Origin of the sequence: Mycobacterium sp. IS-2888, from assembly GCF_001954215.1 — a bacterium.
GTDB lineage: Bacteria > Actinomycetota > Actinomycetes > Mycobacteriales > Mycobacteriaceae > Mycobacterium.
In genome coordinates this window covers 1-57,671 of sequence record NZ_MBET01000054.1, presented here as the reverse complement: position 1 = coordinate 57,671, position 57,671 = coordinate 1, and the positions used below count along the sequence as shown (strand labels likewise).

Sequence of the window (57,671 nt, the reverse complement as noted above, 5' to 3'; positions counted from 1 at the left end):
TCACTACGGTCCGGCGTTCACCGGTCTGGGGGCCGTGCACATCGACGAGACTGCGTCCGGCACCGTGCTGGCCGAGATCGCGCTGCCCCGCGAAATCCGTTCGCAACAAGACGCTTACGGCATGCACCCGGCCCTGCTGGACGCGTGTTTCCAGTCCGTCGCGGCGCATCCCGGCGTCGAGGCCATGGGCGGGCAGGTGCTTGCCTTGCCGCTGGGCGTTCGGCGGCTACGCGCATACGCTGCCGCTCGCAATGCCCGCTACTGCTACACCCGGGTGAACAAAGCCGACGCCACCGGGATCGAGGCCGACATCGACGTCCTCGACGAGCACGGGGCAATCCTCCTGGCCGTGCGGGGCCTGCGCCTGGGCTCCGGAATCTCGGAGCGCGCACACCACCAGCGGGTGCTGGACGAGCGACTGCTCACCGTCGAGTGGCAGCAGCGGGAATTGCCCGAAGTGGAATACGCCGATCCCGGCGCGTGGCTGTTGATCAGCACCACTACCACCGCGGATGTGGTGGCCACCAACTTGACCGATGCGCTGAAACAGCATGGCGCGCAATGCACCACGATGTGCTGGCCACAACGCGCCGACCACGCCGCGAACGCTGCGCAGCTCGAAAATCATTTGCGCGCCGCGGGATTCACCGGTGTGGTGATCCTCGCCGGACCGAAAAACGGCCACTCCGACGACCACTCCCCGCTGCTTGGCCGCGAGTACGTGGAGCATGTGGTGCGTATCGTCCGCGGATTGCCGGAGATGGCCGGCCAGCCGCCGCGCCTGTGCGTCGTCACCCGCGGCGCTCAGGCGGTGCTGGCGGGCGACCGGCCCAACCTCGAGCAGGCTGGGCTGCGGGGTTTGCTGCGGGTAATCGGCGCCGAGCATCCGCACCTGCACGCCACCCAGATCGACCTGGACGCCGACACCGACAGCGAGCACCTGGCGCAGCAACTGCTCAGCGAATCCGACGAAGACGAGACCGCCTGGCGGAACGGCCAGTGGTATGCGGCGCGTTTGCGTTCGACTCCCCTGCGGCCCGAGGAACGGCACACCACCGTCGCCGACCATGAACGCGACGGAATGCGCCTGCAGATCCGTACACCGGGCGACCTGGAGTCAATGGAACTCGTTGCCTGCGACCGGATTCCGCCGGGGTCCGGACAGATCGAGGTCGCGGTCAGCGCATCCAGCATCAACTTCGCCGACGTGTTACTGGCGTTCGGACGCTACCCCGCCTTCGAGGGGCGACTCCCACAGCTCGGCACCGACTTCGCGGGTGTCATCACCGCTGTCGGCCCCGACGTAACCGACCACAAGGTGGGCGATCACGTCGCAGGCCTATGCGCCGACGGCTGTTGGAGCACGTTCATCACCTGCGACGCGCGCCTGGCCGTATCGTTGCCGGCCGGCCTTTCCGACGACCAGGCTGCCGCGGTGACAACCGCGCACGCCACCGCCTGGTACGGCCTGCACGACCTGGCCCGCATCAGCGGCAGCGACAAGGTGTTGATCCATTCCGCGACCGGCGGCGTGGGGCAGGCGGCAATTGCCATCGCCCGGGCCGCGGGTGCGGAGATCTTCGCCACCGCCGGCAGCGAGCAGCGCCGAGACCTACTGCGCGACATGGGCATCGAGCACGTTTACGACTCGCGCAGCCTGGAGTTCGCCGAGGGTATACGCCGTGACACCGCGGGATACGGCGTAGACATCGTGCTCAATTCGGTGACCGGCGGCGCCCAACGAGCCGGCCTCGAATTGCTCGCGCTCGGTGGACGATTCGTCGAAATCGGCAAACGCGACATCTACGGCGACACCCGGTTGGGGCTCTTCCCGTTTCGGCGCAACCTCGCCTTCTACGGCGTCGACCTAGGGTTACTGTCCTACAGCCATCCCGAGCGGCTGCAGGAGTTGCTGAAAACGGTGTACCGGCTCACCGCCGACGGCGTGTTGCCGATGCCACAGAGCACGCACTACCCGCTTGCCGACGCCGCTACCGCCATTCGGTTGATGAGCGGCGCCCAGCACACCGGAAAGCTCGTGCTCGACGTTCCGCACGCCGGATCCAGTCGCGTGGTGGTGCCGCCGGACCAGACTCGGGTCTTCCGCCCCGACGGCGCCTACGTCGTCACCGGTGGGCTGGGGGGCCTGGGGCTGTTCTTGGCCGAGAAGATGGCGGCGGCAGGCTGCGGGCGTCTCGTGTTGTCCTCCCGCTCGCAACCAACAGTCGATGCGTCGCAGGCCATCGAACGCATCAGCGCCACCGGCACCGACGTTGTGGTCGAGTGCGGCGATATCGCCGAGGACGGTACGGCTGAGCGGTTGGTGACCGTCGCGACCGCGACCGGCCTTCCGCTGCGCGGCGTGCTGCATGCCGCGGCGGTGATCGAGGATGCCACCCTGGCGAATATCACTGATGAGCTCATCGAGCGTGACTGGGCGCCAAAGGTTTACGGTGCGTGGAACCTGCACGCGGCCACCGCCGACCAGCCGTTGGACTGGTTCTGCTGGTTCTCCTCGGCGGCCGCGCTGGTGGGCTCGCCCGGGCAGGGCGCCTACGCGGCGGCCAACAGCTGGCTGGACGCCTTCAGCCTGTGGCGCCGGGCTCAGGGCCTGCCGGCGACCGCGATCGCCTGGGGCGCGTGGGCGCAGGTCGGGCGGGCCGCCGCGCTGGCGGAGGGCGCCGACGTCGCTATCGCTCCCGAGGAGGGCGCGTATGCGTTCGAAGCGCTGCTGCGCCACGACCGAGGCTATACCGGGTACGCACCGATCACCGGCGCACCGTGGTTGACGAGCTTCGCGCAGCGCAGCCCGTTTGCCGAAGCATTCCGCTCCAACGGACAAAACCCAAGGGGCACAAGCAAACTGCAGACCGAGCTCAGCGAGCTGCCGCTCGAGGAATGGCCAACCCGGCTGCGGCGTCTGATCTCCGATCAGGTCAGCCTGATCTTGCATCGCAGCATCGATCCGGACCGGCCACTCTCGGAGTACGGCATCGACTCGCTGGGCGCGCTTGAACTGCGTACCCGCATCGAGACGGAAACCGGAATACGGATCAATCCCACCGACTTCACCACCATTGGCACCATTCGCGGTTTGGCGGAGCTGCTCTGCGAAAGGCTGACGCCCGCCGAGGGCGTTGGCGCATGAAGCCAGAAAATGCGTTCGGAATTAGGGCGACGCGAGTGCTGATATCAATTCGCGAGCCATTCGACGCGAACGCTTATTGCACCGATGTTGAGCAATTCCGGCGCCCGGTACAAAAGTGTGCGCCCGCTGCACACAACACACCTCTGGGACGCCGAAAAATAGCCAACAGACAAAAGCCAACAAGGTAGTGTGCCGATCATGTGGAGCTCGTTACTGGGATTTGCGATTTTCGTGACGCTCCATCCGTTGCGTCTCGGCATCATCCTGCTCGTGATCTCCCGGCCGCGGCCCGTGCAAAACTTGTTCGCCTACTGGCTCGGCTGCATTGCGGTGAATGTTCCCTCCTATCTCGTCCCGCTGATCGTGCTGCACGTGACGCCGACGTTCGCTTCTTTTACTCGAGATTTGGCCAAGCCGGGCACCGGCGCGAACTCTGCCGCCCACTACATTCAAATCGGCTTGGGGGTGCTGGCGCTATCGATTGCCGCCGTGATGGCAGTGCGCTTCTCGGCGCGTCAGCGCGAGAAGGTGCCGGCAGCGGCAGGCAGCGGCTCGACGCTTGTGTTGGAGTCGAATACACCGAAATCGATCTCGCGGCTGATCGGTCAGGCGCAGGATCCGCCGACGGAGGGCGAATCCATTTTCCGGCGGCTGCTCCGCCGCGGCCACGATGTGTGGCAAAACGGATCCCTGTGGGTGGCGTTCCTGATCGGTGTCTTGATGGCGCCATCGCTCGAAGGGGTGCTGATCGTCGACGCAATCATCGTGGCGTCGGGAGCCGCGATCGGCACGCAGATCAGCGCCGCCATCGCGTTTGTCGTCGGGATGCTTGCGGTTGAGGAGATCATTCTCGTCAGCTATCTGGTGGCGCCGGCGAAAACCCAAGCGGCAGTGCGAGTGCTGCGCGACTGGGCGTGGACCCATCGTCGGAAGATCGTGCTGGTCATCATCGCCGTCGTCGGCGTCTCGCTGGTGGCGCAGGGCATGGCCGGCACCTGACCTCAGAGCGCATCGGCGTCGCTGCGTGACAGCACGACGTCGAGGCGCCGCACGCGCCGCTCCAATACGGTCAGGTCGCGGAGCCGCTGCGGCGCGCCGACGTCGTGAGGCCACAGGTAGCGCCACGGCGCGTAATCGCTGGGCAGCAGGAAGACATGGAAGCCGCGGTCCAGGAACGGTCGCAGCACATCAATCGGCCGCAGCTGCGGATCGCTCCACCATTTAGGCGACAGTTCAACCGCCAATTCGGCATCGGCGCCGAGAGCGTCGACGGACGCCACAATGCCTGCCAGCACGCGGTCCTCTGCGCCCTCCACATCGATCTTGATCAGCCGGGCGCTCGCCAGCTCCGCACGGGTGACGAGCGAACCGAGCGGCGCCGCCGGCACCCGGCCCCGTTCCCGCAGGCTGCAATGGGCGACCGTCGAGGTCATGCCCAGGTTGTAGCTTGGTCCGGCGAACAGTGTGAGTTGCCGAACGCGATCCGACACGGCGGCGGCAACCAGGCGAACGTTCGTCAGGGCGTTCCTGGTCACCGTCTCCTGTAGCGCGGAGATCGCGGTGGGGCACGGTTCGATCGCGACAACGACGCCATGCGGTCCAACCAGTCCGCTGGCCAACGCGCTTACACATCCGATGTTGGCGCCGACGTCGACGAAGGCGTCGCCCGGTCGCAGCCGGCGGCGCAGAAACGCCGCGAGATCGGGTTCCCAGGTGCCGAACAGGTAGATGTACAACGGGATGAAATCCGGGAGCCGGCAACGAAAATGGGTTCCGTCTTCGCTAACGCCCTCGACGGTCACCGGTCCCCGGAGCGCGGCGCGGAGCAACAGCGGCACAACCACGCCGTAGTACGGCACGATCAGCAAGAGCGCCCGGACCCAGCGCTCGGTGAGGCCGACGCGCTCCTTGCCGGTGCGAAGGAATCGTATGTACCAGCGCCACAGCCCTAGGATCCGAGCCCCGATCATTCCGCGGCCCTTTTGACCGGATCAGCCCTCACGCCGCGAGCGGGCGAAATCCTCGAGCAGATCAGCGGCGGCTGCAACGCTTTCGGCGGATTTGCTCATCCGAGTGGCGATCTCACGGGCGCGTCCGGCGTAGTCGGGCTCGAGGATGGTGCGCAGGTCCGCGACCAGCGATTGCTGGGTAGTGCTCGCGAATCCCCGGGCAGTGCCAACCTTCAGTCGTTTGAGCTGAGCTCCCCAATACGGCTGATCGGCCGCCGCCCAGAGGATCAAGGTGGGGACTCCGGCGCGCAGGCCGGCGGCCGTGGTGCCCGCGCCGCCATGGTGCACGACGGCGCGGCACGCGGGGAAAACGGCCGCATGGTTCACCGCCGCCACCACCTTGACGTTCGCGAATTGGGGGACGTCGCTGAAGTCGGTGCCGCCGGAGCACACCAACGCTCGCTCGCCTAGCTGCTCGCAAGCGGCGCTGATCATTTCGACTGTGCGGGCGGCAGATTCGACAGGGATGCTGCCAAACCCGAAATAGATCGGCGGTGTTCCAGCGGCAATCCACGACGCGACCTCGTCATCGGCGTCGGTCGGCAGTTCCATGGTCAGGGCGCCGACAAAGGGCCGCCGGCCGTTCCATTTCGCCCATTCGGCTGCCAGCCCGGGAAAGCAAACCTCGTCGTAGGCCTGGATTTCCAGCGACCCGCGTTCGGCGATCCGCCGCGACGAGGGGGCCGTCGACTTCGGCAGGCCCAGTTCACGCCGCTGCGTGTCCTCGACCCTTTTCGTCGTGCGCCAATACACCCACTCGTTCAAGGTCATCAAGGAGCGCCCGAACAGCGGCGGCAGGAATGGAAGGACCTGGCCGTGGGGCCGCGCCGGCGCGTAATGCAGTGTGGCCAACGGAATGTCGTGATACTCCGCGACGTTGGCCGCGGTCTCCTCCAAACTGCGGCCGGTGACGAGCAGGTCGGCCCCGCTTGCCCGCGATTTCAGCGTGGCGCTCGCCTCCCCCCAGCTCTGCATGAAGAGCCGCCAGAGTTCGCGTCCCAGCCTGATCAGCTCCGGGATCCTCCAGGGGCTGCGGGACAGACACGCCCACAGATCGCGGTGCACGTCCATCCACGTCTGCGTGTCCACCCCGTAGCCGGCCGCCGCAAGCCCGGCCGCCTCGGTGTCGCCCACCATGTCGGGCGGGACGGCCATGCGCACTTCGTGGCCCCGGCGCAGTAGCTCGCGGCCGACAGCGACGCCGGGCTCGACATCGCCGCGAGTTCCATAGCAGGCCAACACAAATATCATCGCGGTTCCTCGCCTTTCACGTGAGCCAAGTCGGGGATTTCAACCATCCAGTCGAACGGGTCCGGCCGCCGACCGTATTGAATGTCGAGGAGGTGGTCGCGCAGCGCTTGGCTCTTCGGGCCTGGCAGACCGTCGGCCACCGCGAATTCACACCGCGGGCCCTTGAATCCAACGATCGGGTTGACGACCGCCGCAGTCCCTACGGCGAAGACCTCGCGAATTTTGCCGGATATGCAGCCCTGCTTCAATTCCTCGAACGGGAATCGACGTTCGGTTGGGACCAACCCATGGGCGGTCGCCAGCGAAAGAACACTCGCCCGGGTCACCCCCTCGAGAATCGTTCCCAGGCTAGGGGTTACAAGCTCGCCTTCAGCTGTGATGGCAAATATGTTCATCGTGCCGGATTCCTGGACACAGCCATCATCGTCGAGGAACAACACGTGATCGCAGCCATACTCTTTGGCCTCGATTTCTGCCAAGAGGTTCGACGCGTAGTTACCACCGAATTTGACGCTCCCGGTGCCGCCCTCCCAGGCGCGGGGGTACTTCCCTACCCATAGCCGCATTCCGGCGGTTCCGCCCGGAAAATATGGGCCTGACGGGCTCGCGATGACGGCATAGGTCACGGACGGACTTGGCCGGACCCCGAGTCCCACTTCCGCACCGAACATGAATGGCCGGAGATACAAGCTGCATTCACGATCATTCGTGGGGACCCACGCACGGTCTACTTGTATCAGCGACATCAAGCTCGATAGGAAGAGGTCGTCGCCGAGCTGCGGAAGGGCCAATCTGGCAGCCGATTTGCGGAACCGGCGCGCATTGAGCAACGGTCTGAACAGCCAAACGCTTCCGTCTGCCCGACCGTAAGCTTTCAGGCCCTCGATCACTCCCTGGGCGTAGTGGAGCACAACGCATGCCGGATGAATGGTGAACGAGCTGAGCTGCGTTACACGCGCCCCGTGCCAACCTTTGTCCGCATCCCAGTAAATGATCGACATATGGTCAGTGAAAAAACGGCCGAACCCCGGGTCCGCTAAGATTTCGGCCCGCTCAGCGTCCGACAATCGCGATGGGGACGCGTCGAGTCGAAACCCCCCGGGCAAAAGCGCTGCTGCCTGATCCACCGACATTTTGTTCCACCTGAGATTGTTCGAAATTTAGATTAGCGGCGTATAGAAATACGTCCGCCGCTTCTTGATGAGCCCGTGTGGGCCGGGCCAGAAGAAGTCGGCAAACTCAACTTCGGCGGCGGCTCCGCCACGCACGGTGCCCTTGAAGCAGCCCTCGACCGCGACCACTCCGGAATCAGAAACGATCGACTCGATGTTGTGCATACCCGACTCGATGATGCGGTCATCCACGTAGAAGGACCTGATCGCCTCTCTTCCGCTCAGACACGCATAGCCCGGCCGTGAGTACTCGGCGTCGGCTTCGAAGAGTGCCACAAGGCCGTCGACATCCGCGTTGTCCACCGCCACGTAGTACTTCTGAACGACATCGGTAAAGACGGTGTGGTGCATCAGCGACCCCCTTCCAACGAAGATTTGATTTGCTGGCCATACCTGCGCAGCGATTCGGGAGTCAGCATGACTTCGTGTGCGCAGTCCGTCGCGTACTCGGTGACGTCGCCGGCGACATAGGGCCGCCAAGCTTCCAGCGCACACGAAGTCCTGTTGCTCTCACCTTGCGCCGCGGAAAATATGATCATGTCACCATCGAAAACACCGGGCTCGTGAGATCGCTGCAACGCCCTGTTGCCGTTGACGTTTCGCACAAGCAAATCGAGGTTTTCGACAAGCGAACCCAAAAGCTGTTCATACTGCGGAAATTCGACGGCCGCTCGTTCGCGAACCAGAGCTGCTATCTGCTCGTAGGTGAGCGTCGCATCCTGTTCCGGGACAGTAATGCCATAGAAGCGCAAGACCTCTTCCAGCATGTGCTTCTTGTCCAAGGCGTCGTTCGGCAGCGCGACGCTGTCGTCAAGATGGGGTTGAGCGTCCAGAAGGACAAGCCGTTCGACCACGCATCCGCGCCGCCGAAGCTCGATGGCAAGTTCGTGGGCGACGACCCCTCCGAAAGACCAGCCGAGAAGGTGGTAAGGCCCGGCGGGGCAAGCCCTTTGGATCCTGTCGGCGTAGTTTCTCGCCATATCCCGAATCGACCGAGGTTCGGCTTCTCCGGGCTGCAGGACCTGTTGAATGCCAATGATCGGGCAATCCACGTACTTACCGAGTGCCTGATACGCCCAACTCGCCCCGGCTCCGGGATGTATGCAGAACAGCGGAATACCAGTCCCGTCCTTGAGGACCTCAACGGGGACTACTTCCACCGCGCTGGCAGGGCTGTCCAACTGCTGGCTCAAACTTCGCACCGACGGCGCGTGGAACAGGGTGCGCACCGCGACGCGGGTGTCCAGGCGGGCGTTGATTGCCGTGATGACCCGTATCGCAGACAGCGAATCCCCGCCCAGGTCGAAGAACGAGTCGTCGACCCCGACCCGCTCGAGTCCCAGCACCTCGGCGTAGATGCCGGCCAGGACCTCCTCGGTGGGGGTGGCCGGGGCGCGGTACCGATCGGCGTCGGTGTATTCGGGTGGGGGCAGCGCTCGGGTGTCCAGTTTGCCGTTGACCGTCAGCGGCAGCGCCTCCAGCGCCACCACCGCGGCCGGCACCATGTAGGCCGGTAGGCGCTCGGCCAGCGCGGTCCGCGCCGTGCCCGGGTCGGCGGTGCCGGTGACATAGCCGACCAGGCGCTTGTCGCCGGGCCGGTCCTCACGCGCGATCACCGCCGCCTGCTCCACCCCGTCCAGTCCTGCCAGCGCCGCCTGGACCTCGCCGAGTTCGATGCGGTATCCGCGGATCTTGACCTGCTCGTCGGCACGGCCCAGATAGTGCAGCTGCCCATCGGGGCTCCACCGCACCAGATCTCCCGTGCGATACATCCGTGATCTCGGCGGCCCGTACGGACAGGCGACGAACCGCGTCCCCGTCAAACCCGACCGGCCCACATACCCGCATGCCAGTCCGGCACCGGCCACGTACAACTCCCCGACCACGCCGGCCGGCACCGGACGCAGCCACCCGTCGAGCACGAAAAAGCCAAGGTGCGCCAACGGCACCCCGATCGGGCTGGCATTGCCGGCGACATCGCGGTCGACGATCTCGCGGAACGAGGCATGCACCGTCGTCTCGGTGATGCCGTACATATTGATCAGTCGCGGCGATCCCGGATGGTTGGCCAGCCAGGCCCCAAGGCGCTGTGGTTCTAGCGCTTCACCACCGAACACCACCGTCTCGAGCTTCAGCTGCGACTCGGGCGCTAGCGCGTCGGCCGTTTGCAGGGCATAAAACGCCGACGGCGTCTGGCTCAACACGCTGACTTGTTCGGCAACCAGCAAGGCGCGCAGGTCTTCCGGTGAGCGGACCACCGCGTCGGGCACCACCACCAGTCGCCCACCGTGCAGCAGTGCACCGAAAATCTCCCACACCGAGTAGTCGAAGGCCAAGGAATGGCACTGCGTCCACACCTGTCCCGCCGACAACTCCAGCGCCGAGTCCAGTGTCGCGAGCAGCCGGGCGACGTTGCGGTGGGTGACGGCCACCCCCTTGGGGGCACCGGTAGTACCCGACGTGTAGATGAGGTAGGCGATGTCGTCGGGGGCCGGCGACGGCAGCGGTGTGCTGGGTTGGGCGTGGAGAGCGGGGTCGTCGACGTCGACGACTAGGACACCGCGTCCATCCAGCCGTTCGGCCAGCCCGGCGGTGGTGATCGCGGCGATCGGCGCAGCGTCGTCGAGCATGAACCTGATACGGGCCGCCGGCAGCCCCGGGTCGATCGGCAGGTAGGCGGCCCCGGTTTTGAGCACCGCGAAAATCGACGCGATCGCCTCGGCCGACCGCGGCAACAGCAGCCCGACGCACTGTCCCGGGCCCACACCATGACCAATCAGCCGGTGCGCCAACCGATTAGACGCCTCGTCGAGCTCGCGGTAGGTCCACGAGACCTCGCCGCATACCACCGCCACCGCCTCGGGCGCACCCGCCGCCTGCGCGGCGAACAACGCCGGGATCGATGCCGACGCGGCCGCCGGCGCCGTCAACGCCGCCCGATTACCCCAGTCCTGCAGGCGGGCATGCTCACCGGCATCGAGCAGATCCACCGACGACAGCCGCCGTGCCGGATCCGCGGTGATCGCCGCCAACACCCACTGCAGCCGCGCGATCAGTGTTTCGATGCTTTCCGCGTCGAACACGTCGGTGCGGAATTCCACCGCCCCCGAAAACCCGGCGGGCTCACCCGCCTCGTCCCAGCGTTCCGCCAGGGAAAACGTGAGGTCCATGCGCGCCGTGTGGGTGTCCGCCGACAGCGGTGCCACCTCGAGGTCACCCAAGGCGATCCCGGCGGGCTCGATGTTCTGCCCGGGAAGGTTCTGCCAGGCCAACAACACCTGGATCAGTGGGTGCTGGCTCAGGCTTCGGATGGGGTTGAGCCGCTCGACGAGCACCTCGAACGGCACATCCTGGTGCTCGTAGGCGGCCAGTCCGCGCCGACGGACCTGGGCCAGCACTTCACCGATGGTGGGATCCCCGGCCAGATCGACACGCAGCACCAACGTGTTGACGAAAACCCCGACCAGCGCATCCAGCGCCGGGTCGCCACGTCCGCCGATCGGGAACCCGACCGCCACATCGCTTGTGGCGCTGAGCTTTGCGAGCAGCACTGCCAGGGCGGCCTGGACCACCATGAAGCTGGTCGCGTTGTGCTCGGCCGCCACCCGGGCGATCCGTTGCTGCAGTGCCGCCGGCCACTCCACCGCGACGGTGGCGCCGCTGTAGTCGGCGACCGGCGGATAGGGCCGATCGGTGGGCAGCTGCAGGCGCTCGGGCATCCCGGCCAGGGCGTCCTGCCAGTAGGCCAGCTGCGCTGCGATGGGGCTCTCGGGATCGGCCAGGTCCCCCAGCTGCTCGCGCTGCCACAGCGTGTAGTCGGCGTACTGCACCGCCAACGGCGCCCACCCGGGGGCCTGTCCGGCGGACCGGCTGGCATACGCCACCCCCAGATCAGCGACCAGCGGGGCAATCGACAACCCGTCCGCGGCGATATGATGCACCACCGCAACCAGCACGTGCTCGTCGTGGCCGACGCGGAAAAGTCTTGCCCGCAAAGGGATTTCGCTCGCCAAATCAAACGAGTGACGCACCTCGGCGCCGATGGCCTCGCCCAGCCGCTCCGCCGACCAGCCGGTGGCATCGACGACGTCCCACCCGAAGTCGGCCCGCTCGGCGGGGATGATCACCTGCTGGGGTACGCCGTCGGCTAAGGCAAACAGTGTCCGCAGGCTCTCTTGGCGGGCCACCACATCGGCCAGCGCCGCGCCCAACGCCTCGACGTCCAGTGCGCCGGTGATCCGATAAGCGGTCGGCATGTTGTAGATCGGGGAGGGCCCGTGCAACTGGTCGAGGAACCACAACCGCTGCTGCGCAAACGACAACGGAAGTACTGCGGGACGCTGTTGGGCCGTCAACGCTGCCCTAGCGCTTTCCCCGCCGTGGGTCCTCATCCATTCGGCCAACCCGGCCACGGTGGGCGAATCAAACAACACCCGGATCGGGACCTCGACACGTAGCTCGGCCCGCACCCGCGCGATCAGCCGTGCCGCGGACAGTGAATGGCCACCCAAATCGAAGAACCCGTCATCGATACCAACCCGCGTCACCCCGAGAACCTCAGCGAACAACGCGACCAACACCTGTTCGCGTCGATCACGCGGCCCGCGATAGGCGGCCGCACTCACGAACTCCGGGACCGGCAATGCCCGACGATCGAGCTTGCCGTTGACCGTCAACGGCAACGACTCCACCACCATGACCGCCGCCGGCACCATGAACTCCGGTAACCGCTCGGCGACGAAACCGCGCAGCTCGGCGACGCGCTCGATCACCGCCGGGTCGTTGACGTACCCGGCCAGCGAACCCATCCCCGCGGCCGGCAGATAGAGATCCGTCAACACCGCCGGCGAGGATCCGTCGGAGGTGTTGTCGGAGGTGTTGTCGGAGCCCTCGGCGGCGCGGGTGAAGATGACATCGACCAAGCCGGTCTGCGGCGACCAGGTCACCGCGGTGGCATATCCGAGCTCCTGCCCCAACTGATAACACTGGTGCGGCACAACCGGATCCGGTGCGGACGTATCGGTACCCAACGCGCTGACAGGCACCCGATCACCGGCCGCAGCCAACGCCCGCGCCAACGCCACGTCGGGCGATATGCCGCCGTGCGGCACCCCGGTCACCCGCACCTCCGGCAACCGCTGCGCGCGCAGGTAGTCACCCAACGCGGCCAGGCTTTCGAAGCGCTGCCACGGCAGCGACGGCAGGCTCGCCACGGAGCGCACCACCACGGGCCCCTTGCGCAGCACCACCTCGTACCGGTAGCCGCTGAGCTCGTTGACCGCCCGCATCTGCTTGAGCTGCACCTGCACCGCGGCGATGTCGGCAAGGTGCTGCGGCAATGCCGCGAAAAACTCCGGCGCGAACAGCAATTCCTGCTCGGCGAGCATCTCCCGGCGCACCCGCTCGCGCATCACCGAAGCCGGATCCTCACCGGTGGTGGGGTCGGCACACAAAATCCCGGTGGTAAATGCCTGCAGCAACGACAGGTTGCGCACGTCGCCGAGGAACACCGCCCCACCCGGCGCCAGCAGCCGCATCGCCATCGCCAGCACCTCGAGCAGGTAGCCCGCGCTCGGGAAGTACTGCACCACGGAGTTCAGCACCACCACGTCGAAGTGCCCCGGCGGCAACCCGTCGGCCACATCCGCGGGCTGCACCCGCAACCGCACCCGATCAGCCCACGGCTGCGATGCCACCGCGGCCCGCAGCGTCTGAATCGTCGGCGCGGCCAAGTCCGTACCCCAATACTCGACACAATCCGGGGCCAGCCGGGAAAGCAGCAACCCCGCGCCCACCCCGATCTCGAGCACCCGGGCCGCGCCCAATCCGCGGATCCGCTCCACTGCGGCCGCGCGCCATTCCCGCATCTCCTCCAGCGGGATCGGTGCCCCGGTGTAGCTGCTGTTCCAGCCCGAGAAGTCCTCCCCCAGCACCGCGGGCGCGGCCGCCTCGGGCGTCGGCTGCGAATAGACGTCGCCCCACACTCGCTGCCACTGCTCGACCAGCCGCGCTTCCCGCTCGGGCTCTCGGACCAGCTTCATCTGCTGATCCAGCACCACATAGCCCGCCAGGAGTTTGTCGCTTGCCCCGTCGCCGGCATCCGCGGTGGGCGTGGCGGTGTGGGCGACGACCGCCGCCTGCGCCACCCGGGGATGGGCCGCCAGCACCGCCCCGACCTCACCCAACTCGATGCGATAGCCGCGGATCTTGACCTGCTCGTCGGCGCGCCCCAGGTACTGCAGTTGCCCATCGGGGCGCCAACAAACCAGGTCCCCGGTGCGATACATCCGTGTGCCCGGGGAGAAGGGGCACGCCACGAACCGCGACGCGGTCAAACCGGGCCGGCGCCAATACCCGCACCCGACCTGGGCGCCGGCCGCGTACAGCTCCCCGACCACGCCGGCGGGTACCGGACGCAGCCAGCCGTCGAGCACGAATAGCGCCGCCCTCGGCAGTGGCGAGCCGATGGGCACCACACCCGCCCCGGCCGTCAACGGGGCGCTGGTCGCCACCCACATCGTGGTCTCGGTCGGGCCGTATTCGTTGATCATCACCCGCCCGGGTGCCCAGCGGTCCACCACTTCGGCGGGGCAGGGTTCACCGCCCACCAACAAGGCCACGGAATCCAAACCGTCGGGTGAGAGCACGCCTGCGGCGGTTGGGGTTTGGCTCAACACCGTGACGTTTTCGGTGACCAGCAAGGCGTGCAGTTCTTCCGGTGAGCGGGCCGCCGACTCGGGCACCACCACCAGCCGCGCGCCGTGCAGAAGCGCACCGAAGATCTCCCAGCCCGAGATGTCGAAGCTGTAGGAGTGCCACTGCGCCCACACCTGCCCGGGGGCCGCCAGACCCGGGTCCATCGACGTCATCAGCTCGGTGACGTTGTGGTGGGTGATGGCCACGCCCTTGGGCACGCCGGTGGTGCCCGACGTGTAGATGACGTAGGCGATGTCGTCGGGGGCCGGGGCCGGCAAGCCGGTGCATGGGTAGGCGTCAACGCGCGGGTCGTCGACATCGATGACGGGCAGGTCGCACTCGTCCAGCCGGTCGGCCAACCCGGAGGTGGTGAGCAGCGCCACCGCCGCCGCATCGGCGAGCATGAACTCTATCCGGCTCGCGGGCAGCGCCGGGTCGATCGGTAGATAGGCCGCCCCGGTCTTGAGGACCGCCAAGATCGCGACGATCGCCTCGGCGGAACGCGAAAACAGCAGGGCGACAGACTGTCCCGGGCCTATCCCCTGGCCGGCCAACAGGTGCGCCAACCGGTTGGCGGCCTCATCGAGTTCCCGGTAGGTCGCGGAGCGGCCCGCAAACCTCAGCGCCACCGCGTCCGGGTCGAGCGCCACCTGCTCGGCGAACAACTCCGGAATCGACGCCGGCGTGCTCACCGGAGCGGTCAACGCGGCCCAGTTACCGATCTCGCGCAGCCGGGCCTGCTCGGGCTCGTCGAGCAGGTCCATCGACGAGAGCCGCCGCGCGGGGTCGGCGGTCATCGCCACCAACACCCGCTCTAACCGCTCGATCAGCGTTTCGATGCTCGCGGCGTCGAAAATGTCGGTGCGGAATTCCACCGCTCCGCCGATTCCGGCGAGTTCGCCGGCCTCGCTCCAGCGTTCGGCCAGGGTGAACATCAGGTCCATGCGGGCGGTGCGGGTGTCCGCCGGCAGGGGCGTGGCCTGCACGTCACCCAAGCTCAGCCCGGTGGGCTCGGTGTCCTGCCCGGCAAAGTTCTGCCACGCCAACAACACCTGGACCACGGGGTGGAAGGTCAGGCTTCGGGTGGGGTTGAGCCGCTCGACCAGCACTTCGAACGGGACGTCTTGGTGCTCGTAGGCGGCCAGGCTGCGTTGTCGCACCTGGGTCAGCAGTTCGCCGATGGTGGGATCGCCGGCCAGGTCCACCCGCAGCACCAAGGTGTTGACGAAAAATCCCACCAGCTCGTCCAGCGCGGGGTCGCGGCGCCCGGCAATTGGGAATCCCACCGCCACGTCGGGGCTGGCGCTGAGCTGAGACAACAGCACCGCCAGCGCCGCCTGCACCACCATGAAGGTGGTCGCGTTGTGTTCGCGGGCCAGATCGCGCACCCGCTGCTGCAGCTCGGCCGGCCAATCGACCGCGACACTGGCGCCGCGCTGATCGGCGAACGGCGGATAGGGCCGGTCGGTGGGCAGTTGCAGCCGCTCGGGCAGCCCGGCCAGCGCGTCTTCCCAATAAGCCAGCTGCGCGGCGATGGGGCTCTCGCGATCGTCAAGATCACCGAACTGTGCACGCTGCCACAGCGTGTAGTCGACGTACTGCACCGGCAATGGCGCCCAGTCGGGGGCTTGCCCGGCACACCGGCTGACATATGCCAGCCCCATGTCACGCACCAGGGGCCTCAGCGACAACCCGTCGGCGGCGATATGGTGTACCACGATCACCAGCGCGTACTCGTCGTCGCCGACGCGGAAAAGCCTTGCCCGCAACGGGATCTCGGTGGCCAGATCAAAACCGTGGCGTACCGCCGCGCCGATTTCGTCACCCAGCCGGTCCGCCGGCCAGTCGGTGGAATCGACCACGTGCCAACCGAATTCGGCGCGCTCGGGAGGCACCACCAGCTGCTGTGGTATGCCTTCGGGCGCTGTGAACAGGGTGCGCAGGCTTTCGTGCCGGGCCACTACATCGGCCAGCGCGGCACCCAGGGCTTCGGCATCGAGGCGACCGGTCAGCCGCAACGCCGCCGCGATGTTGTAAACCGGTGAGGGACCCTGCAATTGGTCGAGGAACCACAACCGGCTCTGCGCAAACGACAACGGGACCCGCGCGGGCCGCTCAATCGGCACCAACGGCTGAAGCCGAGCCCCCTCCTCACCGATACGCGGCGCCAGCTCCGCCACCGTCGGCGCCTCGAACACGCTGCGCACCGAAACGCCAGCACCCATTCCGGTGTTGATGGCGGCGATCACCTGCATCGCCGACAGCGAGTCCCCGCCCAAATCGAAGAACGAGTCGTCGACCCCGACTCGCTCGAGCCCGAGCACCTGGGCGTAGATGCCGGCCAGGATCTCCTCGACCGCGTTGCTCGGGGCCCGATACCCGCCGCCGAAGTATTCCGGTGCCGGCAGGGCGCGGGTGTCGAGTTTGCCGTTGGGGGTTAACGGCAACGTGTCGAGTGCCACCACCGCCGCGGGGACCATGTAGGCCGGGAGCCGGTGGGCCAGCGCGGCGCGCATCTTGGCCGGGTCCACGGTGCCGGTGACGTAGCCGACGAGGCGTTTGTCGCCGGGGCGGTCCTCGCGGGCGATCACCACCGCCTGCTCGACCCCGTCCAGTGCATTCAAGGCCGCCTGGACTTCGCCGAGTTCGATGCGATAGCCGCGGATCTTGACCTGCTCATCGGCACGCCCGAGATAGTGCAACTGCCCGTCGGCGCCCCAGCGCACCAGATCCCCGGTGCGATACATCCGTGTCCCCGCGCTGAACGGGCACGCCACAAACCGCGACCCGGTCAACCCCGACCGGCCCACATATCCATACGCCACACCGTCGCCGGCCACATACAACTCACCGACCACGCCCGCCGGAACCGGACGCAACCACCCGTCGAGCACAAACAGCGCCGCCCCGGGCACCGGCGAACCGATCGGCACCACACCCGACCCGGCCGTCAGTGGCGCGCTGATCGCCACACACATCGTCGTCTCGGTCGGGCCGTACGCGTTGACCATCACCCGCCCCGGCGCCCACCGATCCACCACCTCGGCCGGGCAAGCCTCACCGGCCATCACCAATGCCACCGACTCCAGGCCCTCGGTCGGCAACACCCCCACCGCGGAAGGGGTCTGGGTCAAGACGCTGACCCCTTCACCAATGAGCAAGGCGTGGAAGTCTTCCGGTGAGCGCACCACCTCGTCGGGCACTACCACCATCCGGCCCCCACGCAGCAGCGCGCCGAAGATCTCCCACACCGAAACGTCAAACGCCAACGAGTGACTGTGCGTCCACACCCCCGCCGCCGGCAGCCCCGCGTCCAGTGAGGCCAGCAGCTGGGTGACGTTGCGGTGGGTGACCGCGACGCCTTTGGGGACACCGGTGGTGCCCGAGGTGTAGATCAGGTAGGCGACGTCGTCGGGAGCCGGCGGGGGCGGTGCGGTGCTGGGCTGGGCGTCGATGCGGGGGTCGTTGAGATCGATGACCCCGACGTCGTGCCCGTCGAGCCGGTCGGCCAGCTCACTGGTGGTGATCGCGGCGATCGGGGCGGCATCGGCGAGGATGAAGGCGATCCGGGCCTCCGGCGTCACCGGGTCGATCGGCAGGTACGCGGCCCCGGTTTTCAGCACCGCCAAAATCGACACGATCGCCTCGGCCGACCGCGAAAACAGCAGTGCCACACGCTCACCCGGGCCCGACCCGTGGCCGGCCAACAGGTGCGCCAGCCGGTTGGCGGCCTGATCCAGCTCGCGGTAGGTCCACGAGCGTTCCCCGCACACCAGCGCCACCGCATCCGGCATCTGGGCCACCTGCTCGGCGAACAACGCCGGAATCGACACCGCGGCCGGTGCCGGCCGGGTCAACGCCGCCCGGTTACCCCACCCCTGCAGGCGGGCGCGCTCAACGTCGTCGAGCAGGTCCATCGACGAGATCCGCCGGGTGGGTTCGGCGGTGATCGTCGCCAACACCCGCTGCCAGCGTTCGATGAGCCCATGGATGCTGGACGCGTCGAACACGTCGGTGCGAAATTCCACCGTTCCGCTGATCCCGGCGGGCTCACCGGCGTCGTCCCAGCGTTCGCCGAGGGAAAGCGTCAGGTCCATGCGGGCGGTCTGGGTCTCCACGGACAGCGGGGTGACCTCCAGGTCACCCAGGGCCGGCTCGGCCGCGGATTTGTCGTCCTGACCGGGAAGGTTCTGCCAGGACAACGACACCTGGATCAGCGGGTGATGCGCGAGACTCCGGGTGGGGTTGAGCCGTTCGACCAGCACTTCAAACGGGACGTCTTGGTGCTCGTAGGCGGCCAGGCTGCGCGCCCGCACCTGGGCCAGCAGTTCGCCGACGGTGGGATCACCGGCCAGATCGACACGCAGCACCAAGGTGTTGACGAAAAATCCCACCAGCTCGTCGAGCGCCGGATCGCGGCGCCCGGCGATCGCGATACCCACCGCCACATCGCTGCTGGCGCTGAGCTGAGACAGCAGCAGCGCCAGTGCGGCCTGGATCACCATGAAGCTGGTCGCGTTGTGCTCGCGGGCCACCCGGGCGACCTGCTGCTGCAGCCCGGCGGGCCAATCGACCGCGACGCTGGCGCCTCGGTAGTCGGCGACCGGCGGGTAGGGCCGATCGGTGGGCAGCTGCAGCCGCTCGGGCAGCCCGGCCAGGGCCTGCTCCCAGTAGGCGAGCTGCGCGGCGATCGCGCTGTCGGGATCGTCGAGATCACCGAGGTGTTCGCGCTGCCACAGCGTGTAATCGATGTACTGCACCGCCAACGGCACCGTGTCGGGGGCCCGCCCGGCACACCGGCTGGCGTATGCCATACCCAGATCGGTCACCAGCGGCCGCACCGACCAGCCATCCGCGGCGATGTGGTGCACCACGACCACCAGCACGTGTTCGTTGTCGCCGACGCGGAAAAGCCTTGCCCGCAACGGGATCTCGGTGGCTAGGTCAAAGCTGTGACGCACCGCGGCATTGACGGCCTCACCCAGCCGCTCGGCCGTCCAGGCGGTGGCATCGACGACGTCCCACCCGAAGTCGGCCTGCTCGACGGGCACCACCACCTGCTCGGGTACGCCGTCGGTTGCGGCAAACAGGGTGCGCAGACTCTCGTGGCGGGCCACCACGTCGGCCAGCGCCGCACCCAACGCATCGACATCCAGCGGCCCGCTGATCCGGAACGCGGTCGCCATGTTGTAGACCGGTGACGGCCCCTGCAGCTGATCGAGGAACCACAATCGGTTTTGGGCAAAGGACAACGGCACCCGCTCCGGGCGCGCCATCACCCGCAACGGCGGACGGGCAGGTCCGCCACGATGCCGGTGCAGATACTCGGCGAGGCCGGCGACGGTCGCGGCGTCGAACAGGTACCGCACCGGCACTTCCCGGCCGAGTCCTAGTTGCAGGCGTGCGCTGACCCGGGTGGCGGTGAGCGAATCGCCACCCAGGGCGAAGAAGTCGTCGTCGAGCCCGATTCGGGCCATACCCAATACCTCGGCGAACGCCTCGGCAATGATCTTTTCGGTCTGGGTCTGCGGCGCCCGGAATACGGTGGCGGCAAAAACCGGCGCCGGCAACGCTTTACGGTCGATCTTGCCCGACGACGTCAACGGGAACTCGTCAAGTACCACGATGTGTGCGGGCACCATGTAGTCGGGCAACCACGCGCTCAACCGCTGACGGACCGCTCCGAGTTTGGTGTTGGTCTGCGGATCGTTGGCGTAGGCGACGCGGTGCTCGGGCTCGGTGGCGGGCAGATACAGATCCGTCACCGGCGCCCCGCGCTCGGGATCGGAGACCGTGGTGAGGACCGCGTCCAGGGTGCCCGGTTGGGCACCCCAGGTGACCGCGACGTGGTATCCGGCGGTTTCACCGAGGCGGTACAACTCTTCGGGGACAACGGCATCGGCGGAGGCGGCGGCTTCGGCCAGGGCTGCGTCAAGAGGTAGCCCGGCCTCCACGACACCTTCGATCTGGACGTCGCCGATCACCCCGGCGCGGGGGATGCCGGTGACACGAATAATGTTGGGGCGCTGCGATATCAACCGGTCGCGCACTCCCGCGCAGTTGGTCCACGCCCAGCGGGGGGCGTCGGCCAGCGAACGCACGGGCGCCGGGGTTTTGTGGACGACGACGTCGTAGCGATACCGGGTCAGTTCGTTGTCGGCCGTACCGCGTTTGACCTGAATGTCGACGCCGGCCACCGCCGGATGCTCGGCGGCCAAGCTGGTGAAAAACTCCGGCGCCAACAGCAATTCGGTCTCGCCGAGAATCGCGCGCTGGACTCGTTGGCGGATCTCGGCGGCATCGGCGGTATCGGTGCGCGCCAGCGCGACCCCGGTTTGAAACGCGCCCTGCAGCGCGTGGTTGCGCACATCGCCGACAAACACCGACCCGCCCGGGGCCAGCAGATCCATCGCGTTGTCGATGACCTCGTGCAGATATGTGGCGTGGGGGAAATATTGCACCACCGAGTTGAGAACGACGGTGTCGAAATAGTGCTGCGGCAGGGTTTCGGTGAGGTGCGCGGGCTGGGTCAGCAGCTCGACGCGATCGCGCCACTGCGTCCCCTGCAGCGAACGAGCCAGGCTGTCGATAACCACCGCGGAGAAATCGGTGCCGACGTAATGCTCACAGTGCGGGGCGATCTGGGACAGCAACAGCCCGGAACCAACGCCGATCTCAAGCACCCGCCGCGGCCGCAGGGCCATGATCCGATCCACGGTGGCCGCACGCCACTCCATCATCTGCTCGAGCGGAATCGGCTCCTCGGTGTAGCTGCTGTTCCAGCCGCGGAAATCCATCCCCAACTCCGGCGCCTCGCCCTCGGCGCCGTAGAGCTCGTCGTAAAGGTGTTGCCACTCTTCGACGACCTCGGCGTCGTCATCGGCGGTGGCGTTGTGCTCGAGAGTGACATAGGCAATCAGGTTGGTGCCGGCCTCGCCGTGGTGGACGGTGGCGGCGGCCTGGACGACCTGCGGGCAGGCCAGCAGGGTGTTTTCGATTTCGCCCAGCTCGATGCGCTGCCCGCGCAGTTTGACCTGGGCATCGGCGCGGCCCAGATACTGCAGTTGCCCATCGGCACGCCAGCGCACCAGATCCCCGGTGCGATACATGCGCGCGCCGGGGCCGCCAAAGGGGTTGGCCACGAACCGTTCCGCGGTCAGTCCCACCCGGCCCACATAGCCATGCGCAACCGCCGGCCCGGCCAGATACAACTCACCGACCACCCCGACCGGCACGGGGTTCAATTGTCCGTCGAGCACCAGCGCACATACCCCCGCGATCGGGGCGCCGATATTCACCGGCTGCCCCGCCGTCAGCGGCGCACAGGTAGCCCAGATGGTGGTCTCGGTGGGGCCGTAGCCATTGAACATCCGCCGGCCCGGCGCCCAGGCGGCCACCAACCCCGGCAGGCACGCCTCCCCCACGGCGATCAGCGTTGTCAGGTCGCCGAGGCGGTCCCGATCCAGCGACGACACCACCGTCGGGGTCAGCATGGCCGCGCTGACCCGCTGGCCTTGCAGCAACTCGGTCAACGCCTCCCCGCCGTACACTCCCGGCGGCGCCACCACCAACGGGGCGCCCGAACCCGCCGCCCACAACAGCTCGCCGACCGACGCGTCGAAGGTCGGCGCGGCGACCATCAATACACGCGCATCCGCGCCCAACCCGTGCGATTCGCGTTGCGCCGCAACCCAACCCAGCAGACCGGCGTGGCTGACCGCCACGCCTTTGGGCGCCCCGGTAGACCCCGACGTGAAAATCACGTACGCGCCGTTTTCGGCCCGCAGCGGCGCAACCCGATCGGCGTCGGTGACGGGATCCGCGCGGTACCCCGAGACATCCCGATCGTCGACGCGCAGCAGCGGTCGCGCCCCGGCCCCGGCCACCGGGTCGGCGCCACAGGTCAGCACGCACACCGCCCCCGCGGCATCGAGCACCGCGGCGATGCGCTCGACGGGATGGGTCCGGTCGACAGGAACATGCACCCCACCGGCCTTGACGACGGCCCACCAGGCCACCACCAACTCCGCGCTCCGATCGATTGCGACGCCCACCGCCCGTTCGGGACCGACCCCCGCCTCGATCAGCACCCGCGCCCACCGCGACGACCACTCATCGAGCTCGCGATACGACATGCTCCGGGCCCCGTCGATGACCGCTTGGGCGTCGGGGTCGGCGGCCACCGCCGCGGCCAACACCTGTGGCGCCACGCCCACCGGCGCCTGCACCTCGGCGCCAGACCACCTCTGCAGCACCAGATCACGCTCACCGCGGTCCAGCAGCGACACCTGGCCGACCAGCACCGAGGCGTCGGCGACCACCGCCTCGATCACCCGGCCAAACCAGCCGACCAACCGTTCGATGGTGGCCCGGTCGAAGAGATCCGTGGCGTAGGTCACCACTCCGGCGGCCATCGGCGCCGTCTCATCTTCGCCCGGCACCTCCCGCAGGTCGAAGTCCAGGTCGAACTTGGCGGTTTGGGTGACCATCGTCAGGGGCTCGACGGCGACCCCGTCCAGCGCCACCTCGGGTCGGACGTTGTTCTGGAAGACCATCAGCACCTGGAACAGCGGGTGGTGCGCGGTGGATCGGACCGGGTTGAGCTGTTCGACCAGGAGCTCGAACGGGACATCCTGGTTGCTGTAGGCATTGAGGGCCTTGTGTCGCACGGCCGCCAGGACGTCGGAGAAGCGCTGCGCGGCATTGACATCCACGCGTAAAACCCAGGTGTTGACGAAAAACCCGACCAGATCATCGAGTGCCTCGTCCAACCGGCCGGCGATCGGCGAGCCCATCGCGATGTCCTCACCGACACCGGCGCGGTGCAACACCACCGCCAACGCCGCCTGCAACACCATCGAGGCCGTCGCGTTGTGGGCCGCCGCGACCGCCTTGATCCCCGCCCACAGCTGCGGGTCGATGCGCAGCGGCACCTGATCACCGCGGTAGCTGGGCACCGGCGGACGCGCGTGATCCGTGGGCAGTGACACGACCTCGGGCAGCTCGGCCAGCTCCTGGCGCCAGTAGGCCAACTGCGAGGCGATCACACTGTCGGGATCGGATTCGTCGCCCAGCCAATCCTGTTGCCACAGCGTGTAATCGGCGTACTGCACCGCCAACGGTGCCCAGGGCGGGGCTTGCCCCGCGCACCGGCTGGCATACGCCACGCCCACGTCCCGGACCATCGGTGCCATCGACCAGCCGTCAAAAGCGATGTGGTGCAACACAATCCCGACCACATGCTGCTCGGGGCCCACGGCATAGATCTGTCCACGGATCGGAATCTCGCTCGACAGGTCAAACCGATACCCGGCCAGCGCCACCAACTCGCCGGCCACCTCGCGCTCGGGCAGCGACACCACCGCCGCACCGCCGCGCCGCCACATGCCCGGCTGAGCCGCCAACACCTGCTGGCACGGCACCCCGTCGACGTCGGGGAATATGGTGCGCAGCGCTTCGTGGCGGACAATCACATCGTCCAGCGCGGTATCGAGCGCCCCGGCATCCAGCGGCCCGTCGATCCGGAACGCGATCGGCATGTTGTAGGTCGCCACCCCGCCCTCGAAGCGGTCCAAGAACCACAACCGGCTCTGGGCGAACGACAACGGAATCCTCGCCGGCCGCACCCCGGCGACCAATGGCTTGCGCCGCTCGCCGTCCTGACCGATCCGCGGTGCCAATTCGGCCACCGTGGGCGCGTCGAACAAGGTGCGCACCGCAAGACCGGCATCCAAACCGGTGTTGATGGCGGCGATCACCCGCATCGCCGACAGCGAATCCCCGCCCAAATCGAAGAAGGAGTCGTCGGCCCCGACCCGCTCCAGCCCTAACACCCGCGCGTAAATACCGGCCAAGATCTCCTCGGTGGGACCCGACGGCGCGCGATAACGGTCGACGTCGGTGTATTCCGGTGCCGGCAAGGCGCGCTTGTCGAGTTTGCCGTTGACCGTCAACGGCAAGGTGTCCAGCGCCACCACCGCCGCGGGGATCATGTAAGCCGGGAGCCGCTCGGCCATTTGCGCACGTATGCCGGTGACATCGACGGTCCCGGTCACATAACCGACCAGACGCTTGTCGCCGGGGCGGTCCTCGCGGGCGATCACCACCGCCTGCTCCACCCCAGCCAAACCGCTTAGTACCGCCTGGATTTCACCGAGTTCGATGCGGTAGCCGCGGATCTTCACCTGCTCATCGGCGCGGCCCACATACCGCAGCTGACCATCAGCACCCCAACACACCACATCCCCGGTGCGATACATCCGCGACCCCGCGGTGAACGGGCACGCCACAAACCGCGCACCGGTCAGCCCCGGCCGACGCCAATACCCAACTCCCACACCGGCGCCCGCCACATAGAGCTCGCCGACCACACCGGTCGGCACCGGACGCAACCACGCATCCAGCACGAAAAAGGCCAGACGGGCCAACGGCGCCCCGACGGGGCTCGCACTGCTGTCGATGTCGTCGCCGGTGATCTCGCGGAACGAGGCATGCACCGTCGTCTCGGTGGTGCCGTACATGTTGATCAGCCGCGGTTGTCCCGGGTGGTTTTCCAGCCAGGTGCGAAGACGCTGTGGTTCCAGCGCTTCGCCGGCGAACACCACGGTCTCCAGCTGCAGCTGGCGTCCCACCTCAGGTTGCAGGGCGTCGGCGGTTTGCAGCGCGTAGAACGCCGATGGGGTCTGGCTGAGGACGGTGACTTGTTCAGCCGCGAGTAAGGCGTGGAAGTCTTGCGGCGAGCGGGCGATCTCTTCGGGCACGACGACGAGCCGTCCCCCGTCCAGCAGCGCGCCCCACATCTCCCACACCGAGACGTCGAAGGCCAAAGAATGCCACTGCGTCCACACGCCCGCGCGCTCGAGGTCGTCGTCCACCGACTCCAGCAGCTGGGTCACGTTGCGGTGGGTGATCGCCACGCCCTTGGGAACACCGGTGGTGCCCGACGTGTAGATGATGTAGGCGATGTCGTCGGCGGCCGGCGCCGGTGGCGCTGTGCTGGGCTGGACATCGATGCGGGGGTCGTCGACATCGATGACCGGCAACTGATGGCCGTCCAGCCGGTCGATCAGCCCCGCGGTGGTGATCGCGGCAATCGGCGCGGCGTCGTCGAGCATGAACCGCACCCGTGCCGCCGGCACCATCGGGTCGATCGGGAGATATGCCGCCCCGGTTTTCAGCACCGCCAAAATCGACGCGATCGCCTCGGCCGATCGCGACATCACCAGGGCCACCCGCTGTCCCGGACCCGCACCTTGACCAATTAGCAGGTGCGCCAACCGGTTAGACGCCTCGTCGAGTTCGTGATAAGTCCAGGAGCGCCCCCCGCACACCAGCGCCACCGCCTCAGGTGTGCGCGCCACCTGCGCGGCGAACAACGCCGGAATCGAACCCGTCGTGTGTTCCGGCCCGGCCAACGCCGCCCGGTTACCGCACCGATCCAAGCCGGTGCGCTCGCCCTCGTCGAGCAGGTCCACCGAGGAGATCCGCCCAGCCGGATCGGCGGTCATCGCGAACAACACACGCCCTAACCGTTCGATCAGCGTTTCGACGCTGGCGGGGTCGAACACGTCGGTGCGAAACTCGACCGCCCCGCGGATCCCGGCGGGCTCGCCCGCCCCGTCCCAGCGCTCGGCCAACGTGAATACCAGGTCCATGCGGGCGGTCTGAGTGCGCGCCGGCAGCGGCGTGACCCGCAGATCGCCGAAGGCCGAGCCCTCGGGTTCGGTGTCCTGCTTCGCGAAATTCTGCCAGGCCAGCAGCACCTGGATCAGCGGATGATGGGCCAGGCTCCGGGTCGGATTGAGCCGATCCACCAGCACCTCGAAGGGCACATCTTGGTGCTCGTAGGCGGCCAGACTGCGCTGTCGCACTTGGTCGACCAGCTCGGCTACGGTCGGATCGCCGGTCACCTCCACGCGCAGCACCAAGGTGTTGACGAAGAAACCCACCAACGCATCCAGTGCGGGGTCGCGCCGCCCGGCGATTGTGATCCCCACTGCCACATCACTATTGGCGCTGAGCTTGGCCAGCAGCACCGCCAGCGCGGCCTGAACCACCATGAAGCTGGTCGCGTTGTGCGCGCGGGCGAGATCGCGCACCCGCTGCTGCAGCTCGGCCGGCCACTCCACGTCCACACTGGCGCCCCGGTGATCGGCAACCGGCGGGTAGGGCCGATCGGTAGGCAGCTGCACGCGCTCGGGCAGCCCGGCCAGGGCCTGCTCCCAGTAGGCCAGCTGCGCCGCGATAGGGCTCTCGCTGTCGTCGAGATCACCGAGCTGCTCACGCTGCCACAGCGTGTAGTCGACATACTGCACCGCCAACGGCGCCCACCCGGGGGCTCGCCCGGCACACCGACTGGCGTACGCCACCCCCACATCACCCACCAACGGCGCGATCGACAAGCCATCCGCGGCGATATGATGCACCACCGCCACCAGCACATGATCGTCGTCGTCGACGTGGAAAAGCGTTGCCCGCAACGGGATCTCGGCGGCCAGATCGAAACTGTGACTGGCCGCCGCGCCGATGGCTTCGCCCAGCCGCTCTGCCGGCCAGCCGGTGGCATCGATGACTTCGAGGCCGAAGCCGGCCCGCTCGGCCGGCAGCACCAGCTGCCGCGGTATCCCCTCGGCGGCCGGGAACAGGGTGCGCAGGCTCTCGTGCCGCTCGACCACGTCGGTCAGCGCCGCACCCAACGCGTCGGCATCAAGGCGCCCACCCAGCCGCAACGCCACCGACAAGTTGTAGATCGGTGACGGCCCCTGCAACTGGTCCAGGAACCACAACCGGCTCTGCGCAAACGACAACGGCACCACCGCGGGCCGCTCGACCGGCACCACCGGCCCCAGCCGATCCGCGTCCCCACCGATGCGGGGCGCCAACTGGGCAACGGTGGGCGCCTCGAACACAGCGCGTACCGCAAGGCCGGCCTCCAGGTTGGCGTTGACCGCGGCGACCAGGCGCATCGCCGACAGTGAATCGCCGCCCAGGTCGAAGAACGAGTCGTCGACCCCGACGCGCTCGAGCCCGAGCACCTGGGCATAAATGCCGGCCAGAATCTCCTCGGTGGGAGTGGCCGGGGCGCGATAGCGATCGACGTCCGCATAGTCCGGCGCGGGCAGGGCGCGGGTGTCGAGTTTGCCGTTCGGGGTCAGCGGCAGCGCCTCCAGCACCACCACGGCGGCCGGCACCATATACGCCGGCACCCGCTCGGCGAGCTGCTCGCGTATCCCGACGGCATCCACCGTTCCGGTGACATAGCTTACGAGGCGTTTGTCGCCGGGGCGGTCCTCGCGGGCGATCACCACCGCCTGCTCAACCCCGGCCAAACCGCTTAATGTCGCCTGTATTTCGCCGAGTTCGATGCGGTAGCCGCGGATCTTCACCTGCTCATCGGCACGGCCGACGTACCGCAGCTGACCATCGGCCCCCCAGCGCACCAGATCCCCGGTGCGATACATGCGCGTCCCCGCCCCGCCGAACGGGCACGCCACAAACCGCGACGCGGTCAAATCCGCGCGGCGCAGGTACCCACACGCGAGCCCGGCGCCGGCCACGTACAACTCCCCGGCGACCCCCGCGGGCACCGGGCGTAACCAGCCGTCCAGCACGAAGAAGCCGAGATGGGCCAGCGGCACCCCGATGGGGCTGGCGTTGCTCTCGACATCGCCGTCGACGATCTCGCGGAACGAGGCGTGCACCGTCGTCTCGGTGATGCCGTACATGTTGACCATCCGGGGTGATCCGGGATGGTTGTGCAGCCACGGCCCAAGACGTTTCGGCTCCAGCGCTTCCCCGCCGAACACCACCGTTTCGAGCTTCAGCCGCCGTCCCTGTTCGGGCGATAGCGCGTCGACGGCCTGCAGTGCGTAAAACGCGGACGGTGTCTGGCTGAAGACGCTGACCTGTTCGGCGACGAGCGAGGCATAGAGGTCTTCGGGCGAGCGCACCACCGCGTCGGGCACCACCACCAGCCGCCCACCACCAAGCAGCGCACCGAAGATCTCCCACACCGAGTAGTCGAAGGCCAGCGAATGACACTGCGACCACACGCCGGCCCCCGGCAGGCCGGCGTGCAGCGTCTCCAACAGCCGAGTGACATTGCCGTGGGTGACCGCAACACCTTTCGGCGTCCCGGTGGTGCCCGAGGTGTAGATCAGGTAGGCGATGTCGTCGGCGCGCGGTGCGGGCAGGCCCGTGCACGGATAGGTCTGGATGCCGGGTTCGTCGATGTCGATGACCAGCAGCCCGTGACCGTAGAGTCGCTCGGCCAACCCGGCGGTGGTGAGCGCGGCAACCGGTGCGGCGTCGCCGAGCATGAACTCGATGCGCGCCGTCGGCAGCGCCGGGTCGATCGGCAGGTACGCCGCCCCGGATTTGAGCACCGCCAACATCGCCACGACCGCCTCGGCGGACCGCGAAAACAGCAGTGCCACAGACTGTCCCGGGCCCGCCCCGTGGCGGGCCAGTAGGTGCGCCAACCGGTTGGCCGCCTGGTCAACGTCGCGGTAACTCCACGAACGCTCCCCACATGTCAGCGCTATCGCATCGGGTGTGCGCGCCGCCTGCGCGGCGAACAACTCGGGAATCGACGCCCCCGCCACCGCCGGTGCGGCCAACACCGCGCGGTTACCCCAGCCATCCAGGCGCGCCCGCTCGGCGGCATCGAGCACATCCACCGACGACAACGACCGGCTGGGCTCGGCGGTGATCGCCGCCAACACCCGCCGCCAGCGCTCGACCAACGCCTCAACGGTGGCCGCATCGAACACGTCGGTGCGAAACTCGACCAGGCCGCCGATCCCCGCGGGCTCCCCGGCCTCGTTCCAGCGCTCGGCCAACGAAAACGTCAGATCCATTCGCGCGGTGTGAGTTTCGGCCGGCAACGGGGTAACCTGCAGATCCCCCAGGGCCGGCTCCGCCGCGGGGTTGTTGCCCTGCCCTGGCAGGTTCTGCCAGGCCAGCATGACCTGAACAAGGGGGTGATGGGTCAGCGATCGCGTCGGGTTGAGCCGATCGACGAGCACCTCGAAGGGCACGTCTTGGTGTTCGTAGGCGGCCAGGCTGCGCTGTCGGACCCAGCCCAGTAGCTCCGCGACGGTGGGATCACCGGCCAGGTCGATCCGCAATACCAAGGTGTTGACGAAAAAGCCGACCAGGTCATCGAGCGCGGGGTCGTCACGTCCGGCGACCGCGATGCCCAGCGCCACATCGCTGCTGACGCTGAGCTTGGACAGCAGCACCGCCAGGGCGGCCTGGACGACCATGAAGCTGGTCGCGTTGTGCTCGCGGGCTATCCGGGCGACCTGCTCCTGTAGCTGCGCCGGCCAGTCCACGGCCACACTGGCGCCGCGGTAATCGGCGACCGGCGGGTAGGGCCGATCGGTGGGCAGCTGCAGCCGGTCGGGCATCCCGGCCAGGGCGTCCTGCCAGTAGGCCAGCTGCGCGGAGATCGCGCTGTCGGGGTCGTCCAGATCACCGAGGTGCTCACGCTGCCACAACGTGTAATCGACATACTGGACCGCCAACGGTTCCGTGTCGGGGGCGTGTCCCGCAGAGCGGCTGGCATAGGCCACACCCAGATCCCGCACCAGCGGTGCGACCGACCAGCCGTCGGCGGCGATGTGGTGGGCCACGGCCACCAGCACATGCTCGCCGTCGCCGATGCGGAAAAGGCTTGCCCGCAACGGGATCTCGGCGGCCAAATCGAACGGGTGACGCGCCGCGGCGGCAATGGCCTCACCGAGCCGCTCCGGCGGCCAATCGCCGGCATCGACGACGTCCCACCCGAAGTCGGCCCGCTCGGCGGGCACCACCACCTGCTGGGGTATCCCGTCGGTTGCGGCAAAGAGGGTGCGCAGGCTCTCGTGGCGTGCCACCACATCTGCCAGCGCCGCGCGCAACGCGTCGACATCCAGCGCTCCGCTGATCCGGAACGCGGTCGGCATGTTGTAGATCGGTGAGGGCCCGTGCAATTGGTCCAAGAACCACAGCCTGTTTTGGGCGTAGGACAGCGGGATTCGGGGTGGCCGCGCCATCGCCTGCAGCAGCCGGCGGGCGGGGCCGCCGCGGTGGTGGTTCAGGTACTCGGCCAGATCGCCGACTTTGGCGGCCTCGAACAGGTATCGCACCGGCACTTGACGGCCCAGCGCCAGTTGCAGGCGCGCGCTCGCGCGGGTGGCGATCAGCGAATCGCCGCCTAGGGCGAAGAAATCGTCGTCGAGCCCGACCCGGGCGACGCCCAACACCTCGGCGAACACCTCGGCGATGATCTTTTCGGTCTGAGTCTGCGGCGCCCGAAACGCGGTGGCGCCAAAAATCGGCGCCGGCAACGCTTTACGGTCGATCTTGCCCGACGAGGTCAGCGGGAACTCGTCGAGCACCACGATCTGGGCCGGCACCATGTAATCGGGCAACCACGCGCTGAGCCACTGACGCACGGTGCCGAGTTTGGTGTTGGTCTGCGGATCATTGGCGCAGGCGCCGCCTTGCGACGCCGGGGGCAGATACAGGTCGGTCAGCGCGACGTGGTCGGAGTCGGCGGGTGCGAGGAAGACCGCATCCAGGGTGCCCGCTGGGTCACCCCAGGTCACCGCCACCCGGTATCCGGTGGTCTCACCGAGGCGGTACAACGCTTCGGGCACAACGGCATCGGCCGCGGCGGCGGTGGCATCGGCCAGCGCGTCGGGCACCGACAACCCGGCGGCCAGACCGGCCTCGAGACGAACCTCGCTTATCAGCCCGGCGCGCGGAATCCCGGTGACCCGAACAGCGTCCGGACGTTGCGATGCCAACCGGTCCCGCAGCCCGTCGAGCCCCGCGCACCGGGCCCACGCCCAGCTCTCCGCGGCGGTAACCGAGCGCACCGGTGCGGGAGTCTTATAGACGATGACGTCGTAGCGATACCGGGTCAGTTCGTTGTCGGCCACCCCGCGTTTGACTTCGAGGTCAAGCCCGGCCACCGCCGAATCGTCGGCGGCCCAGGCGGTGAAAAACTCTGGGGCCAGCAGCAATTCGGGTTCACCGAGCACAGCGCGCTGGACACGCTGGCGGATCTCGGCAGCGTCGGCGGTTTCGGTGCGGGCCAGCGCGATCCCGGTTTGCAACGCGCCCTGCAGGGCGTGGTTGCGGACATCACCGAGAAACAGCGCCCCGCCCGGCGCCAACAACCTCATGGCGTTGTCGATGACCTCGCGTAAATAGGCGGCGTTCGGGAAGTACTGGATTACCGAGTTCAAAACGATGGTGTCGAAATATCCGTCCGGCAACGCATCGGTGAGATAGGCAGGCCGGCACAGCAATTCCACCCGCTCACCCCACGGCTGTGCGGCGACCGCCGCGCGCAGGCGCTCGATCGCCGCCACCGACATGTCGGTGGCCACGTAGCGCTCACACGCCGGAGCAACCTGTGAGAGCACCAGCCCTGATCCCGCGCCGATCTCCAACACCCGCCGTGGCCGCAGCGCGCGGATCCGATCCACCGTGGCAGCGCGCCACTCGGCCATCTCGTCGATCGGGATCGGCTGCTCGGTGTAGCTGCTGTTCCAGCCCCGAAAGTCCATTCCGAACTCCGGCGCCTCGCCCTCGGCGCCATAGAGTTCGTCGTAGAGGCGCTGCCATCCCTCGACGACCTCGGCATCGTCCTCGACGGTGGCGGTGTCGTCGAATGCGACGTAGCCGACCAAATGCGAACCCGTGGCGCTTTCGTGTATCGCCGCGGCGGCCCGGGTGACCTGCGGGCTGGCCAGTAGGGTGTTTTCGATTTCGCCCAGCTCGATGCGCTGGCCGCGGAGTTTGACCTGAGTGTCGGCGCGGCCCAGATACTCCAGGGCTCCGGCGGGGGTCCACCGCGCCAGGTCTCCGGTGCGATACATCCGCGCTCCCGCGGCCCCAAAGGGGTTGGGCACGAACCGTTCCGCGGTCAACCCCGCTCGGCCCACATAGCCGCGTGCCAGCGCGAGCCCGCCCACATACAACTCGCCGACCACCCCGACCGGGGCGGGGTGTAACCGCGCGTCGAGCACCCACGCATGCACCCCCGCAACGGGGGCGCCAATGTTCACCCGCTGCCCCGCCGTCAGCGGCGCCCAGGTAGCCCAGATGGTCGTCTCGGTCGGGCCGTAGAGGTTGAACATCCGCCGATCCGGCGCCCACGCGGCCACCACCTCGGGTGGGCAGGCCTCGCCCATGGTGGCCAACACATTCAGCGTTTCCAGGCGGGCCGGGTCCAGCGACGACAGCACCGACGGGGTCACCACCGCCGCGCTGACTTGTTGGTCCTCCAACAACTCGGTCAACGCCTGCCCGCCATACAGATCCGGTGGGGCCACCACCACCGCCGCCACCGACCCTGCGGCCCATAACATTTCGAACACCGACGCATCGAAGGTCGGGGCGGCCACCATCAAGACCCGCGCATCCGCGCCGAGGCCGAACACCGTGCGTTGCGCCGCGGCCATCCCCGACAAACCGGCGTGGCTGACCGCCACCCCCTTGGGCACCCCGGTCGAGCCCGACGTGAAAATCACATACGCGCCGTTATCGGCCCCGAGCGGCGCCAAGCGATCGGCATCGGTGATGGGATCCGCGCGGTACCCCGAGACATCCAGATCGTCCACGCGCAGCACCGGACGCGCCCCAACCCCGGCCACCGGGTCGGCGTCACACGCCAACACACACACCGCACCCGCGGCATCCAACACCGCGGCGACGCGCTCGACGGGATGGGACCGATCCACCGGCACATAGACCCCACCGGCCTTGGCCACCGCCCACCAGGCCACCACCAACTCCGCACACCGGTCCATCGCCACGCCCACCGCGCGCTCGGGACCCACCCCCGCCTCGATCAGCACCCGCGCCCACCGCGACGACCACTCATCAAGCTCGCGATACGACATGGTGCGGCTGCCGTCGATAACTGCCGGCGCAGCGGGCGCGGCGGCCACCGCCGCGGCCAATATCTGCGGCGTCACCCCTACCGGCGCCGCCACCTCGATGCCAGACCACCGCTGCAGCACCAGATCACGCTCACCGCGATCCAGCAGCGACACCTCTCCCACCAGCACCGAGGCATCGGTCACCACCGCCTCGATCACCCGGCCAAACCAGCCGACCAACCGCTCGATGCTGGCCCGGTCGAACAAATCCGTGGCGTACAGCACTACCCCGGTCGCCATCGGCGCGCCCGCCTCCTCGGCGAGCACCTCACCCAGGTTGAAATCCAGGTCGAACTTGGAGGTTTGGGTGGACACTCCGAGCGGCTCGACGTCGACTCCGTCCAGCGCTACCTCGGGGCGCACATTGCTCATAAAGGCCATGCCCACCTGGAACAGCGGGTGATGGGCGGTGGAGCGCACCGGGTTGAGCTGTTCGACCAGCCGCTCGAAGGGAACGTCCTGGCTGTTGTAGGCAGCCAGGGCCTTGTGCCGCACGGCGGCCAGGACGTCGGAGAAGCGCTGCGCGGAGGTGACGCCCACCCGTAATACCCAGGTGTTGACGAAAAACCCGACCAGATCATCGAGGGCCTCGTCCAGTCGCCCGGCGATCGGGGTGCCCATCGCGATATCCTCACCGGCACCGGCCCGGTGCAGCACCACGGCCAACGCCGCCTGCAACACCATCGAGGCCGTCGCGTTGTGCGCCGCCGCCAGCGCCTTGACCCCCGTCCACAGCTGCGGGTCGATGCGCACCTCGACCTGATCACCGCGGTAGCTGGGCACCGGCGGACGGACCCGGTCGGTCGGCAGCGACACCACCTCGGGCAGCTCGGCCAGCTCCTCGCGCCAGTAGGCCAACTGCGCAGCGATCACACTGTCGGGATCCGTCTCCTCCCCCAGCCAATCCCGTTGCCACAGCGTGTAATCCGCGTACTGCACCGCCAAACCGGGCCAGCTGGGGGTGCGGCCTGCCCGCCTGGACCGATACGCCTCGGCCACATCGCGGAACATGGGAGCCAAAGACCAGCCGTCAAAAGCGATGTGGTGCACCACAATTCCGACCACATGTTGCGCGGGCCCCACGGAATAGATCTGGGCACGGATGGGGATCTCGGTCGACAGGTCAAACCGATACCCGGCCAGCGCCACCAACTCGCCGGTCACCTCGCGCTCCGGCAACGACACCGCCACCGCGCCCTTGTGCCGCCACATTCCCGGCCGCGCCGGCAACACCTGCTGGCACGGCACCCCGTCGACGTCGGGGAATATGGTGCGCAGCGCTTCGTGGCGGGCGATCACATCGTCCAGCGCCGTCCCGAGCGCCTCGACGTCCAGCGGCCCGTCGATCCGAAACGCGGTCGGCATGTTGTAGGTCGCCACCCCGCCCTCGAACCGGTCCAAAAACCACAACCGGCTCTGGGCGAACGACAACGGAATCCTGGCCGGCCGATCGGCCGCTACCAACGGTTTACGCCGGGCCCCGTCCTCACCGATCCGCGGCGCCAGCTCGGCAACCGTCGGCGCGTCGAACAAGGTGCCCACCGCCAGGCCGGCATCCAGGGCGGTGTTGACGGCGGCGATCAGCCGCATCGCCGACAGTGAATCCCCGCCCAGGTCGAAGAAGGAGTCGTCGACCCCTACCCGCTCCAGACCGAGGACCCGGGCATAGATATCGGCCAAGGCCTGCTCGACCGGGCTGGATGGGGCGCGATACCGGGACGCGTTCTGGTAGTCGGGCGCCGGGAGGGCGCGCTTGTCGAGTTTGCCGTTGGGGGTCAACGGCATTCGATCCAGCGCCACGACCGCCGAGGGGATCATGTAAGCCGGGAGCCGCTCGGCCAGGCGCGCGCGTGCGTCGGTCACGTCGACGGTTCCGGTGACATAGGCGACGATCTGTTTGTCGCCGGGGCGGTCCTCGCGGACGATCACGGCCGCCTGCCCCACCCCGTCCAGTGCACTCAACGCCGCTTGGATTTCGCCGAGCTCGATGCGATACCCGCGGATCTTGACCTGCTCGTCGGCGCGCCCCAGATAGTCCAGCTGCCCGTCGGGACGCCAACACACCAGATCCCCGGTCCGATACATGCGTGCCCCCGGCGCATCCGCACCGCCGAACGGGCATGCCACGAACCGCGAACCGGTCAGTCCCGGCCGCCGCCAATACCCAATTCCCACACCGGTACCGGCCACATACAGCTCACCGACCACGCCTTCCGGCACCGGGCGCAATGAGCCGTCGAGCACAAACAGCGCCGCCCCGGGCACCGGGGAGCCGATCGGCACCGCACCCGAGCCCGCCGTCAGCGGCGCACTGATCGTCGCCAAAATCGTCGTCTCGGTCGGGCCGTAAGCGTTGACCATTACCCGCCCCGGTGCCCACCGATCCACCACGTCGGCCGGGCACGCCTCGGCGGCGATCAGCAAGGCCGCCGACTCCAAACCCTGCTGCGACAGCGTCCCCACCGACGACGGGGTCTGGCCTAAAACGTTGACCTTCTCGCCAACCAGCAAGGCGTGGAAGTCTTCTGGAGAACGCGTCACCTCTTCGGGCACCACCACCAGCCGGCCACCGTGCAACAGCGCGCCCCAGATCTCCAACACCGAGTAGTCGAACGCCAAGGAGTGAGACAGCGTCCACACCCGTTCCGGCCCCAGCTCGAAGCCGGCATCCAGTGAGTCGAATAGCCGGGCGACGTTGTGATGGGTGACCGCAACGCCTTTGGGAGTCCCGGTGGTGCCCGAGGTGTAGACCAGGTAGGCCATGTCATCCGGGGCGGGCGCCGGTAATGCCGTGCCGGGCTGGGCGTCAATGCGAGGGTCGTCGACATCGATGATCGGCAGCCCGTGCCCGTCCAGCCGATCGGCCAACTCGGCGGTGGTGATTGCGGCGACCGGCGCGCCGTCGGAGAGCATGAAGGCGATCCGGGCATCCGGCACCACCGGGTCGATCGGCAGATACGCCGCACCGGTTTTCAGCACCGCCAAAATCGCCACGACCGCCTCGGCCGACCGCGAAAACAGCAGCGCCACACACTTTCCCGGGCCTATCCCCTGGCCGGCCAACAGGTTCGCCAACCGGTTGGCCGCCTCATCGAGCTCCCGGTAAGTCACGGAGCGGCCTGCGAACGTCAGCGCCACCGCACCCGGGGCACGCGCCACCTGCTCGGCGAACAACACCGGAAGCGACGGCCGAGTGGGGGCCGGCGCGGTCAACGCCGCGCGGTTACCCCACTCGTCCAGCCGGTCCTGCTCACCCTCGTCGTGCAGGTCGATCGACGAAAGCCGCGGCCCCGCATCGGCCGTCATGCGCGCCGCCCTGTCTCGGCGGTGATCGCGACCAACACGCGCTGCCACCGCTCGATGAGCGCCTTGATTCTGGCCTCGTCGAAGATGTCGGTTCGAAATTCCACTTCCCCGCCGATCCCGGCGGGCTCGCCGGTCTCGCTCCAGCGTTCGGCGAGCGAAATGGTCAAATCCATGCGGGCGGTCTGAAGCCGCACGGGCAGCGGCGCGACCTGGACATCACCCAGACTTAACCCGGCCACGGGATCGTGGTGCCCGGCGAAATTCTGCCAGGCCACCATCACCTGGATCAGTGGGTGATGCTTGCGCGATCGGGTCGGGTTGAGCCGCTCGACCAGTACGTCGAAGGGGACGTCTTGGTGCTCGTAGGCGGCCAGGCTGCGTTGTCGCACCTGGGCCAGTAGTTCGGCGATGGTGGGATCGCCGGCCAGGTCGACCCGCAGCACCAACGTGTTGACGAAGAACCCCACCAGCTCATCGAGCGCGGGCTCGCCGCGCCCGGCGACCGCGATTCCCACCGCCACGTCGGGGCTGGCGCTGAGCTTCGACAAGAGCACGGCCAGCGCGGCCTGAACGACCATGAAACTGGTCGCGTTGTGTTCGCGGGCCAGATCGCGCACCCGCTGCTGCAGCTCGGCCGGCCACTCCACGGGCACGCTGGCGCCGCGCGGATCGGGAACCGGCGGGTAGGGCCGATCGGTGGGCAGGGGCAGGCGCTCGGGCAGTCCGGCCAGCGCGTCTTCCCAGTAGGCCAGCTGCGCGGCGATGGAGCTCTCGGGATCGGCCAGATCACCGAGGTGCTCGCGCTGCCACAGCGTGTAGTCGACGTACTGCACCGCCAGCGGGGCCCAGTCGGGGGCTTGCCCGGCGCATCGGTTGGCATAGGCAACGCCCAGATCACGCACCAGCGGGGTGATCGACGAGCCATCCGCGGCGATATGGTGCACCACGGCCACCAGCACATGCTCATCGTCGCCGACGCGGAAAAGCCTTGCCCGCAGCGGGATCTCGGTGGCCAGGTCGAAGCTGTAGCGCACGGCGTCGCTAATCGCGTCCTCAAGCCGGTCCGCCTGCCAGCCGGTGGAATCGACGACGTCCCAACCAAACTCGGCCCGTTCGGCGGGGACCACGAGCTGCTGGGGTGTCCCCTCGACCGCGGGGTACAGGGTGCGCAGGCTTTCGTGCCGGCCGACCACATCGGCCAGCGCCGCACCCAACGCTTCGGCGTCGAGGCGACCGGTCAGCCGCAACGCCGCCGCGATGTTGTAAACCGGTGAGGGACCGTGTAATTGGTCGAGGAACCACAATCGGCTCTGCGCGAACGACAGTGGGACGCTCGCGGGCCGCTCGACCGGGACCAACGGCTTCCGCCTGCCGCCGTCCTCGCCGATACACGGCGCCAGCTGGGCGGCCGTGGGAGCCTCGAACAAGGTGCGCACCGAAAGGCCGGCATCCAGAACGGTGTTGATCGCGGCGATCACCCGCATCGCGGACAGTGAATCCCCGCCGAGGTCGAAGAAGGAGTCGTCGACCCCGACGCGCTCGAGCCCGAGCACCTGGGCATAAATGCCGGCCACGATCTCCTCGGTGGGGGTGGCCGGTGCGCGGTACCGATCGATGTCCGCGTAGACGGGTGCCGGCAGGGCGCGGGTGTCGAGCTTGCCGTTGGGTGTCAACGGCAGCGTGTCGAGTGCCACCACCGCCGCGGGGATCATGTAGGTCGGGAGCCGTTCGGCCAGCAGGGTACGTGCATGGGCCGGGTCTGCTGGTCCGGTGATATAGCCGACGAGGCGTTTGTCGCCGGGGTGGTCTTCGCGGGCGATCACCACCGCCTGCTCGACCCCGTCCAGCGCATTCAGCGCCGCTTGGACTTCGCCGAGTTCGATGCGATAGCCGCGGATCTTGACCTGCTCGTCCGCGCGCCCGAGATACTGCAGCTGCCCGTCAGAACGCCAACACACCAGATCGCCGGTGCGATACATGCGGGCTCCCGCGGTGAACGGGCACGCCACAAAGCGCGACGCCGTCAAAGGGCCCCGCCGCCAATACCCAACTCCCACACCGGTACCGGCCACATACAACTCACCGACCACACCGGGCGGCACCGGCCGCAATGAGCCGTCGAGCACAAACAGCGCCGCACCGGGCACCGGGGACCCGATCGGCACCACGCCCGACCCGGCCGTCAGCGGCGCACTGATCGTCGCGTACACCGTGGTTTCGGTCGGGCCGTAGGCGTTGATCATCACCCGCCCCGGCGCCCACCGATCCACCACCTCGGCCGGACAGGGCTCGGCGGCCACCATCAACGCCGCCGACTCGAGCCCCTTCGGCGAGAGCACCCCCACCGCCGAGGGGGTCTGGCTTAGGACGCTGACCTTTTCGGTGACCAGTAACTCGTGGAAGTCCTGCGGTGAGCGGGCCACCGACTCGGGCACCACAACCAGCCGTCCACCGTGCAGCAGCGCGCCCCAGATCTCCCATACCGAGTAGTCGAAGGCCAGGGAATGACACTGCGTCCACACCTGTCCCGGCGCCAGCTCCACGCCGACATCCATGCCGTCGAACAGCCGGGTGACATTGTGGTGGGTGGTCGCCACCCCCTTGGGCACCCCGGTGGTGCCCGAGGTGTAGATCAGGTAGGCGATGTCATCGGCAGCCGGCGCCGGCAGCGCCGTGCCGGGTTGGGCCTCGATGCGGGGATCGTCGACATCGACGACCAGCAGGTCGCGTCCGTCGAGCCGATCGGCCAGCTCGCCCGTGGTGATCGCGGCGATCGGGGCGGCATCGGCGAGCATGAATGCGATCCGGGCATCCGGCACCACCGGGTCGATCGGCACATACGCCGCACCGGTTTTCAGCACCGCCAAAATCGACACGATCGCCTCGGCCGACCGCGAAAACAGCAGCGCCACACGCTGTCCCGCACCCACCCCAGAGCCGGCCAACAGGTTCGCCAGCCGGTTGGCGGTCTCATCCAGCTCGCGGTAGGTCCACGAATGCTCCCCGCACACCAGCGCCACCGCATCCGGGGTGCGGGCCACCTGCGAGGCAAACAGCGCCGGGATGGACGCCGCGGCCGGTGCCGGCCGCGTCAACACCGATCCGTTACCCCACCCCTCCAGGCGGGCATGCTCGGGCTCGTCGAGCAGGTCCACCGACGACAGCCGCTGGGTGGGCTCGGAGGTCATCGCCGCCAACACCCGCTCCAACCGCTCGATCAGTGCTTGGATGCTGGCCGCGTCGAACACGTCGGTGCGGAATTCCACCGCCCCGCCGATCCCGGCGGGCTCACCGGCCTCGTTCCAGCGTTCCCCTAGGTAAAACACCAAATCCATGCGGGCCGCCTGGATGCCCACCGGAAGCGGCGTGACCTGCACGTCACCCAGGGCCGGCTCGACGGCGGGGTCGCTGTCTTGACCGGTGAAGTTCTGCCACGCAAATATCACCTGGATCAAGGGGTGATGGGTCAGCGACCGAGAAGGGTTGAGCCGCTCGACGAGCACCTCGAAGGGGACGTCTTGGTGCTCGAATGCCTCCAAACTGCGCGCCCGCACCTGGGCCAGCAGTTCACCGATGGTGGGATCACCGGCCAGATCGACACGCAGCACCAAGGTGTTGACGAAGAAACCCACCAGCTCATCGAGCGCCGGGTCGCGGCGCCCCGCGATCGAAATCCCCACCGCCACATCGGGGCTGGCGCTGAGTTTGGACAGCAGCGCCGTCAGGGCGGCCTGGATCACCATGAAGCTGGTCGTGTTGTGTTCACCGGCCACCTGAGCCACCCGCTGCTGCAGCCCCGCCGGCCACTCCACCGCGAGAGTGGCGCCGCGGTAGTCGGCGACCGGCGGGTAGGGCCGATCGGTGGGCAGCTGCAGGTGCTCGGGCATCCCGGCCAGGGCGTCCTGCCAGTAGGCCAGCTGCGCGGAGATGGGACTCTCGGGATCGTCGAGATCACCGAGGTGCTCGCGCTGCCACAGCGTGTAGTCGACGTATTGCACCGCTAACGGCGCCGTGTCGGGGGCGTGTCCCGCAGAGCGGCTGGCATAGGCCACACCCAGATCCCGCACCAGCGGGGCAATAGACCAGCCGTCGGCGGCGATGTGGTGGGCCACGGCCATCAGCACATGTTCGTCGTCGCCGATGCGGAAAAGCCTTGCCCGCAACGGGATCTCGGCGGCCAGATCGAACGTGTGACGCGCCTCGGCGCTGATGGACTCATAGAGCTGGTCTCCCGGCCAGCCAGTGGCATCGATGACTTGCCATCCGAAGTCGGCCTGCTCGGAGGGGATGATCACCTGCTGGGGTACGCCATCGGGCGCGGCGAACAGGGTGCGCAGGCTCTCGTGGCGGGCCACCACGTCGGCCACCGCCGCACCCAACGCCTCGACGTCGAGCCGCCCACACAGCCGCAAGGCAACCGCCATGTTGTAGATCGGGGAGGGCCCCTGCAACTGGTCGATGAACCACAACCGCTGCTGCGCATACGACAACGGGATCCGTTGCGGGCGTGGCATCGGCACCAGGGGCGGGCGGGGAGAAGCGCCACGATGCCGTCGCAGATGCTCGGCGAGGTCCGCGACTTTGGCGGCCTCGAACAGATACCGCACCGGCACTTCCCTGCCCAACGCGAGCTGCAGGCGCGCGCTGACGCGGGTGGCGCTCAGCGAATCGCCACCCAGAGCGAAGAAATCGTCGTCGAGCCCGACCCGGGCCAGGCCCAATACCTCGGCGAACGCCTCGGCAATGATCTTTTCGGTCTGGGTCTGCGGCGCCCGAAACGCCCTGGCGGCAAAAACCGGCGCCGGCAACGCTTTTCGGTCGACCTTGCCCGACGAGGTCAACGGAAATTTCTCGAGCACGACGATGTGTGCGGGCACCATGTAGTCGGGTAACCACGCGCTCAACCGCTGCCGCACCGCTCCGATCTTGGTGTTGGTGTCGGGATCATTGGCGTGCGCGGTGTGTTGCCGAGCTCCGGCGGGGGGCAGATACAGGTCGGCCAGCGGCGCGATGTGCGCGCCGTCGGCGTCGGTGGGGGCGATGAAGACCGCATCCAGGGTGCCCGGTTGGGCGCCCCAGGTGACCGCCACGTGGTATCCGGCCGTTTCACCGAGGCGGTACAACTCTTCGGGGACAACAGCATCGGCGGTGGCGAGGGCTTGGGCCAGGGCGTCGGCGACCGATACCCCTGCGGCGAGGGCGTGTTCGACGTGAACGTCGCCGATCACCCCGGCACGGGGGATTCCGGTGACGCGGACGGTGGCCGGACGTTGCGATATCAACCGGTCGCGCACTCCCGCGCAGTTGGTCCACGCCCAGCTGGGCGCGTCGGCCAGCGAACGCACGGATGCGGGGGTTTTGTGGATGACGACGTCGTAGCGATACCGGGTCAGTTCGTTGTCGGCCGTCCCGCGTTTGACCTGAATGTCAACGCCCGCCACCGCCGGATGCTCGGCGGCCAAGCTGGTGAAAAACTCCGGCGCCAACAGCAATTCGGTCTCGCCGAGCATCGCGCGCTCGACTCGTTGGCGGATCTCGGCGGCATCGGCGGTATCGGTGCGCGCCAGCGCGACTCCGGTTTGAAACGCGCCCTGCAGCGCGTGGTTGCGCACATCGCCGACAAACACCGATCCACCCGGCGCCAATAACCGCATGGCACTGTCGATGACTTCGGCGAGATATGGGGCGTTGGGGAAGTACTGCACCACCGAGTTGAGAACGATGGTGTCGAAATAGCCGTGCGGCAGCGCCTCGGTGACGTGGGCGGGCTGGGCCAGCAACTGCACCCGATCACGCCACTCGACCCGCAATTGCTTGAGCGAGTGGGCGAGCTTGTCGATAGCGACCGCCGAGAAATCGGTGCCGACGTATTGCTCACAGTGCGGGGCGATCTGGGACAACACCAGCCCGGAACCAACGCCGATCTCCAACACCCGCCCAGGCCGCAGCGCCATGATCCGATCCACGGTGGCGGCACGCCACTGCGCCATCTCCTGCAGCGGAATCGGCTCCTCGGTGTAGCTGCTGTTCCAGCCGCGGAAATCCATCCCGAACTCCGGCGCCTCGACCTCGGCGCCGTAGAGCTCGTCGTAAAGGTGTTGCCACTGGTCGACGACCTCGGCGTCATCCTCAGCGGTGGCGGTGTGCTCGAGAGTGACGTAGGCGACGAGGTGGGAGCCGGTGCTGGCCTCGTGCACCGCGGCGGCGGCCTGGGTGACCTGCGGGCAGGCCAGCAGGGTGCTTTCGATTTCGCCCAGCTCGATGCGCTGCCCGCGCAGTTTGACCTGGGCATCGGCGCGGCCCAGATACTGCAGTTGCCCGTCGGCACGCCAGCGCACCAGATCCCCGGTGCGATACATCCGCGCGCCGGGGCCCCAAAGGGGTTGGCCACGAAGCGTTCCGCGGTCAGTCCCACCCGGCCCACATAGCCGCGCGCCACCGCGGGCCCGCCCACATACAACTCACCGACCACCCCGACCGGCGCCGGCTGTAACTGCCCGTCGAGCACCAGTGCGTACACCCCCGCAACGGGGGCGCCAATATTCACCGGATGCCCCGCCGTCAGCGGCGCACAGGTAGCCCAGATGGTGGTCTCGGTCGGACCATAGGCGTTGAACATCCGCCGGCCCGGCGCCCAGGCGGCCACCAAGCCTCCCGGGCAGGCCTCGCCTCCGGTGACGAGCGTTGTCAGGTCGTCGAGCCGGGCCCGATCCAGCGACGCCACCACCGTCGGCGTCAAAATGGCCGCGTTGACCCGTTGGCCTTGCAGCAACTCGGTCAAGGCAGGCCCGGCATACACGTCCGGTGGGGCCACCACCACCGCCGCCACCGACCCTGCGGCCCATAAGATTTCGAACACCGACGCATCGAAGGTCGGCGCGGCGACCATCACCACTCGCGCGTCCGCGCCCAATCCGAGCAGTTCGCGTTGCACCGCGGTCACCGCTAGCAGACCGGCGTGGCTGACCGCCACGCCTTTGGGCGCCCCGGTCGAGCCCGACGTGAAGATCACATACGCGCCGTTGTCGATGCCCAGCGTTGTCAACCGATCGGCGTCGGTGATCGGATCCGCGCGATACCCCGAGACATCCAGATCGTCGACGCGCAGCACTGGTCGCGCCCCGGCCCCGGCCACCGGGTCGGCGCCACACGCCAACACACACACCGCACCCGCGGCATCCAACACCGCTGCGATGCGCTCGACGGGGTGGGTCCGGTCGACCGGAACATAGACCCCGCCGGCCTTGGCCACCGCCCACCAGGCCACCACCAACTCCGCACACCGATCGATCGCGACGCCCACGGCGCGCTCGGGACCCACGCCCGCCTCGATCAACACCCGCGCCCACCGCGACGACCACTCATCAAGCTCGCGATACGACATCGCGCGGCTGCCGTCGATGACCGCTTGGGCGTCGGGGTCGGCGGCCACCGCCGCGGCCAATATCTGCGGCGCCACCCCCACGGGCGCCTGCGCCTCGATGCCAGACCACCGCCGCAGCACCAGATCACGCTCACCGCGATCCAGCAGCGACACCTCTCCGACGATCACCGAGGCATCGGTCACCACCGCCTCGATCACCCGGCCAAACCAGCCGACCAACCGCTCGATGCTGGCCCGGTCGAACAAATCCGTGGCAAAGGTCACCGCCCCGGTCGCCATCGACCCCGCCCCGTCGCCGGGCACCTCCGTCAGATCGAAATCGAGGTCGAATTTGGAGGTGCCGGTTGACATCGCCACGGGCTCGACGGCGACACCCTCCAGCGCCACCTCGGGACGCACATTGTTCTGGAAGACCATGCCCACCTGGAACAGCGGGTGATGGGCGGTGGATCGTACCGGGTTGAGCTGTTCGACCAACAACTCGAACGGGACATCCTGATTGCTGTAGGCATTGAGCGCCTTGTGCCGCACCCGCGCCAGCACGTCGCAAAACCGCTGCGCGGCATTGACACCCACGCGTAAAACCCAGGTGTTGACGAAAAACCCGACCAGATCATCGAGGGCCTCGTCCAACCGCCCCGCGATCGGCGAGCCCATCACCACGTCCTCACCGACACCCGCCCGGTGCAACACCACCGCCAACGCCGCCTGCAACACCATCGAGGCCGTCGCGTTGTGCACGGCCGCCACATCCTTGACCCCCGCCCACAACCGCGGGTCGATGCGCAGCGGCACCTGATCACCGCGGTAGCTGGGCACCGGCGGACGCGCCCGATCCGTGGGCAGTGACACGACCTCGGGCAGCTCGGCCAACTCCTGGCGCCAATAGGCCAACTGCGAGGCGATCACACTGTCGGGATCGGATTCGTCTCCCAGCCAATCCTGTTGCCACAGCGTGTAATCGGCGTACTGCACCGCCAACGGCGCCCAGGGCGGGGCTTGCCCGGCACGGCGGCTGGCATACGCGATGCCTACATCCCGGACCATCGGTGCCATCGACCAGCCGTCAAAAGCGATGTGGTGCACCACAATTCCCACCACATGCCGCTCGGGGCCCACGGCATAGATCTGTCCACGGATCGGAATCTCGCTCGACAGGTCAAACCGATACCCGGCCAGCGCCGCCAACTCGCCGGCCACATCCCGCTCGGGCAGCGACACCACGACCGCGCCCTTGTGTTGCCACATCCCCCGCCGCGCCGCCAACACCTGCTGGCACGGCACGCCGTCAAGATCGACGAAGATGGTGCGCAGCGCCTCATGGCGGGCGATCACATCGTCCAGCGCCGCTCCGAGCGCCTCGACATCCAACGCCCCGTTGACCCGAAAGGCGATCGGCATGTTGTAGGTCGCCACCCCACCCTCGAACCGGTCCAAAAACCACAACCGGCTCTGCGCAAACGACAACGGGACCCGTACGGGCCGCCGGTCGGCGACCAACGGCTTGCGGCGGTCCCCGTCCTCACCGATTCGGGGTGCCAACTGAGCCACCGTGGGCGCGTCGAACAACGTGCGCACCGCAAGACCGGCATCCAGGGCGGTGTTGATCGCCGCGATCACGCGCATCGCCGACAGCGAATCCCCGCCCAAATCGAAAAACGACTCGTCGACCCCCACCCGCTCCAGGCCGAGGACCCGGGCATAAATGCCGGCCAAGATCTCCTCGGTGGGACCCGACGGGGCACGATAACGATCCACATCGGTGTACTCCGGCGCCGGCAAGGCCCGCTTGTCCAGCTTGCCGTTGACCGTCAGCGGCAAACTGCCCAGCGCCACCACCGCCGCCGGGATCATGTAGGCCGGCAACCGCTCGGCCAGCCGGGTGCGTATCTCGTCCGGGTCAACCGCGCCAGTGACGTAACCGACCAGACGCTTGTCGCCGGGGCGGTCCTCGCGGGCAATCACCACCGCCTGCTCGACCCCGTCGAGTCCGGCCAGCGCCGCCCGCACCTCGCCGAGTTCGATGCGATAGCCGCGGATCTTGACCTGGTCATCGGCGCGCCCCAGATACCGCAGCTGCCCGTCGGTGCCCCAACACACCACATCTCCGGTGCGATACATCCGAGTTCCGGCTGTGAACGGGCACGCCACGAAGCGCGAACCGGTCAGCCCGGGCCGCCGCCAATACCCAACTCCCACACCGGCACCGGCCACATACAGCTCGCCCACCACACCCGCCGGCACCGGCCGCAACCACGCATCCAGCACGAGCAATGCCGCCCTCGGAACCGGCGAACCGATCGGCGCCCCCGAACCCGCTGTCAACGGCGCGCTGATCGCCGCATACACCGTGGTCTCGGTCGGGCCGTAGGCGTTGATCATCACCCGCCCCGGCGCCCACCGGTCGACCAGCTCGGCAGGGCACGCCTCACCGGCGACCACCAGCGCCGCTTCCAAGCCCTCAGGCGACAAAACCCCTACCGCAGAAGGGGTTTGGCTTAGCACGCTGACGTGTTCGGCGGCCAGTAAGGCGTGGAAGTCTTCCGGCGAGCGGGCCACCTCTTCGGGCACCACCACCAGCCGCCCGCCGTAGAACAGCGCGCCAAAGATCTCCCACACCGAGACGTCGAAGGCCAAAGAGTGCCACTGCGTCCACACCTGGCCCGGCGCCGGAAGGCCCGCACCCAACGACTCCAGCAACTGGGTCACGTTGCGGTGGGTAATCGCGACACCCTTGGGCACCCCGGTAGTGCCCGAGGTGTACAGGATGTAGGCGAGGTCATCGGGAGCCGGCACCGGTGGCGCCGTGCTGGGTTGTCTATCGACGCGGGGGTCGTCGACATCGATGACCAGCAACCGATGGCCGTCCAGCCGGTCGGCCAGCCCGGCGGTGGTGATCGCGGCGATCGGCGTGGCGTCGGCGAGCATGAACCCGACGCGGGACGCCGGTAGTACCGGGTCGATCGGTAGATATGCCGCACCGGTTTTCAGCACCGCCAAAATCGACATGATCGCCTCGGCGGAACGCGAAAACAGCAGCGCCACACACTCACCCGGGCCCACACCCTGGCCGATCAGCAGGTGCGCCAACCGGTTGGCCGCCTCGTCGAGCTGGCGGTAGGTCCACGAACACCCCCCGCACACCAGCGCCACCGCGTCGGGTGTGCGCGCCACCTGCGCGGCGAACAACGCCGGGATCGACGTCGGCGTGCTCGCCGGCTCGCTCAACACCGCCCGGTTGCCCCACCCCTCCAGCCGGGCGTGCTCGCGCGGATCCAGCAAGTCCACCGACGACAAGGGCCGCCTGGGGTCGGCGGTCATCGCCGCCAACACCCGGTCTAACCGCTGCGCCACATCGGTGACATCGAAATTCGAAAATGGCTGCCCGGCACCAGCCGTGCTGAGATAGAGCCGATCGCCGGCGCTAGAGAAGAACAGGCCAAAGCCATCCACGGGGCCCGCAGTGGTCAAGGAGGCCGATGCCGCGGCACCACCGAAGGCCAAAGTGAATATGGACGGGATGAAATTAACGCTCACCCTGCCGATTGGCTGACCCGGGCGAGCTTTGCGCTCAAGGGCTTGCACCGGAAACCTCTGATGCTGCAGCGCTTCCCGTATCCGCTTGTCAACATATTCACAAAAGCCAGCGACCGTACATGCGGGCGAAACCGTCAAGCCCAGCGGCACGATTCCGGCAACCATTGCGGGAAGCGTCCTTGATTCCGGACGCACTCGCCTGCCGACCGGGAAATCGAACACCACCTCCGGGCCCTCGGCGCACCACCCACGCACCAAGAGTGCGCACGCCGCGGTGATGACCGACGATCGAGGCACGTTCCACACCTCGGATAACTCTTCAACGCGGCGAAGGACCAATGGGTCCAATTGAACCGGCGCGGAAAGCCAGTACGGTTCCCGCTCGCCCGCGGCAGCGGGCAACCGGTCATGCGGTCCGCTTTCGGTTGGAAGGTTCCTGTTCCAATAGGCCTGATCGTCGAGATAGTCGTCGGATGCTTCGTATTCCAACTCGCATTCGACCAAATCCTGCAACGAGCCGAAGAACGCATCAGGTATCGGTGCGCCCGAAACAATCGCGGAGTAGACGGCTGCAATCCGCTGGCCAATCAGCGCAATCCCGGTTCCATCCACGACTATGTGGTGGCCGCACCCGAAAAAATAGAATTCCTCGGGCCCCGTGCGAAGCAATGCGAATTTGAACAGCGGGCCACTGAGTGGCATCGGCGTGCGCTGGATCGATGAGGTTATCCGATGCGCTTCTTGTACGGGATTGGGCGAGGAAGTCAGGTCGTAGAAGGCGAGCTCCACATCCGGGTAATCGATTGGCTTTTGGAAAACCTGGCCATTCACCTCAAAGATGGCAGCCCTGACAGGTTCGGCCTCGCTCACTACCCGACGGATCGCCCATTGAAGGGCATCGGGTTCTACCGTGCCCTCGATCTTCACGAACAGGCCGAGCTGCCACTCCGTGCCGGAGTGCCCCGTTTCCTGCGCAAGCCAAATGTCTAGCTGTCCGCGCGTCACCGGTAGTATCCGGTCGTCAGGTTCGCGCGCCAGCGTCAGTGCGCGGTCATCGAGTGCCATCCGAATCCCCCACCCCGCATGGTTCAGTTTTCAAAAGCCCTGCCCACTGCCAGCCTTTCGCGCAGACTTTTCGGCCGTCTATCGATCCTTTTCTCTTCGATGTAGTCCGGATACGCGACGCGATCCTCTTCACCCGAGACCATCCGCCAGCCGACTGGAACACCGGCAAAATTCCCCTAGGCCGTCTAGCCGAATGAGTGAAGCCCGGACCAAACCATAACGGAGGCATACCTCGTCCGTTGGGATTTCGAGAAAGTTTCTTGCTGTAAAACACATGTAAAACAACACATTTGGACGATCCCGCGCCTACATCACGGCCTCCGGTTTGCGGCCGGACCGTGCGAGCCCAGGCCTAGTGGGCCACCGCCGGACGAAGTCGCAGATCAATGACGTATAACGCGGAACTCCAAGCCTGCCTAACAAATTCGCGGCGGGACGCCGGTCCCGGGAGTTGCCCGAGCGTCCAAGCGGTGAACCGATCGCCCTGTAAAGCACATGTAAAACAACACATTTGGACGATCTCTTACCTACCTCGTGACCTCCGGTTTGCGACCGCAGTCTGCGCCGCCCACACCAGAACGAAGTCGCAGATCAATAACTTGGACGCCGGAACTCCAAGCCTGCCTAACAAATTCGCGGCCGGACCGCGGTCCCGGTAGTCGCCTAAGCGTCCAAACGGGCGAACCGGCCATCGCGGTAGTGCTCGACACACGCCGCTCGCCTGACCTTGCCGCTTGTGGTGATCGGAATCGAACCAGGTGGCACCACAACCAAATCCGCGAGGGCCAGACCGTGCGAATTCGATATGGCCGAGGTGACCTCACGCTTGACGGCGACGAGGCGGTCCGCCGCCTCCTCATCCGAGTCACCGCGATGCTTGACCTCGATGATGGCCACCAGCTCCTCCGTGTGGTCGCGCGAAACCGCTATGGCCGCGCACCTGCCCCGCGTGATCTCCTGGATGGTCGCCTCGATGTCGTCGGGTGAGTGGTTACGCCCGTAAACGATCAAAAGATCCTTGATGCGGCCGACGATGAACAGCTCCCCTCCGGAGAAGAAGCCCCGGTCTCCCGTTCGCAGCCACGGCCCTTCGGGCGTCCCCGCCGGCGGAGCGACGAGCCGTCCGCCGAACGTGCGCTGAGTCTCGTCGGGCTTCTGCCAGTAGCCCATAGCGATGTTGGCGCCGTGCATCCAGATTTCACCGGCCGCGCCCTCCGGGCACTCGACGCAGGTGTCGGGATCGACGATGCGAATCGTCGGTGACCGCGGCACCCCATAGCTGACCAGCGGTGTACCGGTCCCGCTATCGCACCGCTCCGCGTGACCGGCGGACAGCTTCTCGGATTCGAAATGGACGATCTCGGGAGGCCGAGCTGGTGTGCGCGTCGCCGCATACACCGTTGCCTCGGCGAGCCCATAAGACGGCCGTATCGCGTTGTCGGGCAAGTTAAAGCGCGCGAACCGATTGGTGAAACGCCGCAGCGTCGCGGGGTGCACCCGCTCGCTACCACTGAGGATGACCAGCACCTCCCCCAGGTCCAATCCGGCCATGTCCTCGTCCGAGGTTTTTCGCGTCGCCAATTCGAAGGCAAAGTTCGGCGCTGCCGAAAATGGATGGCGGTTGCTCGCCAGCAATTGCATCCAGCGGGCCGGTCGTTGCAGGAACGCCACCGGGCTCGTCAGCACGGTGCCGACCCCCGCCAGAATCGGCGCGCACACCCCCAGGACCAAACCCATGTCGTGATACAACGGCAGCCACGACACAATGCAGCCGTCCGCCGGCGGGACCCGTCCGTAATCCACGAAGAAGTCGGACATCAGCTGTTCGAAATTGGCCAGCACATTGTGGTGCGAGATCATGACTCCGGCCGGCTGACGGGTCGACCCGGACGTGTATTGCAGATACGCCACATCCGGATAGGTCTCGCGCCGGCCGCCCGATCCTGCCGGAGCGTCAAGCTCCAGCCGATCAACCTCGACGAGCGACGGAACGGATTCGGCGGACCGCGTCGCGTAGTAGGCAACCTTGCCCGCGACAGGGGACGTGGTGAGGACGACGGTCGGCGACGCGTCGCGCAGTACCGAGCTGACGCGCTCATCGCTGACGCCTCCGAGCGGAACCGAAAGCGGAACCGCGAGCTGCCCCGCTTGCAATGCGCCGAGAAACGCCACGATGTAGTCGAGCCCCTGGGGTGCCAATATGACGGCGCGGTCACCCGTCGATGCGCAATCTTCGAGCGCCCGTGCGACGTTCAGTGTTCGCCGGTACAGCTGCGACCACGTCAGGCTCTCCTCCACGCCGTTCCAGTCCTGGTCGTAATCGACAAACGTGAACGCCGTGTCATCGGGCTGCAGGCTGGCGCGTTCGCGCAGCACAGCCGGAACGGAAGTCCCCTCCACGGTCATCAGATTACCGTCGTCGCCGCCACCGTCGGGGACAAAACCCGGCAAGTCGCTGTACCTGTTCAGGTGTATCCGACCGCCGGACACACCGATCGCCTACAGTACGAACACCGTGCGAAAACTGGCGCCCGCGGCAGCCCACGGCAGGAGGATGCGTGACCACCGTTCCAAAAATGTTGGCATTGGGGCTTGTTGAGCCCGTTGTGTTCGGGGTGATCCTATTCACGGCGGCTTTCACGTTCGACTACTGGCAGGCATGGGTTTTCCTGGTGGTGTTCGCCCTGTCCGGGTGGCTCCCCAGCCTTTACTTACTGCGCACGAATCCCGTTGCGCTACAACGGCGGATGCGTGGCGGTCCGGCGGCGGAGACGCGAACGACGCAGAAGGTCGTGATGGCGGCCTCGTGGTCGTCGCTGGCGGCGATGCTCGCCCTGAGCGCGCTCGACCATCGCTTCGGCTGGTCGCGGGCCCCGGCCGCGGTCTGCCTGGCCGGTGATGTTCTGGTTGCCGTCGGGCTCGGGGTGATGATGCTGGTGGTCGTCCAGAACAGCCATGCGGCCGCGACCATCCGGGTGGAGGCCGGCCAGAAGGTCATCTCCACCGGGCTCTACGGGCTGGTGCGGCACCCGATGTACACCGGCAACGTGATCATGATGATCGGCTTCCCCCTCGCCCTCGGCTCCTATTGGGGGTTGCTCTTCGTCCTGCCCGGCCTCGGCGTGCTCGCCTGGCGCATCCGGGACGAGGAGAAGCTGCTTTCCGAAGAGCTGGACGGTTACCGCGAGTACACGCGCAATGTCCGTTATCGCCTGGTGCCGTGCGTGTGGTGATTGCCGGCTAGAGCAGTCCGAGCCGCTGCAACTCGGTGACGTATTTGACGATGATCGGCGGCGAGACGTGCGGGATGTCGTTGTCCGGCCCAATCTTGGCTTCCTGCACCGCAGCCCGGAAGCGGTCGGTCGGCGCGAGAGAACCGCGGACCGGCTCGATCGCGTGCACGTCCGGGGTATTGCGCAGCAGCAATTGCAGCACCTCCAGCACCGAGTGCTGGCGCTGCCGTTCGGGCAGGTCGCGCAGGGCGGCCTCGAAGCGTTGCAGCCACTCCCCGAAGTCGTCGATGCGCTCGATCGGGTAGCCGGCCTCGATCAGCCAGTCGACGAACTCATCGAATCCGATGCCGTCGTCGTGCGGGTTCATCACGTGGTAGGTCTCGAACCCGTCGACGACCTGGGCGCCCAGCGTGGCGATCGACTCGGCGACGAATCCGACGGGCAGTCCGTCGAAGTGCGCGCGTTGCCGGTTGCCGTCGGCGTCGAGCCGGTACACCGAACGCGGTGCGATACCGGTGGCCACCACGCTCAACACCATGCGGGAGAACAGGTCCGACTCGTTGAGCTGACCCACATAGGTGGTGTCGGCCATGACCATGTCGCAGCGAAACACCGCCACCGGCAGCCCACACAGGTCGTTGGCCTCGCGCAACAGGACCTCGCCGGCCCATTTGCTGATGCCGTAACCGTTGGCGTAGCTGCCGTCCATGGTGCGGGTGGGGCTGATGACCCGGATATCGGCGTCCTCGGTGAACGCCGACGGCTCGATCTGGTCGCCCACGTTGACGGTCGACACGTAGATGTAGGACTTGAGTTTGGTGGCCAGCGCCAACCGGATCAGCTCGGCGGTGCCCGCGACGTTGGGCCCGAACAGCTCGCTGTAGGGCAGGACGGCGCTGACCATGGCCGCCGAATCGACGATCAGGTCGACCGTGTCGGCCAGCCCCTGCCAGGCCTGCTGGTCCAGGCCGAGGTTGGCTTCGGCCTTGTCGGCGGCGATGACCCGCAGATGATCCCGGGCCAGATCCTGGAATCGCCACAGCAGATCCGGATCGCCGCGGTCGAAGACCTTGACGAGCCGGCGCCGCGCATCCTCGTCGGAGTCGGCCCGCACCAAACAGATCAGGGTGCCGTCGACCAGCTCCATCCGCTCCAGCCATTCCAGCAGCAGGTAGCGCCCCACGAAACCAGTTGCGCCGGTGAGCAATACCGTCCGCACCTCGGCGCTCGGGCCGGGCAGCGACGGGGCGGCGGAAAGCGTCGCGGCGTCGAGGAACTTGTCCAGCGTGAGGTCGGCGGCGTGCACCTCGCTGGCGTCGCGGCCGTGCACGGAGGTGAAGCCGTCCGCGTCGGCATGCCGACCGACCTGCTGGCTCAGGCCGCTTACCGACGGCGCGTCGAACAAGACGCGCACCGACAGGTGGGTATCCAGGGCGGTGTTGATCTTGGCGATCACCCGCATCGCCGAAAGCGAATCCCCACCGAGGTGGAAGAACGACTCGTCGACCCCGACCCGGTCGACGCCGAGCACCTCGGCGTAGATGCCGGCGAGGATCTCCTCGGTGGGGGTGGACGGCGCCCGGTAACGATCGCCCTCCTGGTACTCGGGTGCCGGCAGGGCGCGCTTGTCGAGTTTGCCGTTGACCGTCAACGGCAGGGCCTGCACCGCCACCACGGCCGCCGGCACCATGTACGCCGGGAGCCGCTCGGCCAATGCGGCGCGCGCCGCGGCCGGATCGGCGGTCCCGGTGACATAGCCGACGAGACGCTTGTCGCCGGGACGGTCCTCGCGGGCGATCACCGCGGCCTGCCGCACCCCGGGTTGCGCGGCCAGCGCCGCCTGCACCTCGCCGAGTTCGATGCGATACCCGCGGATCTTCACCTGCTCGTCGGTGCGCCCGAGATACTGCAGCTGCCCGTCGGGTCCCCAGCACACCAGGTCGCCGGTGCGATACATCCGAGTCCCGGGCCCGCCGAACGGGCACGCCACGAACCGCGACGCGGTCAACCCGCCCCGGCGCCAATACCCGCAGCCGACCTGGCCGCCGGCCACATACAACTCGCCGACCACTCCGGCCGGCACCGGCCGCAACCATGCGTCGAGGACAAACAAAGCCGCCGTCGGCAGGGGCGACCCGATCGGCACCACGCCCGACCCGGGCGTCAGCGCAGCGCTGATCGCGACCCACATCGTCGTCTCGGTCGGGCCGTATTCGTTGATCATCACCCGGCCGGGCGCCCAGCGGTCCACCACTTCGGCCGGGCAGGCCTCGCCACCGACCAGCAAGGCCACCGAATCCAAACCCTCCGGTGACAACGTCCCGACGGCCGACGGGGTTTGGCTCAACACGTTGACCCGTTCGTTGACGAGCAAGGCGTGGAAGTCTTCGGGCGAGCTGGCCACCGATTCGGGCACGACGACCAGCCGCCCGCCACGCAGCAGGGCGCCGAAGATTTCCCAGCCCGAAATGTCGAAGCTGTAGGAATGCCACTGCGACCACACCCGCTCGGGTCCCGGTGGCAGGCCGGTGTCGTCGAGCGAGTCGGCGAGCAGGGTGACGTTGCGATGCGTGATGGCCACGCCCTTGGGCACACCGGTCGTCCCGGAGGTGAAGATGATGTAGGCGAGGTCGTCGGCCGCCGGCGCGGGTAACGCGCTGCTGGGCTGGGCGGCTATCGCAGGGTCGTCGACATCGATGACCGCCAGGTCGCATCCCGCCAGCCGATCGGCCAGCCCCGCGGTGGTGACCGCGGCGATCGGCGTGGCGTCGGTGAGCATGAACTCCACCCGCGACCGCGGGTGGGCCGGGTCGATCGGCAGGTACGCCGCCCCGGTCTTCAGCACCGCCAACATCGCCATGATCGCCTCGGCGCAGCGGCTGAACAGCAACGCCACACATTCGCCGGGGCCAGCGCCGTGGCCAGAAAGCAAGTGCGCCAACCGGTTCGACGCCTCGTCCAACTCGCGATACGTCCACGACCGCCGCCCGCAGACCAACGCCGCCGCCGCCGGGTTGCTTGCCACTTGGGTGGCGAACAACGCCGGAATCGACAGCTCGGGCGTTGCCGGGCGGGTCAGCACACCCTGGTTGCCCCACGCGTCCAGGCGGGCGTACTCGGCCTCATCGAGCAGCTCCATCGACGACAACCGCTGGGCGGGATCGGCGGCCATTGCGTCCAGCACCCGCTGCAACCGCTCGACGAACACCTCGACGCTGGCGGCATCGAAGACGTCGGTGCGGAATTCCACCTGCCCGCCGATCCCGGCGGGCTCACCCGCATCGGTCCAGCGTTCACCGAGGGAGAACGTCAGGTCCATGCGGGCGGTGTGGGTGTCCACCGGCAGCGGGGCGACCTGCAGATCACCCAGGGCCAGCGCGGTGGCGGGGCCATTGTCCTGCCCGGCAAGGTTCTGCCAGGCCAACATCACCTGAACCAGGGGGTGATGGGTGAGCGATCGGGTGGGGTTGAGCCGCTCCACCAGCACCTCGAAGGGCACGTCCTGATGTTCGTAGGCGGCCAGGCTGCGCTGGCGCACCTGGGCCAGCACCTCGGCGACGGTGGGATCGCCGGTCAGGTCGACACGCAACGCCAGGGTGTTGACAAAAAAGCCGACCAGTTCGTCGAGCGCGGGGTCGCGCCGCCCGGCGATGGGGAATCCCACCGCCACGTCGGGGCTGGCGCTGAGTTTCGACAGCAACACCGCCAGGGCGGCCTGCATCACCATGAAGCTGGTCGCGCTGTGCTCGCGGGCCAGCCGGGCAACCCGCTGTTGCAGCTCGGCGGGCCAGTCCACGGCCACATTGGCGCCGCGGTAGTCGGCCACCGGCGGGTAGGGCCGGTCGATGGGCAGCGCCAGGCGTTCGGGCATGCCGGCCAGGGCGTCCTGCCAGAATTCCAGCTGCGCGGCGATGCGGCTGTCCGGGTCGGTCAGCTCACCGAGCTGGGTGCGCTGCCACAGCGTGTAGTCGACGTACTGCACCGCCAGATCGGGCCAGCCGGGGGCTTGCGCCGCGCAGCGCGCGGAGTAAGCCACCCCCAGGTCGCTCACCAGGGGCATGAGCGACACACCGTCGGCGGCAATGTGGTGCATGGTGGCCACCAGCACGTGTTCGTCCGGGGTGATACCGAAAAGCCTTGCCCGCAACGGAATTTCGGACGTCAGGTCGAACGTGTAACGGGCGGACTCCTCGATGGCCTTGGCCAGCCGGCCTTGCGTCCACGCGCTCGCGTCGACGACCTGCCACCCGTAGTCGGCCCGCTCGGCCGGGATCACCAGCTGCTGGGGGATCCCCTCGGGCGCCGGGAACAATGTGCGCAGGCTTTCGTGGCGCCCGACCACATCGCCCAGCGCCGCGCCCAACGCGGCGGCGTCGAGTTGGCCGCGCAGCCGCAACGCCACGGCGATGTTGTAGATCGGCGACGGCCCCAGCAACTGGTCCAAGAACCACAACCGGGACTGGGCGAACGACAACGGCACCACCGCGGGCCGCGGGCCGGCGACCAACGGCTCCAGCCCACCCTCCTCGGCGCCGATCAGCGGCGCCAGCTCGGCGACCGTCGGCGCGTCGAACACGCTGCGCACCGCGAGGCCCGCATCCAGGGCGGTGTTGATCGCGGCGATCAGGCGCATCGCCGACAGCGAATCCCCACCCAGATCGAAGAACGAGTCGTCGACCCCGACCCGCTCCAGCCCGAGCACCTGGGCGTAGATGCCGGCGACGATCTCCTCGATCGGCCCGGTCGGCGCGTGGAAGTGATCGCCGTCCTGGTAGTCCGGCGCCGGCAGCGCACGGGTGTCCAGCTTGCCGTTGGACGTCAGCGGCAGGGCGTCCAAGACCACGACCGCGGCGGGCACCATGTACGCCGGAAGGCGCTCGGCCAGCGTGGCGCGCGCCTCGGCCGGATCGGCGCTGCCGGTGACGTACCCCACCAGCCGCTTGTCGCCGGGGCGGTCCTCGCGGGCGAGCACCGCCGCCTGTTCCACTCCGTCCAGGTTGGCCAGGGCGGTTTGGACTTCGCCCAATTCGATGCGGTAGCCGCGGATCTTGACCTGCTCGTCGGCGCGCCCGAGGTACTGCAGTTGGCCGTCGGCGCGCCAATACGCCAGGTCCCCGGTGCGATACATGCGGGTTCCCGGCCCCCCGAAGGCGCAGGCCACAAACCGGGTCGCCGTCAACCCGGCGCGACCGACATAGCCGGCGGCCACGCCGGTGCCGGCCACGTACAGCTCCCCGACCACCCCCGCGGGCACCGGCCGCAACCAGCCGTTGAGGACGAACAACGCCGCCCCATCGACCGGCGACCCGATCGGCGGCGCACCCGAGCCCGCGGTGAGCGGGGCGCTGATCGCCACGCACATCGTCGTCTCGGTGGGACCGTAGGCGTTGATCATCACCCGCCCGGGCGCCCAGCGATCCACCACCTCGGGCGGGCACGCCTCGCCGGCCATCACCAGTGCCACCGAGTCGAGCCCGTCGGGTGACAACGCCGCCACGGCCGACGGGGTTTGGGTCAACACGCTGACGCGCTCACCAATCAGCGTGTCGTGGAAGTCTTTTGGTGACGCGGTCACCTCTTCGGGCACCACCACCACTCGCCCGCCGCGCAGCAACGCGCCGAAGATCTCCCACACCGACACGTCGAACGCCAGCGAGTGACACAGCGGCCACACCCCCGACGTGGGCAGGCCGGAATCCAACGGCTCCAGCAGCCGCGTCACGTTCCCGTGGGTGACCGCCACCCCCTTGGGCACACCGGTGGTGCCCGACGTGTAGATGAGGTACGCGAAGTCCGCCGCCGAGGGGGTCGGCAACGCGGTGGATGGATAGGTCCGGATGCGTGGGTGGGGGGGGGGGGCGCCCGGGCGGGGCTGGGCGGGCCGCCCGCCGGCCCCCGCGGGGGGGCGGGGGACCCCCCCGGGCGGCGCCGG

The 57,671-nt window shown here is 67.8% G+C and carries 11 protein-coding genes and 2 pseudogenes (1 of these 13 running past the window's edge); 3 read left to right on the top strand and 10 right to left on the bottom strand.

The window, feature by feature from the left end; genetic code table 11:
• Both pks2 and A5745_RS09745 read left to right on the top strand, forming a co-directional pair.
• Positions 1 to 3,148, top strand: partial view of a type I polyketide synthase gene (gene pks2 / locus A5745_RS09750; RefSeq protein WP_175879797.1) — the 3' portion only. Its footprint begins 3,128 nt before the window's first position; the window shows 3,148 of its 6,276 coding nt (coding positions 3,129-6,276); its start codon lies off the left edge, out of view; it ends in the stop codon at positions 3,146 to 3,148.
• 198 nt (positions 3,149 to 3,346) lie between these two features.
• On the top strand, positions 3,347 to 4,147 hold the full coding sequence (locus tag A5745_RS09745; protein WP_076059736.1) for a GAP family protein: 801 nt from the start codon (positions 3,347 to 3,349) through the stop codon (positions 4,145 to 4,147).
• A 2-nt stretch (positions 4,148 to 4,149) separates the two neighbouring features.
• Here the strand turns inward: A5745_RS09745 and A5745_RS09740 are convergent, their stop codons facing one another.
• The 9 genes and pseudogenes from A5745_RS09740 to A5745_RS09680 form a co-directional block, all read right to left on the bottom strand.
• Positions 4,150 to 5,118, bottom strand: coding sequence for an FkbM family methyltransferase (locus A5745_RS09740; RefSeq protein WP_083662857.1), 969 nt, complete (start codon positions 5,116 to 5,118; stop codon positions 4,150 to 4,152).
• 21 nt (positions 5,119 to 5,139) lie between these two features.
• The gene (locus tag A5745_RS09735; RefSeq protein WP_076115891.1) at positions 5,140 to 6,408 is read right to left on the bottom strand and encodes a glycosyltransferase; all 1,269 of its coding nucleotides are present in this window, start codon (positions 6,406 to 6,408) and stop codon (positions 5,140 to 5,142) included.
• Positions 6,405 to 7,541 (bottom strand): branched-chain amino acid aminotransferase, encoded by a 1,137-nt coding sequence (locus tag A5745_RS09730; protein ID WP_083662855.1) that lies wholly within the window; start codon positions 7,539 to 7,541, stop codon positions 6,405 to 6,407. The genes A5745_RS09735 and A5745_RS09730 overlap by 4 nt, the downstream gene beginning before the upstream one ends.
• 27 nt (positions 7,542 to 7,568) lie before the next feature.
• Positions 7,569 to 7,931 (bottom strand): nuclear transport factor 2 family protein, encoded by a 363-nt coding sequence (locus tag A5745_RS09725; RefSeq protein ID WP_076059719.1) that lies wholly within the window; start codon positions 7,929 to 7,931, stop codon positions 7,569 to 7,571.
• Positions 7,931 to 36,520: a non-ribosomal peptide synthetase gene (locus tag A5745_RS24885; protein WP_076115890.1), complete on the bottom strand. Its 28,590-nt coding sequence runs from the start codon at positions 36,518 to 36,520 to the stop codon at positions 7,931 to 7,933. Before A5745_RS24885 ends, A5745_RS09725 begins: the two co-directional genes overlap by 1 nt.
• A pseudogene (locus A5745_RS25340) lies at positions 36,517 to 38,331 on the bottom strand (condensation domain-containing protein); the annotation flags it as partial. The pseudogene A5745_RS25340 and the gene A5745_RS24885, both read right to left, overlap by 4 nt.
• Positions 38,332 to 38,400: 69 nt before the next feature.
• A pseudogene (locus A5745_RS25335) lies at positions 38,401 to 41,400 on the bottom strand (amino acid adenylation domain-containing protein); the annotation flags it as partial.
• 509 nt (positions 41,401 to 41,909) lie between these two features.
• On the bottom strand, positions 41,910 to 48,506 hold the full coding sequence (locus A5745_RS25330; protein ID WP_371336889.1) for an amino acid adenylation domain-containing protein: 6,597 nt from the start codon (positions 48,504 to 48,506) through the stop codon (positions 41,910 to 41,912).
• Positions 48,507 to 49,169: 663 nt separating this feature from the next.
• Positions 49,170 to 50,906 (bottom strand): AMP-binding protein, encoded by a 1,737-nt coding sequence (locus tag A5745_RS09680; protein ID WP_217695276.1) that lies wholly within the window; start codon positions 50,904 to 50,906, stop codon positions 49,170 to 49,172.
• Between the two features lie 176 nt (positions 50,907 to 51,082).
• Here A5745_RS09680 and A5745_RS09675 point away from each other — a divergent pair, with 176 nt between their 5' ends.
• A complete protein-coding gene (locus A5745_RS09675) occupies positions 51,083 to 51,739 on the top strand; it encodes an isoprenylcysteine carboxylmethyltransferase family protein (protein WP_076115887.1) in 657 nt (218 codons plus the stop codon).
• 7 nt (positions 51,740 to 51,746) lie between these two features.
• Here A5745_RS09675 and A5745_RS09665 read toward each other — a convergent pair.
• On the bottom strand, positions 51,747 to 57,671 hold a 5,925-nt coding region (locus A5745_RS09665; RefSeq protein ID WP_139329526.1), incomplete at its 5' end, for a non-ribosomal peptide synthetase.

Coding starts and splice junctions, on each gene's coding strand:
- A5745_RS25330 (WP_371336889.1), bottom strand. CDS start 48,506: ATGGCACTCGATGACCGCGCACTGACGCTGGCGCGCGAACCTGACGAC.
- A5745_RS09675 (WP_076115887.1), top strand. CDS start 51,083: ATGTTGGCATTGGGGCTTGTTGAGCCCGTTGTGTTCGGGGTGATCCTA.
- A5745_RS09725 (WP_076059719.1), bottom strand. CDS start 7,931: ATGCACCACACCGTCTTTACCGATGTCGTTCAGAAGTACTACGTGGCG.
- A5745_RS09730 (WP_083662855.1), bottom strand. CDS start 7,541: ATGTCGGTGGATCAGGCAGCAGCGCTTTTGCCCGGGGGGTTTCGACTC.
- A5745_RS09745 (WP_076059736.1), top strand. CDS start 3,347: ATGTGGAGCTCGTTACTGGGATTTGCGATTTTCGTGACGCTCCATCCG.
- A5745_RS09735 (WP_076115891.1), bottom strand. CDS start 6,408: ATGATATTTGTGTTGGCCTGCTATGGAACTCGCGGCGATGTCGAGCCC.
- A5745_RS09740 (WP_083662857.1), bottom strand. CDS start 5,118: ATGATCGGGGCTCGGATCCTAGGGCTGTGGCGCTGGTACATACGATTC.
- A5745_RS24885 (WP_076115890.1), bottom strand. CDS start 36,520: ATGACGGCCGATGCGGGGCCGCGGCTTTCGTCGATCGACCTGCACGAC.